General features: G+C 46.6%; 59 protein-coding genes, 1 tRNA gene and 2 pseudogenes (2 of these 62 cut by a window edge). 44 read left to right on the top strand and 18 right to left on the bottom strand.

Annotated features, from left to right (window positions below; translation table 11 throughout):
• The 12 genes from V7728_RS02060 to V7728_RS02005 all read left to right on the top strand — a co-directional run.
• On the top strand, positions 1-1,702 hold the 3' portion of the coding sequence (locus V7728_RS02060; RefSeq protein WP_015240668.1) for an ABC transporter ATP-binding protein. Its footprint begins 68 nt before the window's first position; 1,702 of the gene's 1,770 nt are visible here — the last part of the coding sequence; the start codon falls outside the window, past its left edge; it ends in the stop codon at positions 1,700-1,702.
• A 201-nt stretch (positions 1,703-1,903) separates the two neighbouring features.
• Positions 1,904-2,581: a response regulator transcription factor gene (locus V7728_RS02055; RefSeq protein WP_012118540.1), complete on the top strand. Its 678-nt coding sequence runs from the start codon at positions 1,904-1,906 to the stop codon at positions 2,579-2,581.
• Positions 2,578-3,639, top strand: coding sequence for a sensor histidine kinase (locus V7728_RS02050; RefSeq protein WP_007614006.1), 1,062 nt, complete (start codon positions 2,578-2,580; stop codon positions 3,637-3,639). Before V7728_RS02055 ends, V7728_RS02050 begins: the two co-directional genes overlap by 4 nt.
• Before the next feature lie 115 nt (positions 3,640-3,754).
• The gene (locus V7728_RS02045) at positions 3,755-5,209 is read left to right on the top strand and encodes a tetratricopeptide repeat protein (protein ID WP_099567116.1); all 1,455 of its coding nucleotides are present in this window, start codon (positions 3,755-3,757) and stop codon (positions 5,207-5,209) included.
• A gap of 396 nt (positions 5,210-5,605) precedes the next feature.
• The gene (locus tag V7728_RS02040) at positions 5,606-7,018 is read left to right on the top strand and encodes a C40 family peptidase (protein WP_012118537.1); all 1,413 of its coding nucleotides are present in this window, start codon (positions 5,606-5,608) and stop codon (positions 7,016-7,018) included.
• Between the two features lie 206 nt (positions 7,019-7,224).
• A complete protein-coding gene (gene trxB, locus V7728_RS02035) occupies positions 7,225-8,175 on the top strand; it encodes a thioredoxin-disulfide reductase (RefSeq protein ID WP_007407423.1) in 951 nt (316 codons plus the stop codon).
• Positions 8,176-8,448: 273 nt separating this feature from the next.
• The gene (locus V7728_RS02030; protein ID WP_003151491.1) at positions 8,449-8,916 is read left to right on the top strand and encodes an 8-oxo-dGTP diphosphatase; all 468 of its coding nucleotides are present in this window, start codon (positions 8,449-8,451) and stop codon (positions 8,914-8,916) included.
• Positions 8,917-8,941: 25 nt separating this feature from the next.
• Positions 8,942-9,829: an RNase adapter RapZ gene (gene rapZ / locus V7728_RS02025; protein ID WP_012118535.1), complete on the top strand. Its 888-nt coding sequence runs from the start codon at positions 8,942-8,944 to the stop codon at positions 9,827-9,829.
• Positions 9,826-10,779, top strand: coding sequence for a gluconeogenesis factor YvcK family protein (locus tag V7728_RS02020; RefSeq protein ID WP_007407422.1), 954 nt, complete (start codon positions 9,826-9,828; stop codon positions 10,777-10,779). Before rapZ ends, V7728_RS02020 begins: the two co-directional genes overlap by 4 nt.
• A 26-nt stretch (positions 10,780-10,805) precedes the next feature.
• A complete protein-coding gene (whiA, locus tag V7728_RS02015) occupies positions 10,806-11,756 on the top strand; it encodes a DNA-binding protein WhiA (RefSeq protein ID WP_007407421.1) in 951 nt (316 codons plus the stop codon).
• 23 nt (positions 11,757-11,779) lie between these two features.
• The gene (locus V7728_RS02010) at positions 11,780-12,037 is read left to right on the top strand and encodes an HPr family phosphocarrier protein (protein WP_012118534.1); all 258 of its coding nucleotides are present in this window, start codon (positions 11,780-11,782) and stop codon (positions 12,035-12,037) included.
• Between the two features lie 24 nt (positions 12,038-12,061).
• On the top strand, positions 12,062-12,808 hold the full coding sequence (locus tag V7728_RS02005) for an arylamine N-acetyltransferase family protein (RefSeq protein ID WP_007407420.1): 747 nt from the start codon (positions 12,062-12,064) through the stop codon (positions 12,806-12,808).
• A 60-nt stretch (positions 12,809-12,868) separates the two neighbouring features.
• Here the strand turns inward: V7728_RS02005 and V7728_RS02000 are convergent, their stop codons facing one another.
• Both V7728_RS02000 and V7728_RS01995 read right to left on the bottom strand, forming a co-directional pair.
• On the bottom strand, positions 12,869-13,258 hold the full coding sequence (locus V7728_RS02000) for a ribonuclease (protein WP_223204413.1): 390 nt from the start codon (positions 13,256-13,258) through the stop codon (positions 12,869-12,871).
• 204 nt (positions 13,259-13,462) lie between these two features.
• The gene (locus V7728_RS01995) at positions 13,463-14,428 is read right to left on the bottom strand and encodes a 2-hydroxyacid dehydrogenase (protein ID WP_007407418.1); all 966 of its coding nucleotides are present in this window, start codon (positions 14,426-14,428) and stop codon (positions 13,463-13,465) included.
• A gap of 400 nt (positions 14,429-14,828) precedes the next feature.
• Between V7728_RS01995 and V7728_RS01990 the strand changes: the two genes are divergently transcribed.
• Both V7728_RS01990 and V7728_RS01985 read left to right on the top strand, forming a co-directional pair.
• Complete coding sequence (locus V7728_RS01990) at positions 14,829-15,410, top strand: beta-class carbonic anhydrase (RefSeq protein WP_003151503.1); 582 nt, start codon at positions 14,829-14,831, stop codon at positions 15,408-15,410.
• Between the two features lie 2 nt (positions 15,411-15,412).
• On the top strand, positions 15,413-17,002 hold the full coding sequence (locus V7728_RS01985; protein WP_025285335.1) for a SulP family inorganic anion transporter: 1,590 nt from the start codon (positions 15,413-15,415) through the stop codon (positions 17,000-17,002).
• 44 nt (positions 17,003-17,046) lie between these two features.
• On the opposite strand, the gene V7728_RS01980 is transcribed toward V7728_RS01985, so the two are convergent.
• Positions 17,047-17,367, bottom strand: coding sequence for a MazG nucleotide pyrophosphohydrolase domain-containing protein (locus V7728_RS01980; RefSeq protein ID WP_003151506.1), 321 nt, complete (start codon positions 17,365-17,367; stop codon positions 17,047-17,049).
• A 115-nt stretch (positions 17,368-17,482) separates the two neighbouring features.
• On the opposite strand from V7728_RS01980, the gene V7728_RS01975 reads away from it, so the two are divergent.
• On the top strand, positions 17,483-18,058 hold the full coding sequence (locus tag V7728_RS01975) for a TIGR00730 family Rossman fold protein (RefSeq protein WP_015240657.1): 576 nt from the start codon (positions 17,483-17,485) through the stop codon (positions 18,056-18,058).
• A 243-nt stretch (positions 18,059-18,301) separates the two neighbouring features.
• Here V7728_RS01975 and V7728_RS01970 read toward each other — a convergent pair whose 3' ends face one another.
• Both V7728_RS01970 and V7728_RS01965 read right to left on the bottom strand, forming a co-directional pair.
• Positions 18,302-19,678 (bottom strand): MFS transporter, encoded by a 1,377-nt coding sequence (locus tag V7728_RS01970; RefSeq protein ID WP_015240656.1) that lies wholly within the window; start codon positions 19,676-19,678, stop codon positions 18,302-18,304.
• Positions 19,679-19,721: 43 nt separating this feature from the next.
• A complete protein-coding gene (locus V7728_RS01965; RefSeq protein WP_099567115.1) occupies positions 19,722-20,852 on the bottom strand; it encodes a 2-methylaconitate cis-trans isomerase PrpF family protein in 1,131 nt (376 codons plus the stop codon).
• Between the two features lie 173 nt (positions 20,853-21,025).
• On the opposite strand from V7728_RS01965, the gene V7728_RS01960 reads away from it, so the two are divergent.
• A complete protein-coding gene (locus V7728_RS01960; RefSeq protein WP_043020617.1) occupies positions 21,026-21,886 on the top strand; it encodes a LysR family transcriptional regulator in 861 nt (286 codons plus the stop codon).
• A 43-nt stretch (positions 21,887-21,929) separates the two neighbouring features.
• Here V7728_RS01960 and clpP read toward each other — a convergent pair whose 3' ends face one another.
• Complete coding sequence (clpP, locus tag V7728_RS01955; RefSeq protein ID WP_003151513.1) at positions 21,930-22,526, bottom strand: ATP-dependent Clp endopeptidase proteolytic subunit ClpP; 597 nt, start codon at positions 22,524-22,526, stop codon at positions 21,930-21,932.
• A gap of 251 nt (positions 22,527-22,777) precedes the next feature.
• A complete protein-coding gene (locus V7728_RS01950) occupies positions 22,778-23,752 on the bottom strand; it encodes a LacI family DNA-binding transcriptional regulator (RefSeq protein WP_007407411.1) in 975 nt (324 codons plus the stop codon).
• 390 nt (positions 23,753-24,142) lie between these two features.
• Here V7728_RS01950 and V7728_RS01945 point away from each other — a divergent pair, with 390 nt between their 5' ends.
• The 4 genes from V7728_RS01945 to V7728_RS01930 all read left to right on the top strand — a co-directional run bounded on the left by V7728_RS01945 (position 24,143) and on the right by V7728_RS01930 (position 28,223).
• Positions 24,143-25,375: an MFS transporter gene (locus tag V7728_RS01945; RefSeq protein WP_020956388.1), complete on the top strand. Its 1,233-nt coding sequence runs from the start codon at positions 24,143-24,145 to the stop codon at positions 25,373-25,375.
• A 14-nt stretch (positions 25,376-25,389) separates the two neighbouring features.
• A complete protein-coding gene (locus tag V7728_RS01940) occupies positions 25,390-26,859 on the top strand; it encodes a glycoside hydrolase family 32 protein (RefSeq protein WP_039063694.1) in 1,470 nt (489 codons plus the stop codon).
• A gap of 215 nt (positions 26,860-27,074) precedes the next feature.
• Positions 27,075-27,150 (top strand) — tRNA-Arg (locus V7728_RS01935).
• A 647-nt stretch (positions 27,151-27,797) separates the two neighbouring features.
• Positions 27,798-28,223, top strand: a complete 426-nt coding sequence (locus V7728_RS01930) for a site-specific integrase (RefSeq protein WP_309192756.1) — start codon at positions 27,798-27,800, stop codon at positions 28,221-28,223.
• 363 nt (positions 28,224-28,586) lie between these two features.
• On the opposite strand, the gene V7728_RS01925 is transcribed toward V7728_RS01930, so the two are convergent.
• The 3 genes from V7728_RS01925 to V7728_RS01915 all read right to left on the bottom strand — a co-directional run bounded on the left by V7728_RS01925 (position 28,587) and on the right by V7728_RS01915 (position 31,447).
• Positions 28,587-29,438 carry a pentapeptide repeat-containing protein gene (locus tag V7728_RS01925; RefSeq protein WP_080130127.1) on the bottom strand — a complete coding sequence of 284 codons (852 nt, stop codon included), beginning with the start codon at positions 29,436-29,438 and terminating at the stop codon, positions 28,587-28,589.
• Between the two features lie 253 nt (positions 29,439-29,691).
• Positions 29,692-30,003 (bottom strand): hypothetical protein, encoded by a 312-nt coding sequence (locus V7728_RS01920; protein ID WP_099567114.1) that lies wholly within the window; start codon positions 30,001-30,003, stop codon positions 29,692-29,694.
• A gap of 16 nt (positions 30,004-30,019) precedes the next feature.
• A complete protein-coding gene (locus V7728_RS01915; RefSeq protein WP_099567113.1) occupies positions 30,020-31,447 on the bottom strand; it encodes a lipase in 1,428 nt (475 codons plus the stop codon).
• A 51-nt stretch (positions 31,448-31,498) separates the two neighbouring features.
• On the opposite strand from V7728_RS01915, the gene V7728_RS01910 reads away from it, so the two are divergent.
• Entirely contained in the window at positions 31,499-31,813 is a 315-nt protein-coding gene (locus tag V7728_RS01910) for a DUF1433 domain-containing protein (RefSeq protein ID WP_012118522.1), read from the top strand.
• Between the two features lie 161 nt (positions 31,814-31,974).
• Here the strand turns inward: V7728_RS01910 and V7728_RS01905 are convergent.
• Positions 31,975-32,112: pseudogene (locus tag V7728_RS01905) on the bottom strand (hypothetical protein); the annotation flags it as partial.
• A 66-nt stretch (positions 32,113-32,178) separates the two neighbouring features.
• Between V7728_RS01905 and V7728_RS01900 the strand changes: the two are divergent.
• Entirely contained in the window at positions 32,179-32,517 is a 339-nt protein-coding gene (locus V7728_RS01900; protein ID WP_099567112.1) for a DUF1433 domain-containing protein, read from the top strand.
• 77 nt (positions 32,518-32,594) lie between these two features.
• Here the strand turns inward: V7728_RS01900 and V7728_RS01895 are convergent.
• Positions 32,595-32,693: pseudogene (locus V7728_RS01895) on the bottom strand (XRE family transcriptional regulator); the annotation flags it as partial.
• Between the two features lie 241 nt (positions 32,694-32,934).
• Here V7728_RS01895 and V7728_RS01890 point away from each other — a divergent pair.
• The 4 genes from V7728_RS01890 (at position 32,935) to V7728_RS01875 (ending at position 34,660) form a co-directional block, all read left to right on the top strand.
• Entirely contained in the window at positions 32,935-33,222 is a 288-nt protein-coding gene (locus V7728_RS01890) for a DUF1433 domain-containing protein (RefSeq protein WP_132105784.1), read from the top strand.
• A 178-nt stretch (positions 33,223-33,400) separates the two neighbouring features.
• Complete coding sequence (locus tag V7728_RS01885; RefSeq protein ID WP_236655730.1) at positions 33,401-33,739, top strand: DUF1433 domain-containing protein; 339 nt, start codon at positions 33,401-33,403, stop codon at positions 33,737-33,739.
• 213 nt (positions 33,740-33,952) lie between these two features.
• Positions 33,953-34,150 carry a DUF3237 family protein gene (locus V7728_RS01880; RefSeq protein WP_052827885.1) on the top strand — a complete coding sequence of 66 codons (198 nt, stop codon included), beginning with the start codon at positions 33,953-33,955 and terminating at the stop codon, positions 34,148-34,150.
• A gap of 21 nt (positions 34,151-34,171) precedes the next feature.
• Complete coding sequence (locus V7728_RS01875; protein WP_007407400.1) at positions 34,172-34,660, top strand: phenolic acid decarboxylase; 489 nt, start codon at positions 34,172-34,174, stop codon at positions 34,658-34,660.
• 41 nt (positions 34,661-34,701) lie between these two features.
• Here the strand turns inward: V7728_RS01875 and V7728_RS01870 are convergent, their stop codons facing one another.
• The gene (locus tag V7728_RS01870) at positions 34,702-35,220 is read right to left on the bottom strand and encodes a GNAT family N-acetyltransferase (protein ID WP_132105786.1); all 519 of its coding nucleotides are present in this window, start codon (positions 35,218-35,220) and stop codon (positions 34,702-34,704) included.
• 134 nt (positions 35,221-35,354) lie between these two features.
• Here V7728_RS01870 and V7728_RS01865 point away from each other — a divergent pair, with 134 nt between their 5' ends.
• Together V7728_RS01865 and V7728_RS01860 are read left to right on the top strand one after the other, a co-directional pair.
• The gene (locus tag V7728_RS01865; RefSeq protein ID WP_094032512.1) at positions 35,355-35,984 is read left to right on the top strand and encodes a YczE/YyaS/YitT family protein; all 630 of its coding nucleotides are present in this window, start codon (positions 35,355-35,357) and stop codon (positions 35,982-35,984) included.
• A 79-nt stretch (positions 35,985-36,063) separates the two neighbouring features.
• Entirely contained in the window at positions 36,064-36,594 is a 531-nt protein-coding gene (locus V7728_RS01860) for a dihydrofolate reductase family protein (RefSeq protein WP_020956379.1), read from the top strand.
• 31 nt (positions 36,595-36,625) lie between these two features.
• Here V7728_RS01860 and V7728_RS01855 read toward each other — a convergent pair whose 3' ends face one another.
• The 3 genes from V7728_RS01855 to slrR all read right to left on the bottom strand — a co-directional run bounded on the left by V7728_RS01855 (position 36,626) and on the right by slrR (position 38,951).
• Entirely contained in the window at positions 36,626-36,826 is a 201-nt protein-coding gene (locus tag V7728_RS01855; protein WP_014418938.1) for a hypothetical protein, read from the bottom strand.
• A gap of 140 nt (positions 36,827-36,966) precedes the next feature.
• Positions 36,967-38,415: a carboxylesterase/lipase family protein gene (locus tag V7728_RS01850; RefSeq protein WP_309192771.1), complete on the bottom strand. Its 1,449-nt coding sequence runs from the start codon at positions 38,413-38,415 to the stop codon at positions 36,967-36,969.
• An 80-nt stretch (positions 38,416-38,495) separates the two neighbouring features.
• Positions 38,496-38,951 carry an HTH-type transcriptional regulator SlrR gene (gene slrR / locus V7728_RS01845; RefSeq protein ID WP_003151541.1) on the bottom strand — a complete coding sequence of 152 codons (456 nt, stop codon included), beginning with the start codon at positions 38,949-38,951 and terminating at the stop codon, positions 38,496-38,498.
• A gap of 244 nt (positions 38,952-39,195) precedes the next feature.
• On the opposite strand from slrR, the gene V7728_RS01840 reads away from it, so the two are divergent.
• The 15 genes from V7728_RS01840 (at position 39,196) to V7728_RS01770 (ending at position 54,910) form a co-directional block, all read left to right on the top strand.
• The gene (locus V7728_RS01840; protein ID WP_031378299.1) at positions 39,196-39,903 is read left to right on the top strand and encodes a YveK family protein; all 708 of its coding nucleotides are present in this window, start codon (positions 39,196-39,198) and stop codon (positions 39,901-39,903) included.
• Between the two features lie 5 nt (positions 39,904-39,908).
• Positions 39,909-40,589: a CpsD/CapB family tyrosine-protein kinase gene (locus tag V7728_RS01835; RefSeq protein ID WP_335371328.1), complete on the top strand. Its 681-nt coding sequence runs from the start codon at positions 39,909-39,911 to the stop codon at positions 40,587-40,589.
• A 221-nt stretch (positions 40,590-40,810) separates the two neighbouring features.
• Positions 40,811-42,628: a polysaccharide biosynthesis protein gene (locus V7728_RS01830; protein WP_309192774.1), complete on the top strand. Its 1,818-nt coding sequence runs from the start codon at positions 40,811-40,813 to the stop codon at positions 42,626-42,628.
• 15 nt (positions 42,629-42,643) lie between these two features.
• Positions 42,644-43,783, top strand: coding sequence for a glycosyltransferase family 4 protein (locus V7728_RS01825; RefSeq protein ID WP_076424568.1), 1,140 nt, complete (start codon positions 42,644-42,646; stop codon positions 43,781-43,783).
• Complete coding sequence (locus V7728_RS01820; protein WP_099567111.1) at positions 43,780-44,622, top strand: glycosyltransferase family 2 protein; 843 nt, start codon at positions 43,780-43,782, stop codon at positions 44,620-44,622. The genes V7728_RS01825 and V7728_RS01820 overlap by 4 nt, the downstream gene beginning before the upstream one ends.
• Complete coding sequence (locus V7728_RS01815) at positions 44,615-45,751, top strand: glycosyltransferase family 1 protein (protein ID WP_007407389.1); 1,137 nt, start codon at positions 44,615-44,617, stop codon at positions 45,749-45,751. The genes V7728_RS01820 and V7728_RS01815 overlap by 8 nt, the downstream gene beginning before the upstream one ends.
• Before the next feature lie 3 nt (positions 45,752-45,754).
• Positions 45,755-46,858 (top strand): EpsG family protein, encoded by a 1,104-nt coding sequence (locus V7728_RS01810; RefSeq protein ID WP_032867035.1) that lies wholly within the window; start codon positions 45,755-45,757, stop codon positions 46,856-46,858.
• Between the two features lie 18 nt (positions 46,859-46,876).
• A complete protein-coding gene (locus tag V7728_RS01805; protein ID WP_007407387.1) occupies positions 46,877-47,914 on the top strand; it encodes a glycosyltransferase family 2 protein in 1,038 nt (345 codons plus the stop codon).
• A gap of 4 nt (positions 47,915-47,918) precedes the next feature.
• Positions 47,919-48,995 (top strand): polysaccharide pyruvyl transferase family protein, encoded by a 1,077-nt coding sequence (locus V7728_RS01800; protein WP_071392312.1) that lies wholly within the window; start codon positions 47,919-47,921, stop codon positions 48,993-48,995.
• Positions 48,992-50,026, top strand: coding sequence for a glycosyltransferase (locus V7728_RS01795; protein WP_099567110.1), 1,035 nt, complete (start codon positions 48,992-48,994; stop codon positions 50,024-50,026). Before V7728_RS01800 ends, V7728_RS01795 begins: the two co-directional genes overlap by 4 nt.
• Positions 50,023-51,540 carry an MATE family efflux transporter gene (locus tag V7728_RS01790; RefSeq protein WP_059367759.1) on the top strand — a complete coding sequence of 506 codons (1,518 nt, stop codon included), beginning with the start codon at positions 50,023-50,025 and terminating at the stop codon, positions 51,538-51,540. The genes V7728_RS01795 and V7728_RS01790 overlap by 4 nt, the downstream gene beginning before the upstream one ends.
• Positions 51,537-52,145, top strand: coding sequence for a sugar transferase (locus V7728_RS01785; RefSeq protein ID WP_012118505.1), 609 nt, complete (start codon positions 51,537-51,539; stop codon positions 52,143-52,145). The genes V7728_RS01790 and V7728_RS01785 overlap by 4 nt, the downstream gene beginning before the upstream one ends.
• Positions 52,142-52,789, top strand: a complete 648-nt coding sequence (locus V7728_RS01780) for an acetyltransferase (protein ID WP_099567109.1) — start codon at positions 52,142-52,144, stop codon at positions 52,787-52,789. Before V7728_RS01785 ends, V7728_RS01780 begins: the two co-directional genes overlap by 4 nt.
• Positions 52,790-52,793: 4 nt before the next feature.
• The gene (locus V7728_RS01775; protein WP_007407381.1) at positions 52,794-53,966 is read left to right on the top strand and encodes a DegT/DnrJ/EryC1/StrS family aminotransferase; all 1,173 of its coding nucleotides are present in this window, start codon (positions 52,794-52,796) and stop codon (positions 53,964-53,966) included.
• Positions 53,945-54,910: a polysaccharide pyruvyl transferase family protein gene (locus V7728_RS01770; protein ID WP_099567108.1), complete on the top strand. Its 966-nt coding sequence runs from the start codon at positions 53,945-53,947 to the stop codon at positions 54,908-54,910. The genes V7728_RS01775 and V7728_RS01770 overlap by 22 nt, the downstream gene beginning before the upstream one ends.
• Before the next feature lie 13 nt (positions 54,911-54,923).
• Here the strand turns inward: V7728_RS01770 and yvfG are convergent, their stop codons facing one another.
• Positions 54,924-55,142 carry a protein YvfG gene (yvfG, locus tag V7728_RS01765; protein ID WP_012118502.1) on the bottom strand — a complete coding sequence of 73 codons (219 nt, stop codon included), beginning with the start codon at positions 55,140-55,142 and terminating at the stop codon, positions 54,924-54,926.
• A 77-nt stretch (positions 55,143-55,219) separates the two neighbouring features.
• Here yvfG and rpoN point away from each other — a divergent pair, with 77 nt between their 5' ends.
• Complete coding sequence (gene rpoN, locus V7728_RS01760) at positions 55,220-56,530, top strand: RNA polymerase factor sigma-54 (protein WP_015240629.1); 1,311 nt, start codon at positions 55,220-55,222, stop codon at positions 56,528-56,530.
• A gap of 37 nt (positions 56,531-56,567) precedes the next feature.
• Here rpoN and lutP read toward each other — a convergent pair whose 3' ends face one another.
• Positions 56,568-57,020: the 3' end of an L-lactate permease LutP gene (lutP, locus tag V7728_RS01755; protein WP_099567107.1), read on the bottom strand. Its footprint extends 1,224 nt past the window's final position; 453 of the gene's 1,677 nt are visible here — the last part of the coding sequence; its start codon lies beyond the right edge, outside the window; it ends in the stop codon at positions 56,568-56,570.

Genomic DNA, 57,020 nt, shown 5'->3' with positions numbered 1-57,020 from the left:
ACCATCATACGGTATGCTGGCCTTCGCGCTGTCTCTCAGTATTGTGACAACGCTCGTCAGCCTGCTGATTCCGCTGTTGACAAAGCAGCTCGTTGACGGCTTTTCCATGTCGTCGCTGTCAGGCGTGCAAATCGGAATCATCGCAGCCGTGTTTATCGTACAGGCCGCATTAAGCGCCTACGCCACCTACGCCCTGAACTACAGCGGCCAGAAAATCATCTCGGGACTGCGTGATTTGTTGTGGCAGAAATTAATTAAACTGCCCGTCTCTTATTTTGACAAAAACGCCACGGGAGAAACGATCAGCCGTGTCACCAATGACACAATGGTGGTAAAAGAGCTGATCACAAACAATATCAGCGGATTTATTACCGGAATCATTTCCGTTATCGGGTCACTGACGATCTTATTTTTCATGAACTGGAAGCTCACATTGCTCGTGCTGATCGTCGTGCCGCTGGCTGCGGTGATTTTAGTGCCGATCGGCCGGAAAATGTTTAAAATTTCTCGGGAAACACAGGATGAAACGGCGAGATTCACCGGATTATTAAACCACATCCTCCCGGAAATCAGGCTTGTAAAAGCGTCAAACGCTGAAGAAGCGGAATACGGACGCGGAAAAGCAGGCATCATGGCGCTCTTTAAACTCGGGCTGCGTGAAGCGAAGGTGCAGTCGCTCGTAGGCCCGCTTATTACACTTGTATTAATGGCGGCGCTGGTCGCTGTCATCGGGTACGGCGGGATGCAGGTGTCATCCGGTGAACTGACAGCCGGCGCACTCGTTGCCTTTATCCTGTATTTGTTTCAGATCATTATGCCGATGGGCCAGATCACTTCATTTTTCACACAGCTTCAAAAATCCGTCGGCGCAACGGAACGGATGATTCATATTCTTGCAGAAAAAGAAGAAGATATCCAAACCGGAAAAGCCATTGAAAACGCGGATCAGCCGATTAGGCTTGAACAAGTCTCATTCGGCTACAAAACAGATCAAACCATCTTAAAAGACATTACGGCTACGATTGAGGCCGGCAAAGTCACCGCGATCGTCGGACCGAGCGGCGGCGGAAAAACAACGTTATTTAAGCTGCTTGAACGATTCTACAATCCGACTGCGGGCAGCATCCTGCTCGGAAATGAACCGATTGATGCGTATTCCCTTGAGTCATGGCGGGAGCATATCGGCTACGTGTCGCAAGAAAGCCCGTTAATGTCAGGCACCATCCGCGAGAATATCTGCTACGGATTAAAACGCGAGGTGACTGATGAGGAACTGAGGCAAGCGGCTGACATGGCCTACGCCCTGCAATTTATTGAAGACTTACCGAAGAAATTTGAAACAGAGGTCGGTGAGCGGGGAATTATGCTGTCAGGCGGACAGCGCCAGCGCATCGCCATTGCCAGAGCGCTCCTTCGCAACCCGAGCATTCTGATGCTTGATGAAGCGACATCAAGTCTGGACAGCCAATCTGAAAAATGGGTGCAGCAGGCGCTCGAAGTCTTAATGAAAGGCCGCACCACGATTGTGATCGCCCACCGTTTATCCACGGTTGTGGATGCAGATCAGCTTCTCTTTGTCGAACAGGGTGAAATCACCGGACGGGGCACACACCATGAATTAATGGCATCCCATTCGCTGTACCGCGATTTTGCGGAGCAGCAGCTGAAGCTGAATGCCGACTTAGAAAACAAAGCTGTGTAAAGCAAGACTTTATGAATAAAAAGCAGCTGAAAAAGCTGCTTTTTATTTTGCAGCCGGAGTCCTGTTCTTACGGGTGTACGGTCGGTAACGATGAAGAGCCAAGCCATAAGCGTGTATGCCGGTACAGGAGACAATGAAAAAATTCGGTTTATAGACATCATGTCGATTCATGAAAAGAAAAAAGCAGAAGGAGGGATTTTCATGGCTGTCATATTGGTTGCGGATGATGACCGCCATATCCGTGAGCTTGTCCGCCTTATGATGGAGCAGAGCGGTTTTGACGTCGCAGAAGCGGAAGACGGGGAAGCGGCGGTGCGGCTGATCGAATCAGCACCTATAGATCTCATCATACTGGATGTGATGATGCCGAAAATGGACGGGTTTGAAGTCAGTGAAGCCGTCCGCAGCTTTACGGACATTCCGATTTTGATGCTGACGGCAAAAGGCGAAACGCTGGACAAAGTGCAAGGTTTTACTTCCGGAGCGGATGATTATCTCGTCAAACCGTTTGAGCCGCTTGAGCTGGAAGCAAGGGTCAAAGCATTGCTGAAACGGTACCGGATCACCGCTGAAAAACTGCTGACCATCGGAACGGTCACATTAGATAAGCAATCCCGCACCGTAACGCGCGGCGGCGGAGCGGGATTGACATTGCCCCGGCGTGAATTTGAGCTTTTATTTAAGCTCGCCGGTTATCCGAATAAGACGTTTTCAAGAGAACAACTAATAGAAGATATTTGGGGCTTTGATTATGAAGGTGACGAGCGTACCGTCGATGTGCATATTAAAAGGCTGAGAGAACGGTTTCCGGAAAAAGACTATCCGTTTGCCATCCATACGGTGCGGGGGCTCGGGTATCGGTTTGTGGTGACAGGATGAAACGGATCTTCAGAACGGCTGGGAAAATCATCATCCTTCTCACTGTCACCGCATTCTTATGGCTGGCGGCTCACCTGATTGTTCAGGGATTCGGTCTCATATGGCCGATTTTGCTTGTGCCGTACGCCGAGCAGATTCTGACGCTTTGGCTTGTTTTCGGCCTGCTGTTCGTAACGATGTTTATTTTTTCAAAGTCAGCACGTGAAAGGCATCATGCGATCTGGGATTCGCTGACCGCCACGATCAAGCAAATGTCGAGCGGCAACTTCACAGCGGCCGCTTCCCGGAAAATGGAGAAGATTGAGCGGAACCATCCCGTGACGAAATTGGCTGATGAACTGTCGACACTCGCCGCGGAACTGAGTGAAATGGAAAAACTGAAACAAGAATTTATTTCGAACGTTTCCCATGAAATCCAAACCCCGCTCACTTCATTAAAGGGCTACGCGCACCTTCTGAAAAAACCGGATTTATCATATGAGGAGCGGGGGCGCTACTTACACATCATCGAAACAGAAACAGAACGATTATCAAAAATCAGTGAAAATCTGCTGAAGCTCACTGCGCTCGAACGCCAAACCGAACCGATACAAAAAAAACCGTTCCGCATTGACAAACAGCTGCGGCGCACCATATTGACCTGTGAGCCTGAATGGTCCGCCAAACAGATTGAGTTTCTCATTGATTTACAGGAGTCGTATGTGTACGGAGATGAAGCGCTGCTCAGCCAAGTATGGATGAATCTGATTCACAATGCCGTAAAATTTACCGGTGAAGGCGGCCGCATTTCCGTTAAAATTGCAGATCTGCCGGGAGCGGCGGCTGTCGAAATCGCCGACGACGGAATCGGAATGGAGCCTGAACAGGCGGAGCGTGTATTTGAACGGTTTTATAAAGCGGACAAGGCGAGAAACGAAGGAGGAAGCGGGCTCGGCCTGTCCATCGCCCAAAAAATCGCAGAGCTGCACGGCGGTTCGATAGAGGTTGAGAGCAAGCGCGGCGAAGGAACCCTTTTCCGTGTCATTCTTCCAGCCGAGCCTCGTGAAAAAAACAGCTAAAATCTGGTCGAACCAGCCAGTAAAAAACGAAGCCGATCCTGTCTTTTGAACTATTGAGGTGAAACCGTTTTATGGTATACTACTGACGGTAATACGTATAAAACGGAGGATATTTGTGGGAAAACACACTTCTGAACAGAAAAAGCACGCGCAAATTGTCCAGCTGCTTCAGGATGGACAATATTTTTTTCATAAAGGCTTAAAAGCATATAAAGAGCGGAATTTAAAGCGGGCCAGCAAACTGATTCAGCGGGCCGTCCACCTCGAGCCGAATGATTCCGAAATGCTGTCCCGGCTGGCCGTCATTTATTCTGAAATGGGCCACTACCAGCAGTCAAATGAGCTGTTCGACTTTATTTTGGTGAACCTGAAAGAAGAAATGCCCGAGTGTCATTATTTTAAAGCGAATAATTTCGCGCATTTGGGGCTCTTTCAGGAAGCATACAAAGAAGCGGCGGCTTATTCAGATGCCGATCCGGACGGGGAATTCAGCGAAGAGATTGAAAATCTGATGGAGCTTTTGGATTTCGGCGAAGCGGGTGAAAACGAATCGCTCTATGACCAGGATGAGCTGCTGATCAGGCAGGATCGGGCAAAAGCGCTTCTTGAGAGCGGCCAGCTTCATGAAGCGGTTGTTATGCTTGAAGAGATTACGGCCGATTACCCCGAGCTTTGGTCTGCATACAACAACCTGGCGCTCGCTTACTTTTACTCAGGCAATGTCACAAAAGCGAAACAAACAGTATTCGAAGTGCTTGAGAAAAATGAAGGCAATCTCCATGCCCTGTGCAACCTCCTTGTATTCTGCTATTACGAGAGGGAAGATGAAAAAGTCGGAGAATTGAGCGGAAGACTCGCCAATGTGTATCCGATTTTATTCGAACAGCGCTATAAGCTGGGGGCGACGCTTGCGCTTGTCGGCAGACATGATCTCGGTTATAAATGGCTCCGTTCTCTTTACAAAAGCGGATTCGAAGGCGACGAAACGTTTTATTACTGGCTGGCCGCCTCAGCCTACGGGACAGGCCGCACAGAATTTGCGGAAACCATTTGGAAAAAGGCCGAAGCCGAATTTCCCGAATCAGACCGGCCCGCGCCTTGGGCGGAGCGGCAGGAACCGCTGCCTGCTTCACTTGAACAGCGGCTTGCCGCCTATTATATCAGCAGCGCTGAAGGAGAGCGGAACCAGCTTGAAAAAGTTCTGACGGCAAAACGCGCCGTTTCACCGTTTGAACAAGATTTCGTCAAACTGCTGCTTTCCGGTGAAAAAGGCGCTTCAGGCGTCTCCGGTGATGCGCTGTTCACGTATCGGACGGTCAAGCTGCTGGAGAAAGCGGAAGCCGACAGTTTAAAAACTGACGTCATGAGCTGCTGGGTTTTTCACGTCATTCAGCATATCCGGGCCGCCGCTGCCGTACAGAATGAGCGGGCATGGGCCGCAGCCATCGCATATGTATGGAAAGAAGCAAACGGCGAAAAAACGACGAAAAAAGAAACGGCCGCCGTTTACGGTATAACCCCGGCAACACTTTCGAAATACATCAGACAAATAGATGATATTTTAGAATAAAACCGATTCTTTCTATATAAAGAGTCGGTTCTTTTTTTATCAGAAAGGGGCAAAACAGAACTTTACCGCCGAAAAAAGAGGTATTCATACGTATTTTTTTGCTTTTCGAATCGAAATCAGGCCGTAATCACCGTTTATTTTGCAAAATATGAGATTTGCAATCACATTGAAATATAACTGTAATAAAAATTGTCGAAACATGATGGTATAATGAGTCTCGTACATAAGAGATTAGTTTATTTTACATGTGCTGTATAATCTATACCAATTTAAAAGATTTAAAGATTTATACATAAAAATCATCAGCCTCACGGGTATGTGAGGGAGCGTAACTTTGATGTTCATAATAGAATTCCAAATGAGAACAGGTTTAAAGTAAAAGGGAGGAAAGAAAAAGTGAAAAAGAGTTTATTAACACTTGGTTTGGCTTCCGTCATCGGGACAAGCAGTTTTTTGATCCCGTTTACAAAAACTGCATCGGCGGAAACATTAGACAGCAAAAAAGCAAAAATTGAAAGCAAGCAATCTGAGGTGGCTTCAAGCCTTGAAGCAAAAGAAAGAGAATTGTCTAAGCTTCAGGACAAGCAGGCTAAGATTGAAAAAGAACTGAAAGACATTAACGCTAAAGCGTTGGATACAAGCAATAAAATCGAAGATAAAAAAGCTGAAAACGAAAAAACGAAAAAGCAGATCGCTGATTTGAAAAAAGAAATCAAAGAAACAGAAGCGCGTATTGAAAAACGCAATGAAATCCTGAAAAAACGCGTTCGTTCTTTACAGGAAAACGGCGGTTCTCAAGGATACATAGATGTTCTTTTAGGGGCGACAAGCTTCGGAGACTTCATTTCCCGTGCGACTGCGGTATCTTCTATCGTTGACGCGGATAAAGACCTGATCAAACAGCAGGAGCAGGATAAAGCGAAACTCGAAGACGCAGAAGCTGAACTTAACGTGAAGCTGAAAAAAGTTCAAGATGATCTTGCGAAACTCGAGTCTATGCAAAAAGACCTGAACAAACAGCTTGATCAGAAAGACAAGCTTTTCGACGAAGCGAAAAACGGCCAGAAAAAAGCGGCTTCCGCTATCTCTGATCTGAAAAAAGAAGCATCAAAGCTTGCAAACGAAAAAGCTGACACTGAAAAAGAACAGAAGCGCATTAAAGCTGAGCAGGCTGCAGCGGCTGCCCTGATCAAAAAACAGGAAGAAGCGCAAAAAGCTTCTGAAGACCAAAACCAAAAAGATGACAGCCAGCCGGCACCGGCGGTTAAAACTGTGAAAAAAGCGGCTGTTTCAACATCATCTGATTCATCTGACAGCTCAAGCAAACCGAAGAGCACTTCAGGCGGATCATCTCATAACAGCGGCGGTTCAGATGATTCTGACGGCGGATCTGTTATTTCAAATTCAGGCGGTATTGAAGGCGCCATCAGCGTAGGATCAAGCCTTGTGGGTCAATCCCCGTACAAGTTCGGCGGCGGACGCACTCAATCCGATATTGACAACCGTATTTTTGACTGCTCTTCATTCGTACGCTGGGCTTATGCTAACGCAGGCGTTAATCTCGGACCTGCAAGCGGCACAAACACAGATACATTAATCGGAAGAGGTAAAGCAGTAAGCGCGTCTGACATGAAACGCGGAGACTTAGTATTCTTCAACACGTATAAAACAAACGGCCACGTCGGCATCTACTTAGGTAACGGAACGTTCCTGAACGATAATACATCACACGGTGTATCCATTGATTCTATGAGCAACCCTTACTGGAAGAAAGCATTCAACGGCAATGTAAGACGTGTCGTGCAATAATGAATAAGACAAGGGCCTTCTATCCCGGAAGGCTCTTTCTTTATTTGTATACCCGCTCAGGAGCTGCCTAATCACGGTTTTTTAGAAAAATGAGCAAAAAAATAGCGAATTGCCTTCAGATTTAATAGGATATGGGTAAGGAATACGATTGATGGGGATTCTTAGTCATATAGGGTGCGCCCCATTTCGAAAAGGAGTGAATCATGGTGTCAGAAGAAAAAATTTATGATGTGATCATTATCGGCGCGGGTCCGGCGGGGATGACCGCTGCTGTTTACACATCACGAGCGAACTTATCCACATTAATGATCGAAAGAGGAATTCCGGGCGGCCAGATGGCCAACACGGAGGATGTTGAAAACTATCCGGGTTTTGAAAGCATTCTCGGCCCTGAACTTTCTAATAAAATGTTTGAACATGCGAAAAAATTCGGTGCGGAATATGCGTACGGCGATATTAAAGAAATCGTTGACGGTAAAGAATATAAAACGGTCAAAGCCGGTTCAAAAGAATATAAAGCGCGTGCCATCGTCATTTCTGCCGGAGCGGAATACAAAAAGATCGGTGTTCCCGGCGAAAAAGAACTGGGCGGCCGCGGCGTATCGTACTGCGCGGTTTGTGACGGCGCGTTCTTTAAAAATAAAGAGCTTGTCGTTGTCGGCGGCGGAGACTCCGCCGTTGAAGAAGGCGTCTATCTGACACGCTTCGCTTCAAAAGTCACCATCGTTCACAGACGTGACAAATTGCGTGCGCAAAGCATTCTTCAGGCGCGTGCCTTTGACAATGAGAAAATTGACTTCAAATGGAACAAAACCGTAAAAGAAATCCATGAGGAAAACGGAAAAGTCGGCAGACTTACTCTTGTGGATACCGTGACGGGAGAAGAAGAAGAATTCAAAGCTGACGGCGTCTTTATTTATATCGGTATGCTTCCGCTTTCTAAACCGTTCGAGAACTTGGGCATCACAAATGAAGAAGGCTACATTGAAACAAACGCTCAAATGGAAACAAAAGTTCCAGGCATTTTCGCCGCGGGAGACATCCGTGAAAAAACGCTCCGCCAGATCGTAACGGCGACAGGCGACGGAAGTATTGCGGCTCAAAGTGTTCAGCATTATGTGGAAGAGCTTGAGGAAACGCTCAAAACCGTTAAATAATCACTGTAATGTTCAGTTTTTGAATCGTTACTGTGTTTTAATTACGCTGTAACACGGGTGAAATACTGATGTTTTAAGATGAATGTAGTAATTGACCCCCTTTTTAATGAATACACTTTGGCACGGATTCCAGTATCCGTGCCCTTTTTTTGCGATTTTCTGTTTTCTGTCAAATAAAAGAAAAGGATGTCGGTGTCTCTGCATTGTGAGAGACATGCCGAAACGGTATAATGAAGAGACGATGATTTGTTGAGAAGGTTAGGTGACGTACTTGTGCAAAGAGTGACAAATTGTGTGCTGCAGACAGATGATCAGGTTCTCCTTCTCCAAAAGCCGAGACGGGGCTGGTGGGTCGCGCCCGGCGGGAAGATGGAAAGCGGCGAATCCGTCAGAGATTCCGTCATCAGAGAGTACAGAGAAGAGACGGGCATTTATATACTAAATCCGCAGTTAAAAGGCGTGTTTACCTTTATTATTAAGGAACAGGAACAAATCGTGTCAGAGTGGATGATGTTTACTTTCGTCGCCGACTCGTACACGGGGCGAAATGTCGCTGAATCAGAGGAAGGCGTTCTGAAGTGGCATGACGTAAAAGATATCCACAGCCTTCCGATGGCCCCCGGAGACGGGCATATCCTTGATTTTATGATCAAGGGCCAAGGGCTTTTGCACGGCACCTTTACGTATACGCCGGACTTCGAGCTGCTCAGCTATCGTTTAGATCCGCAGCTTATCAAATAAAAGAAAGACCGCAGGGGGGAGAAAGATGAGTATGAATGAAAACCATGATATTCAGCTCGTCATCATTACGGGAATGTCTGGAGCGGGGAAAACCGTCGCCATTCAAAGCTTTGAGGATCTCGGCTATTTTTGCGTCGACAATCTGCCGCCTTCCTTGCTGCCGAAATTTTTGGAGCTGATGAAAGAATCAAGTTCAAAAATGAGCAAGGTCGCGCTTGTCATGGATCTGCGGGGACGTGAATTTTTTGACAGGCTGATTGAGGCGCTGGATGAAATGGCGGAAAATCCGTGGATTACACCGCGCATTCTCTTTTTAGACGCTAAGGATTCCATCCTTGTGACGAGATACAAAGAAACGAGGCGTTCTCACCCGCTGGCCGCTACCGGGCTTCCTCTTGAAGGAATCGCGCTGGAACGCCAGCTGCTTGAAGAATTGAAAGGGCGCTCTCAGCTGATCTATGACACATCGGATATGAAACCGCGTGATCTGCGTGAAAAAATCGTGGCGCATTTCGCCACGAACCAAGGTGAAACATTTACAGTGAACGTGATGTCATTCGGTTTCAAATACGGGCTTCCGATAGATGCCGACCTCGTGTTTGATGTAAGGTTTCTGCCGAATCCGTTCTACATTGAAAGCATGAGGCCGCTTACGGGGAAAGATGAGGAAGTGTCATCCTATGTGATGAAGTGGAACGAAACACAAAAGTTTATTGAAAAGCTTGTTGATCTGCTCGGCTTTATGCTTCCGTCTTATAAGCGGGAAGGTAAAAGCCAGCTTGTCATCGCGATCGGCTGTACGGGCGGCCAGCACCGCTCCGTCACGCTCGCTGAATATTTGGCTGACTATTTTAAAAAAGATTTCTATACTCATGTCACTCACCGGGACATTGAAAAGAGAAGCCGGAAATGAATAAGAAGCCGAAAATCGCAATCTTCGGCGGCGGAACTGGTCTGTCCGTGCTGCTTCGGGGGTTAAAGCATAAGCCCGTTGATATTACGGCGATTGTGACAGTTGCTGATGACGGCGGAAGTTCAGGCCGTCTGCGGGATGAACTTCAAATTCCGCCGCCGGGTGACATCCGTAACGTACTGGCTGCTTTGTCAGATGTTGAGCCGCTCGTTGAAAATCTGTTTCAGCACCGTTTCAACAAAGGAAGCGACTTAACCGGACATTCGCTCGGCAATTTGATTTTGGCAGCGATGACAAATATAACCGGTGATTTCTTTCACGCTGTCACCGAAATGAGCAAGGTGCTGAATGTCCGCGGCAGAGTGCTGCCGGCTGCCAACACCAGTGTCGTTCTTCACGCTGAAATGGAGGACGGGCAGGTCGTCTCCGGAGAATCGACAATCCCTTCTTACGGCCAGCGGATTAAACGGGTGTTTCTTACGCCTGAAAAAATTGATCCGCTCCCGGAAACGATTGACGTCATCCGTCAGGCCGATTTAATCATTATCGGTCCGGGAAGCCTGTACACAAGCATTCTTCCGAATCTGCTCGTACCGAAAATCGGAGAGGAAGTCGTCAAGGCTGCGGCCAAAAAAGTATATATATGCAACGTCATGACACAGCCCGGAGAGACGCTGCAATACAGTGCGGCCGACCATGTCAAGGCGCTGAACGATCATATGGAGCAGCCGTTTATCGACACGATCTTAATCAACAATGAGGAGATCCCTGACGAAATCAAAAGCAAATATGCGAAAGAGCTGGCCCGGCCCGTCGACTTCAATGTTGAAAAGCTGAAATCCATGGGGCTTGAGGTCATCAGGGATCAGATTATCACGTATAAAAATGGCGTAATCCGTCACGATACACATAAAGTGGCTTCTCTTCTTGTCGATTTATTAAGGGACTAGAGGCCTTTTGAAATGAGGTGGCTAATATGTCATTTGCATCGGAAACAAAAAAAGAACTGACGAATCTGGAAGTGAAGGACTGCTGCGCCAAGGCGGAGCTGTCCGCGCTGATTCGGATGAACGGTTCACTGTCATTTTCAAACCGCCATCTCGTGCTTGACGTTCAAACCGAAAATGCGGCGATTGCCCGCCGTATTTATACATTGCTGAAGAAACAATATGATGTATCGGTCGAACTGTTAGTCAGAAAAAAAATGCGGCTGAAAAAAAACAATGTTTATATTGTGCGCTTTTCTGAAAATGCAAAGCTGATTTTAGAGGAATTGAAAATCCTCGGAGAGAACTTTGTATTTGAACGGAATATTTCTGAGGAACTGGTGGCGAAACGCTGCTGCAAACGTTCTTATATGAGAGGGGCGTTTTTGGCGGGGGGATCTGTGAATAATCCCGAAACATCGTCGTACCACTTGGAAATCTTCTCGCTTTATAAGGAACATAACGATTCATTATGCGCGCTGCTGAATGAATTTCATCTGAACAGCAAAACGCTTGAACGGAAAAAAGGCTATATTACGTATTTAAAAGAGGCGGAAAAAATCACTGAATTTCTGAATGTCATCGGCGCTCACAATTCACTGCTGCGTTTTGAAGATGTGCGGATTGTCAGAGACATGAGAAACTCAGTGAACCGCCTCGTCAATTGTGAAACAGCAAACTTAAACAAAACCATCGGTGCTTCTCTCAGACAGGTGGAAAATATTAAATACATTGATGAACGGATCGGTCTTGAAGCGCTCCCGGAAAAGCTTCGCGAAATTGCGCAGCTGCGGATTGATTATCAGGAGGTCACGCTGAAAGAACTGGGGGAAATGGTTGCAAGCGGGAAAATCAGCAAATCCGGCATCAATCACAGGCTGAGAAAGCTCGATGAAATCGCAGAACAGCTGCGTACAGGACAAAGCATCACTTTGAAATAACCGTACAGAAAAGGGGAGATCTTATGGTTCAGGAGAAAGTGGAAGTGCGTTTAAAGACGGGTTTGCAGGCGCGTCCCGCTGCATTGTTTGTACAGGAGGCAAATCGTTTTGCATCAGATGTGTTTCTTGAGAAAAACGGCAAGAAAGTGAATGCCAAAAGCATTATGGGATTAATGAGTCTGGCGGTCAGCACGGGGACGGAAGTCACTCTGATCGCTGAAGGCGACGATGAAAAGGAAGCGCTGGAAAAGTTGTCCGCTTATGTGCAGGAAGAAGTGTAAACACTTTGTAAGGGGGACGGAACGATGAATGAGTTTCTGAAAGATTGTTATCAAACGATAGGCTGGGAAAAGGATTCCCTCGATTTTAGCAACCTGCCGGAGTTTTTAAAGGCGCTCGCATATCGGTTTCCGTTTGAAAATCGCGCGGTTTTGTCCAAAAAAGAATATGACGTCACGAAAGAAGGACTGTGGCGGCACATGGTGAAGGAACCTCATGGCGGCCTTTGTTATGACTTGAACGGACTGCTTTATTTCATCCTGAAAGATGCCGGATTTGATGTCAAATTGATCCGCGGAACGGTCTGGAAAAACGGCTGGGCGCTGCCCGGCACACATGCGGCCGTACTTCTTTCCGCCGGGGGGAATGAGTACATCGCTGATGCAGGCTTCGGCCTCAATCTCGCCATGCAGCCTGTGCCGATGTCGGGAGACGAGACGGTATCAGCGGCCGGAGCGTTCCGCGTGAGGATAGAAGAGACGGAATTCGGGACATACCTGCTTGAAATGAACAAAGGGGACGGCTGGCAGACAGGTTACGCATTTTCGCTTGAAGAAATCGATGAAAAGGACCTCAAGTCTATGAAACAAACAATCTTTGAACATGAACGCTCTCCTTTCAACAAACGCCTGCTTGCTTCTAAGCGGACACCGGAAGGGCACATGGTTCTGTCTGAACGCAATATAACAATAAAAAAACACGATGGCACGGCGGAGAACAGCAGAATAGACCGATCAGAGTTTGAAGAAAAATTTACTGCTCATTTTATATGAAGCTCGCAGGTTCTCTGCAAAAAAAACGGCCTCCGCAGGGAAGCCGTTTTTTGTATGTGTTTATCTCATTTTTGTAAAGGTTTTATAATGATCTGTCGTCTTATAAATCAGCCAGTCGCTTGAGTAAAGAATCCGGTCTGAATTTCTGAAGCCTGATGTATAGTTAATATCCGCTTCACGCCACGTCCGTCCGCTTTTGGCAGGGAGTTTGCCTTCCCTGTTTGAGAAGATGTCTCCGCCGATGCTTTTCCCCGGAGCGACGTCTGCAAGATTCCCCTTTGATGCAACCCAGCCGAGGGCCTGCGCTTCTGACTTTGTAATGTAATTATCAGGAAGCTTATGATAGGTCTGAAGATAATCCGCAACCCCGTCAAACGTGTTGATAACCTGTGCTTCAGTGTGCGCCTTGTGAGAAGATGTATCCGTCTTGGCAGCCGTGGAAAACAGCATCCCCGCCGCGGAGAACAGCACCAGCAAACAAACGGAAATCCACGATAATCGTTTTTTCAAAGCAATACCTCCCATTTTTATCATGTGAAGCTGATTCCTTTTCATTGTATCAGCATCGAGAGAAAGGAATAGAAAGAATTTAAAAATAGTTCTTTTGATCTAGCAAAAAATAAACCCCGGCTGAAACGGCCGGGATTTTTCATCTCATTGAAATTCCTTCGTGAGGTTTTTCGGCGTTTTTCCGTATACGGCGTCAATCATGTTTTGTGCGGCTTGCTTGAACATATTCAAACGGATTTTTGCCGTTGCTGACCCGATATGCGGAAGCAATGTGACGTTTTCCAGCTGCAGGAGCGGATTGTCTTCGGCGATCGGCTCTTTTTCAAACACATCTAAACCGGCGCCTTTTATCCAGCCCTCCTGCAATGCGCGGATGAGCGCTTTCTCATCAACCGTCTTTCCCCGGGAAATATTGACGAAACATGCCGTATCTTTCATCAATTTAAATTCCCGCTCTCCCATCATATGATACGTTTCGTCAGTAAGCGGCGTAATTAACAGCACAAAGTCTGATGTTTTCAGCAGTGTATCTAAGTCGGCATATGTAACCCCGAGTTCCTTCTCAGCGTCCGGTTTTCTGCTGCGATTATAATACAGCACGTCCATATCGAAGCCGAATTTTGCCCGTTTGGCAGCTTGTTCACCGATTCTGCCCATGCCGATAATTCCTAATGTCTGATGGTGGACATCCATACCGAAAAGAGATTCTTCCTCAACGGTTCCCCATTTGCCGGCGCGGACGAATCGATCCAATTCGGCAACCCGTCTGGCGGAAGACAGGATTAATGAAAAAGCCAGATCAGCGACAGTGTCATCTAAGGTGTACGGCGTATGCGTGCCGACAACCCCCCGTCTTTTCATTTCTTCAATATTAAAATTATCATAGCCGACAGAATTATTGCTGACGACCTTCAGCTTCGGCGCGTGATCCAGTAAATCACTGTCAATCGCCGTTCCGGATGTCAGCAGCCCTTCAGCATCTTTCATTTTTTCGTACAGTTCCTCTTTTGGAATGGTATCTTCTTTCCAGATGTCATAGCGGCAATGCTCGCCTATCATTTGCTCGACTTCCGGCGGTACCGGTTTCGCGATGAATACATAGGGTTTCAACGGGCTTCTCCTCCTTTGTCTTTCTTCTCTATTTTATTATATAAGAGAAGCGGTAACGTGAGAAATATTCAAACGCATCACGATAAATTTCTGGTTCTTTTGAACTTAAAATGAAAGAAAAAGAAATGTACATGCTTGATTTCTCCAAACAATAACAGAATCCGCCTATATTTCTGAAGGCAAAATGAGCGGAACCGCTGTTTTCAAAAGCTTTATAGGTTGGTGTAAAGATAAATTTTATTATTTTTGAAAGATATAAATGAACATAATCTGAATTTACAGTCAAATTATCGTGTCTTTTTTTGAAAGCGCTTTTGAGGCCTTTTTCTGTGCTATAATTCCTTACTGTAAGCTGGGTAAGAAGGCTTGCAATACAATCGGATGGGAGATGAATAGAAAAATGGTTTCTTTATCAAGCATTTTGGAGCACAACCAGCAGTTTGTCCAAGAAAGGAAATATGAACCTTACCAAACGACAAAATTCCCGAAAAAAAAGCTTGTCATCGTATCCTGCATGGATACAAGGCTGACGGAGCTTCTGCCGCAGGCGATGGGACTCAGAAACGGCGATGCCAAAATCATAAAAAACGCGGGAGCCATTGTTTCTCACCCATTTGGAAGTGTCATGCGGAGCATTTTGGTTGCCGTTTATGAACTGCAGGCAGAGGAAGTCTGCATCATAGGTCACCGCGAGTGCGGAATGTCGGGATTAAATGCGGCTTCCATATTAAATAAAGCGAAAGAGCGCGGCGTGGAAGACAAATGTCTCAGCCTTCTGCAGCATGCGGGAGTCGATTTGGAAACATGGCTGACCGGCTTTCACAGCGTCGAAGAAAGCGTGGCCCACAGCGTGAATATGGTCAGGCATCATCCGCTCTTGCCTGAAGAAGTGCCGGTGCACGGGCTGGTGATTGATCCGGGGACGGGGACGTTGGATGTTGTCGTTGACGGTTATGAAACAGTCAAAGGAGGATGCAGCTGACGATGCAATTTACCGGCAGATATCAGGGATACAATTTGCAGAAATTTCAGAAAGACCTAGTCGCGGGAATTGTGGTCGGAATTGTAGCGATTCCACTGGGAATGGCCTTTGCCATCGCCTCGGGGGTCGGTCCGGAATACGGGCTTTACACCGTTATTGTGGCCGGAATTCTAATTTCGCTGTTGGGCGGCTCTAAATATCAGATCGGCGGGCCTACGGGGGCGTTTGTTCCCATTTTATTTGCCATTGTGATGCAGTATGGTTTTGAGAATTTACTCGTAGCCGGTTTTATGGCAGGCGTCATGCTCGTCCTGTTTGGCGTATTTAAGCTCGGAAAGATTATGAAATTCGTGCCGAAGCCGGTGATCGTCGGATTTACGGCCGGAATCGCGGTGCTGATTTTCTCGGAGCAGATTGCCCATTTTCTCGGTCTGCGCGATATCCAAAAGCATGAAAGCTTTATCCTCAACATTGCGGAAATCGGCAAGAAGCTCGGAACCTTTAATTTGTACAGCATCCTCATCGCGGGAATTGCTTTGGCCATTTTGCTGTTATCAGCCAGGCTGATGCCGAAGATTCCGGGCGCGCTTGTGGCGCTGCTTGTCTCTACAGCCGCGGCGGTCGTGTTTTTTCCTGACAAAATGGCGACAATCGGTTCTGCTTACGGGGAAATCCCGCGGCAGCTTCCGGCTTTCCAGCTTCCTGATTTCTCAATCGATAACATGATCATGATGTTTCCGTCGGCTCTGATCATTGCGCTTCTCGGCGGACTTGAGTCCATATTATCGGCGATGGTCGCGGACAATATGAAAGGATCAAGGCATGACAGCAATAGGGAGCTTGTCGGGCAGGGCATCGCCAATATGGCAGCGCCGCTTTTCGGCGGTATACCGGCAACGGGAGCGATTGCGCGGACCGCAACAAATATTAAAAACGGCGCAGTTTCTCCGATTTCCGGTGTTGTCCACGGAGTCACCGTCCTCCTCGTCCTGCTCGTCTTCGCCCCGCTTGCCGTTCACGTACCGCTGGCAAGCATGGCGCCGGTATTGATGGTTGTGGCTTGGAACATGAGTGAGCGGAGGGAAGTCGCCAATATGATGCGGCTGAAAAACACTGATTCATTCGTACTGGCGGCAACCTTTTTGCTGACGGTTCTGTTTGATTTAATCATCGGCGTTTCTGCCGGTCTCGTGCTCGCTTTTGTTTTCTTTATCAGAAAAATGAGCGAATCAACACGTATCAAAACACCGCATGCCGCTGTCAAATCGGTTAAAAATGATTCGTCCGTCAGCACATATTCCATTGAAGGGCCGCTGTTTTTCGGTTCAATTGATTCACTGGAAACATCGCTGCTGGAGAGGCTTCAGGAAAAGCCGAAGACGCTTATTCTGCTGATGAATAATGTACATTACATGGATACCTCCGCAGAAGCGGTGCTGGGGAATGTGATGAACCGGATCAAACGGCATAACGGGAGATTGATGATCGTCGGATTGCAATCACAGCCGAGAGAGCTCATCCGGAAGACGGGGCTGTTTCATAAAATCGGGAAACAGCATTTCTTTGAGCATCAGGACGAGATAACGGGATAAATTCAGATACGGCCTGTCCATGAAAAAGCGGACAGGCCGTGTTTTTATTCGGTTTCAAAGCGCTTGATCAGTTTTTCCTGATGGGCTTTCATCGCATCTTCTAACGTGATGCCGTACTTATCAGCAAGGATGGCCAGATTTCCGAGGACGTCACCCATTTCTTCAATCAGCTCCTGCCTGCGTTCAGCCTGGGTCGCGTCTTTTTCATCCGGCCGGTCTCTGCCGATTTCATATGCTCTTACCGCCCGGGCGAGCTCACCCGCCTCTTCCATTAAAAAACCGATTCTGATAAATGGCCCGTACGCCGTCCATCCTCGTTTTTCATAAAAATCTTTCGTCCATTGTTCTGCTTCAGCCATCTGCATGTGAAACACTCCTTATGTCCTGTATGATTCTTATTGATATTATCATATAGAGATGGGACAATATATAGTGTATTTTGATTTATTGATGTACATATATAGATATGGAGATGAAAAAATGAAAACCATTTGTGTATTTGCGGGGTCAAACCCGGGGGTAAATGAAGAGTACAAACGCAAAGCGGCCGAACTGGGTGAATATATGGCGGAGCAGGGAATCGGCCTTGTTTACGGCGGTTCACGGGTCGGTCTGATGGGAACCGTCGCCGACGCGTTAATGGCAGGCGGCGGAAAAGCTGTCGGCGTCATGCCGAGCGGGCTGTTCAGCGGAGAGGTTGTTCATCAGAATCTGACGGAGCTGATTGAAGTCAGCGGCATGCATGAGCGGAAAGCGAAAATGAGTGAACTTGCCGATGGGTACATTGCCATGCCCGGCGGCTTCGGAACATATGAAGAGTTATTTGAAGTGCTATGCTGGGCGCAAATCGGCATTCATCAAAAACCGATCGGACTGTACAATGTGAACGGGTATTTTGAGCCGATGATGAAGATGGTCAAGTACAGCATTCAGGAAGGATTTTCGAATGAGTCTCATTTGAAGCTGATACACAGTTCCTCCCGGCCGGATGAGCTGATTGAGCAGATGAATCGGTATACATACCCGATTTTAGATAAGAAATGGCGGGAATTGTAAGTCAGAGGTCTGAAATATGTTTCGGCGGTTGCATCTAATCTATTCTGATGGAAAATTCTCCGCCTATAGAATACCTTTTCTTTCTGGAAATCGTTTTCTCTTTCTCATACGTATCACACCTTTCTTCAGGATAAGACATATGTATGAGAATAAGATGAGAAAGAGAATGCTGTTGGGGTTGAAAGAAGAACATCCATTTCCTCAGAGGAGATGGATGTTTTGCGGTTTGCAGACTGTATGCGTTTACAACTTTTGTTGCACGAATGTTTCCTCCGATATGAAATCATCCTGCTGCATCTTTTGTTTTTTTGAACTGATTCCAAATATACCGACTGTCAGTGCACAAAGAAACCAGCAGCCTGTAAAAAACAAGAAAACACTTAAAAATCCGTAGCCTGAATACAGGAAACTGACGACAAAGGGACCGGCTACATTCGCAAGACGTCCTACGCCGTAAGTGAGGCCATTTCCAGACGCCCTGGCTTCAACCGGATATAATTCCGGCGTATAGGCATATGCGATCGAACTGAAAGTACGCTCAAACATATGCATGAGAAATCCGCATATGACAATGACCATCGGCAAAGGATTGATGCCATAAAAGAATCCAAGCGCCATAATAATTAACGATAAAACAGAAATGGCCCACTTTCGATCCACACGGTCAGAGATTTGCGACGCAATGAGAGCGCCCAGCGGGGCACCGATCGTTCCCAGAGTGACGTATACGATAGACTCATCCATTGATACGCCTTCTTTTACCAAAAGGGTGGGAACCCATGTGCCAAAGCCTTGAATTGCAATCGTGGAAGCAGCCCACATCGTCATTAAAACAAAAGTTCTTCCTGCCAAAGGCTTTTGAAATAACGTCCGATATGGTACGGATTTTACAGCGGTTTGTCTGCTTCGCAGAGCCGGAGCTGGTTCAGGCAGTTCACCCTTTTCTTTTTCTGCTTTTGCCTCCAGTTCAAGCAGAATGCGGTGTGCTTGTTCGCTTTTTCCTTTCGTGTCCAGCCATTTCGGTGATTCTTCCAGTTTTCTGGCGATCAGCGGAAAAAAAATACCGACCGCGCCGAATAGAAAGATAAACCGCCAGCCGTAAGAGGCGGACGGCACGACCAATTTAGCCACCCAGCCGGCTGCAGGAATTCCGCATATGCCGATTGTAATACAGATTGCCTGGTACTTACCCTTAGTTGCGGATGGGAAAAATTCGCTGATATACGTACTTGCCACAATCGTTGTGGCGCCGATACCTAAACTCGTAAGAAATCTAAAAACACCGAGTATTTCTGGGTTCCAAGCCAGAGAAGAGAGGAGGGAGAAGAAAGAGAAAAAAGTGACAACCAGAATTAAACCTTTTTTCCTTCCGAAACGGTCTGAAAACCATCCTCCGGCAGAGGCGCCGATAAACATTCCGAAATAGGAGACAGACGTAATAAAAGCGATGGTATGAGTCGAAATGTTCCATTCCTTTAAAAGTGAAGGCGCCGCATATGAAAACGTATTTAAATCGATAAAATCAAAAAAGTAAGCGAATGAAAGGATAACGAGCACTGCTTGATGGGCCCTTGAAAAAGGCAGTCTGTTTAATCGATTAGACGCATTTACATTGATCATCTCGTATTCCTCCGTTTATCTTTGACTTGTCTGAAGACTGGTATTAACCAATGTGATTCAGCGTATTCAGGTTGTAACTTTGCTTTGTAAACACATAGCCTTCAGAGATTTTTCTTGCTGTGCGTACTACTTTAATCGTTGTTCCATCCGGATCAACATCTGCCTCGGTTTCTAAAATGCCGCTTGGATGTCCCAATCGAATCGTTCTGCCATAGAATGAAAATTCAGATAATATTGTATCCTGCAATAGCATGCCGGCAGTCGTACAAACCGCCCCTGTAATGGCTAAAGCTTGATGCGGTTTTTGCATGGACATCATACGAATGACAAGATCCATCTCTTCTGCGTGTCTCTTTATCCCTTTTGTATCGATATAATCCGCTGGAGATGAGATTAATGTTAGTTTTGGTACGGCCGGTGATTTTGCAGCAGCCTCATGTCTCGGAGCGAATCTGCATTTCTCGGCTGCAATCGATCGGATCATTTCGAGCTTTTCCAATATATCCGGAGTATATTCATCCGGAAGTTCTAAGCCGGTAAGCCCCGTGGCCTCTGCTTTTACAAAGACAAGCGGATTAGCGTAATCAATAATCGAGACCGAGATATTTCCATACGGTGTATCGAGAACATCAATAGGCTGACCAGTGGGAAACAGCTTACCGGTCACCGCTCCTTCAGCCTGGTGAAATGAAAGATAAATAGGAGAAGCTGTACCTGGAACCCCGGGGATAGAGCAGTCCCCCTGGTAATGAAATGTTCCATTTCTGACTTCAACTTCTGCTACGATCACTTTTTGAGTGTTTGTATTTAACATTCTGACTTTTGTAACCGGCTCTTCAGCTTGAACGAGCCCTTTATCAATAGCATAAGGGCCTACGGCAGAAGAGATATTTCCGCAATTGCCTTTGAAGTCGGTAAAATGGTCAGTCAAACTGACCTGAGCAAACGTATACTCAACATCTGCATCCTTTCTGGCGGATTTCTTAATAATGGCTGCCTTGCTTGTGAGAGAATGGCCGCCGCCGAGACCGTCAATTTGTCTCTCGTCAGGGCTCCCCATAATGTCTAAAAGAAAATCGCTCCATAGGTTTGTATCGTCTGGCATGTCTTTTTGATGAATAAAAACGCCTTTGCTGGTGCCGCCTCTCATGACGGTTACAGGAACTTTTTCCATGCTGTCTCATCCTTACATCATTTTGTGTGGATAAAAAGGTACCGGTCCCTTTGGAAAATATCGTATGATAAATAAGGATTATAAGTAAAACATATAATTTTTATAAAGTTGAATAAAAAACTTTTATAATAGGAGGAAATTTTATAGCAGAAAAATATTTTGGGGGATTTCATATGGATGAAAAGGATTGGATTGTGCTCATTACATTATTCGAAGAAAAAAATATGACGAAGGCGGCAGAGCGATTATATATGACACAGCCGGCGTTAAGTTATCGGCTCAAAAACCTGGAAGCACAATTCGGAGTGCGCCTTTTTTATAAAAGAAAAAAAGGGATGGAGTTCACTTCAGAAGGTGAACATCTGGTTGATTATTCGAAAGAGATGCTGCAGGAATTCAGAAGAGTGAAGGATGATATGCTCAATATGAGCCATGAAGTCAGCGGGGTTCTCAGATTAGGAGTCTCAAGCAATTTTGCTCAGTATAAGCTCCCGGCGATTCTAAAACGGTTTTCTGATCAGTATCCGTCTGTTCAATTCCACGTCAATACGGGATGGAGTGCGAAGGTGATGGATCTGCTTCATCATTCGGGGGTACACCTTGGGATTATGAGGGGAAATTATGATTGGCAAGGGGAAAAACAACTGCTAAATGAAGAGCGGCTGTACCTTATTTCAAAAACTGAAATCAACAGTGAGGACCTTCCCAAATTGCCGATGATTTATTATCAAACTGATGCTTCTTTGAAAAGTTTGATTCAAAAATGGTGGAATAACCAATTTACTGAACCGCCTTTCATTGCGATGGAGGTAGACAGGCAGGAAACCTGTAAAGAGATGGTGAAAAACGGTCTCGGTTATTCTGTTGTGCCGGAAATCTGTCTTCAGCCTTCTGATGAATTATACACATTGGCGCTATCCTATAAAAATAACGAGCCTGTGATACGCGATACTTGGCTTATGTATAATTCTTCAGCGTTAGAATTATCTGTCGTCAAAGCATTCATTACTTTTTTGAATGGGAATAAAGCATAAAAAAACCTGCAAGAGACATCAGCTCTTGCAGGTTTTTTTGGCATTACTTCTGGTCTTCTGTATTGCGTGTCAGCACTTTATCGATTAAGCCGTATTCTAAGGCTTCATCAGCTGATTTGAAGTTGTCGCGGTCTGTATCGCGCTCAATGACTTCAAGCGGCTGGCCGGTACGTTCAGCAAGCACTTTGTTTAATTTGTCGCGAAGCAAGAGAATGCGTTTTGCCGCGATTTCAATTTCTGTCGCCTGTCCTTGCGCTCCGCCAAGCGGCTGGTGAATCATAACTTCACTGTTAGGAAGCGCGTAACGTTTGCCTTTTTCTCCGGCTGCAAGTAAAAATGCTCCCATAGAAGCGGCCATACCGATGCAGATCGTGGATACTTTCGGTTTAATGAACTGCATTGTATCATAGATTGCCATACCGGCAGTGATTGATCCGCCAGGGCTGTTAATGTAAATGGAAATATCTTTTTCAGGGTCTTCCGCTTCAAGGAATAAAAGCTGTGACACGATGGAGTTCGCAACGTTGTCATCAATCGCAGATCCAAGCATGATAATACGGTCCTTCAAAAGACGGGAGTAAATGTCATAAGCTCTTTCTCCGCGGTTCGTTTGTTCAATGACTGTAGGTATTAAATTCATAATGCTCCTCCTTCACCTTTTAGGTAAGTATGTATTTACATGATACATTTTTGGTCAATAAAGGTCAAACAAAACGCTGACCAAAATGCCAACCTTTTCTTCTAACACCATTTTTCCCATAAAACAAAAAGTTCAAACAGCAAAGTGGAAATGAGGATGATCAATGCCGGAGCCTTGAGAAAATGATATGGCCGGAGCGCTCAAAATAGACCGCAATCGCGTCGCTACGTACGGCTTTTGGAAGGGTCTGACTACGTTGTCCGCCCTTCCAAAAGCCGTACCGGCAAATACGTTTCCAGCGGCAAATCATCAAATTCGCCTTCAATTTCTTTTGCTAAAATCTCGATGGCTGTTTTGGAAATCAATTCAATCGGCTGCTGGATGGTTGCCAAGTCCGGCAGAACCGATTGAACGGTTTCAGTGCCGTCATAACCGATCACTTTTAATTGATTCGGGATGTCTATTCCCCGTTTTTTGGCCTCGGTCATCACTGCAGCCGCCATGATATCATCGCTGGCAAAAATTCCGTCGGTGTCGGGCTGTTCATCGAATAATGTTGAAATAATGTCATGGTAATGCTGATAAAAGGGTACTTCATATGTAATAGGCTTCCGTCTGTGTTCATGCATGACGTCTTCGTATGCTTTTCTTCTGAGGTTTGCCGGTGTTTCGAGTTCAATCGGGCCGTTGATATGGACAATGTGCCGGCACCCTTTTTCAATCAGCAGTTCTGCCGCCTTTTTTCCGCCGTCATAGTTGTCTGAGCCGACGACGGGAATCGTGTCCGATAAGTAATGATCAATGGCGACAATCGGCAGATTTTGCTTGTGATAATTGAGAATTCCCCGGTTGTAAGTCACGGCGATCACGCCGTCCACTTGGTTTCTTATCAGCATCTCCAAATATTTTTCTTCCTTATCCTTTCGATGTAAACTGTTGCAAAGCAGCAGTTTGTAGCCCATGGACGTACAAATGCTTTCAATATGAAAGGCGAGTTCGCCGAAAAACGGGTTGCCGGAGTTTGGGATGATAAGCCCTATTAAATTGGTTCGTTTTCGGAATAAAGAGCGGGCCAGATCGTTTGGAAAGTAATTGATTTCTTCCATCGCCTTGTACACTTTTTCTTTTGTTTTTTCGCTGATATAGCCGCGGTTATTTAATACCCGCGAAACGGTTGTAGATGAAACTCCCGCTATTTTCGCAACATCATGAATGTTAGGCTTCATTCCCGTGCCCTCCTGCTTACTGAAATGGCTTACAATTTCCGTCACGCACTTATTTTAGAGAATCAGGCTGACATGTGCAAGGACATTCCGTGTTTCTGTTTTCATATAAAGAGGGTGCGTTTTGTTTGATTAAAATAATCAGAAAATTGTATGTCAACCGATTGACATATGGAACCGGTTGACATACAATTCTTTTTGAAAGCGCTTTATTTACGGAGTGAAGGGAAGTGACGGGTATGGAGAGATGGCTGGCGGCAATAAAGTGAAAGAATTAAGCAGCGATAGAAAGTAAGCGCTTACTCAGAGATCGCATGTATGTGATGAAAATGAAGAAGGAAGTATGCGGCTCTAAAACGGCTATTAAAAGGTCCTATTAAAGGAGCGGTGCAAATGAAAAGCTCAAAAAGTCTGTATTGGAAACTGAGTGCTTATTTCTTCTTTTTCTTTTTTACTTGGTCTTCCAGCTATTCTTTATTTGCGATTTGGTTAGGGCAGGAAATCAATTTAAACGGATCAGCGACAGGCATTATCTTTTCTGTAAACGCCGTATTTGCTCTCTGCATGCAGCCTCTTTACGGTTTTATCTCTGACAAATTGGGGCTGAAGAAAAAGATATTGTTTATGATCAGCTGTCTTCTCATATTCACGGGTCCGTTTTATATCTTCGTCTATGGGCCGCTTTTACAATACAACGTCTTTCTTGGCGCCGTTGTCGGAGGCTTATATTTGGGAGCCGCTTTTTTGGCAGGGATAGGCGCGATTGAAACGTACATTGAAAAGGTCAGCCGTAAGTATGATTTCGAGTATGGTAGATCAAGAATGTGGGGCTCGCTGGGCTGGGCGGCGGCTGCATTTTTTGCAGGGCAGCTTTTCAATATCAATCCCAATATCAACTTCTGGATCGCGTCTGTTTCAGCCGTCATATTAACGGCCATTATCATGTCTGTGAAAATAGAAATGACCGATCATGAGAAAAACAGAGCGGATTCGGTCCGGTTAAAAGACGTGGGGCGGCTCTTTTTACTAAGAGATTTCTGGTTTTTTATGCTGTACATTATCGGGGTGACTTGCATTTACGGCGTATATGATCAGCAGTTTCCGATCTACTATGCGTCTTTGTTTCCTTCAGTGTCGACGGGTAACCAAGTATTCGGCTATCTTAATTCATTCCAGGTGTTTTTGGAGGCCGGCATGATGTTTCTTGCGCCTTTTATCGTCAATAAGTTCGGGGCGAAAAACAGTTTGATTTTAGCGGGGTTTTTAATGGCTTTCCGCATCGTCGGGTCCGGAATTGCAGTTGAGCCTGTAGGCATTTCATCAATGAAACTCATCCACGCACTGGAATTGCCGATTATGCTGATCGCCGTTTTTAAATATTTGGCTGCCAATTTTGATACGCGTCTGTCGTCCGTCCTTTATCTCGTCGGTTTTCAATTCGCATCTCAGGCAGGCGCGTCGATTCTGTCGCCGCTTGCGGGAGGATTATATGACAGTGCGGGGTTCCGTCAAACCTATCTCATCATGGGAATCGTCGTCTTCGGTTTTACCGTCATCTCCATATTTACTTTATTGGGCCCGAAACAAAACAGCAGGCGTGTCCAGCGTCTGCAAAAAATCGGATAGAGAGGATGTTACAAATGGATAGAATTCAGCAGGCGGAAGAAGCTCTGAAGGAAGCCGAGGGTAAAGTGAAACAAAGATATCGATTGGGGTACCATATTATGCCCCGGGCGAATTGGATCAATGATCCGAACGGGCTTATTCAGTTTAAAGGAGAATACCACGTCTTTTTTCAGCATCATCCGTATGATGAGCATTGGGGGCCGATGCATTGGGGACATGTAAAAAGTAAAGATCTCATTCATTGGGAGCACCTGCCGGTTGCCTTAGCTCCGGGCGATGCATTCGACCAAAGCGGCTGTTTTTCGGGAAGCGCGGTCGATGATCATGGAAGATTAGCCCTCATCTATACAGGACATAATATAATTGATCAAGAGAAAGACCTATTCTATCAAACTCAAAATATCGCTGTCAGCCAAGATGGAATCGTGTTTGAAAAGCTTCAGGAAAACCCTGTTATTGCGGAACCGCCGGAAGACAGCGCCCGTCATTTCCGCGATCCGAAAGTATGGAAGCATCGCGATGTTTGGTATATGGTCATCGGCAACTCTTCAAAAGAAAACGTCGGACGGGTCGTTTTATACCGTTCACCTGATTTGCGTGATTGGGAATACGCGGGTGTTCTCGCCCAAAGTGACGGTAATCTCGGCTATATGTGGGAATGTCCTGATTTCTTTGAATTAGGCGGCAAGCATGTCCTGCTGATTTCGCCCCAGGGGATCGAGGCGGACGGTGATTCCTATCAAAATTTACATCAAACCGGCTATTTAATCGGTGACTATCATGATGAAACAAACAAATTTACACACGGCGCTTTTAAAGAACTGGATCACGGCCATGACTTTTACGCCGTGCAAACATTATTAGATGATAAAGGACGCAGAATTGCTATCGGCTGGATGGATATGTGGGAATCTGAGATGCCGACAAAAGCGGACGGATGGTGCGGTGCACTGACTTTGCCGCGAGAACTGACTTTGCGTGATGATCATAAACTTTTGATGAATCCCGTGGAAGAAACCAAGCAGCTGCGGAAAATGGAATATCGGGAATGTGCCGGACGATCGGTTTCAGGGAGTTACTTGGCAAAGACGTCGGAAGATCTGCTTGAAGTCCGAGCCGTGTTTGATGTAAACGATTCTGATGCCGAAACGGCAGGTTTTAAGATTCGCGGCCTAGACGAAGAAGAACTTGTGCTGACATACAATCTAACGGATAAAAAGCTGACACTTGATTGCACCAAGATGGGGAAAGCGAAAGACGGTGTGAGAAGGGTGCAGACGGATACAAACGGCAAGCTGGCGCTGCGTATCTTTATTGACAGATCCTCGATTGAAGTATTCGCCAATCATGGAGAAACAACGATGACAAGCCGTATCTATCCGAATGAAGGCAGATTGGGGATTGAGCTGTTTTCTGAGAAAGGCGCCGTAAAGGTTGAGGAATTCACCTATTGGACGTTAAAGGACATTTGGAAAAGAAGCTGAAACGGGTGATTACCGCTTTTTCTGCAGTGGGTGGAAATGTACCGAGCCGGGGGCAGTCCGCCTGAAATAAGTTTTTTGTGAAAATCAATGACGTTAAACGATGCAGGATTATGCTGCATGAGGACGCTGCATAATCCTGTTGTGCATTATCAAAAAAGAGTTGCTTTCTGCGCGTTTCTTTATTATAATATAAAGGTATCTGATTGAAAAAACGTGCGCTCGTAGCTCAGTTGGATAGAGCGGTGGTTTCCGGTACCACGTCTGTCGGGGGTTCGAATCCCTCCGAGCGCGTCCAATACGTTATAACCCCGTCATATCAACGTTTTCCGACGGTCCGTTAAGCGTTAAGTGTACGAAAAGTGTCCGGAAGGGCGCGAACCGGTAAAGAACGGGCCCGGCTTTAATCGGTCAGCTCGCTTCTCCTAAAACGAAACAGTCCGATTCAGCAAACGTAACCTCACGGATAAATAAATCCGGGAGGTTTTTTGTTATGGCGATTTTAAAACGTAGGCAAGGCGTCAGGAATCGGCGCGAGACTGACGGAATAGTAAAGAGCTTCAAAGCGACGAAATCCGTTCACGAAGCGTTAGGGATCGTATACGAGCTATTTGAAACGGAGAACTATCGCGATAGAACGATCAATGATTATCGGAAGTATTGGGCCAAATTCACGGAGGTAGTCGGTATCATGCCGTCTGATAACGTGACGGACCTCACGGAAAGATCATCTGCGGTCTTATATTACAACGATGCTCAACGTACGCGATCTTTCGCCAGTAACGATAAATATCCGTTTAGGCGGCATAAAGTCGATCCTTAGCCGAATGACTAAGCGCGGACTTCTAAACGAGAATCCAGCGAAAAGAGTAACGAAGCTGCAAGTCGATGAAAAGACAATAAAAATGCTCACGGATAGTCAAGTGCGGCGTTTCTTTAAAATGATCGATAAAGATACGTTTCCGGGCTTTCGCGATTATGTAGCGTTCCTTATTGCGCTGAAGTGCGGGCTTCGCTCGCTTGAAGGACTCAAGCCGGAAGATATCGACTTTGACAACCTCGTTATTATGCTGCCGGGCGCCGTCAACAAGAACCGTAAGAACAGAATGGTACCGATGACTGAACAGGTCGCGGAAGAGTTGCGGCAATTACTAACGGAAATGACGGAGTATTTCGGTAAATTTACGCATGTCTTCGTTAATCAGTACGGGGAGAAGATTGCGAAAGATCACTTGCGGAAGAGAGCTGCGAAGTACGGGGAAATGGCGGATTTAAAAAAGGAATGCCGACCGAGCCTTCATAGCTTACGACATTCCTTTGCGATTAACTATCTGAGAAACGCTACAAAAAATAATGGGGCACGCTGACCTCGCTTCTACAGAAATATATCTCGATTATGTAGACGATATCGTAATCGAGCAATACAGAAAAGCAAGTCGAAACGACACGTTAAAGATTTAAAAACAAAAAAAAGAACGCCATCCAGCGGAAATAAATCCGAAAGAAAGAACGTCCTAGCCTACGTCTATTATATCGGAAAGCTAAATTCCCCGAACTCCACACGCTACAGATACCGGATGGCACAGTATTATCAAGACCTAAATTATAAAAATCCTCAAAAATAAAGGAAAGCATAAAGCATATATTATTCATGACTAATATGTGCTTTCCTAAGACTGATAGTAAGACCATCTTCAAAAAGTTTCCTTTAATACTCAAACTGAACAAAATTAGTTAATCCAATGGGAAGGTCGTTGTATATGAGAGGGGAATGTTGTCTTTACATCACCTTTAGCCGAATTAATTTGCATTTGAGTTAAAAACATACTCGTAGATAAGTCTGCTCCCCTTAAATCAGTATCACGCAAATCAGCGCCAATAAAATCAACACCTCTTAAATCTGCATTCCTCATATCTGCAGCAATTAAATATGCTCCCCTTAAATCTAACGCCCTTAAATCTTTACCTCTTAATTTTTTGCCAATCCAATCGGCTCTTTCGTAATTATAATTCTTGGCATTTTTAGTGTCAGGTAACTTTGAAATTAAGCTTTCCCGAATATACTCGCTGGTTTCCGAAAGCAATTTGTTTAATGGAAATCTGTACACCACTAGATCAAGAGATAATAATTCTTCAGCATCGAGTTTTGTTAAGTTCTGCAATTCTTTTAACTGCACACTCAATTTATCAGACAAAGCATGGGGAATGTCATACGACAAGGCTTCTGCCGTGTACGCAATCATTTCATGTATTTGTTCCATGATCGGAAACACTCGGAACATTTTTTCTCTAATTTCAGGATTATCTCGCCAACTTTGACCTTTAAAAGTAATTTGAGAAACAACTTGTCCAGAACCTAAACAGTCAAACACTGTACAGCCCTTAAAACCTTTCTCTCGTAAGTTGCTGTGAATTTGACAACCATAATCAGATTGTAAATTAACACAAGGTGCACCTGCTGGCTTGTTAATTGGAAAATCGCTTGATGCTACAATATTAAGCGCTGTGCAGCAAAGTCCAAAGCACTTCGTACAATCAGCCGTTAAACTTTCTCTAATATTTTTGGCTGTTTCATTATCCATTTTTATACCCTCTTATCTTTAGTTAAATAACTTTTGAGTTTAATATACAAGATTCCTAAACAATCTTGATTGTTAAATAATAAATACCTTGTCAACTAGAAATTTTTGTAGACTTCTGCTACGCTACTTTTAATTGGTTTCAAAAATCTTTGTTCATGCTCTAGTCGATTAACTTTCCGCTTTAATGACTCGATAATCACATCTTTATTATTTTCGTTCATTTCATACTTAACTTGCTTTGCAGAGGGGCTTTTTATCTCGTTTTAAAGCTATTAACGAAAGTTTCTCCGTCGTTCTCCACATTAACAATAAGCTTGGCACTTTCACTGATCCGCTGCGCGAGAGCTTTTTGCGCCTTACCTTCAAAGCTGTTCAATAGTGCTGAATACACTTCATATAATTCATCTTTCAACGTATCCAGTTCGAATGTCGGTTTCAGCGTTCGGCGCACTGTCTCCAGTTTTGTCCCCGCTGCCTGCGTCATCCCTGTTTTCAGCATCTGCCGCTGCAGCCTTTTCTTCATCGGGTCGTCCTTGTGTTCTAAAAGTTCGTCTAATGTCGGCATTATGTATCCACCTCTATCATCTTAACCAGTTTGCGAGCATCTGGTCTTTTTTCTGAAATTCGTCTGCTATTTTATGTAAGAATCCGCCGATCTCTTCTAGGTCCGTGATTGCCGCCTGCAAAGAATCAATAAACGCCTGCTCAGCCTGAGTGTCGTAAAAAATCGGGCCTTTCTCGTAAGATAGCGCAATATCTTCAATGGTATTGGTCACGTCCTGTGCTTGAAGCTGGTCAAACAAGCCGTGTCCGACTTGACCGTAGAATTCTGTTTTCAGCTCGGCGATTTTTTCATCGTGCTCCTGATAGGCGTTCTGCGCTTCTTTTTTCATCGTCCGCAAATCCTCAGTCATAGCCTGCACCTTTTCAGCCAGCTTCTTTGCGTTTGTCGGCGTTACTTTTATCGCGTCTCCGCTTCCGATCGCACCGGCCGGCAGAAGAGCGCCGAGGTTTTTGTCAAAGACTAATTCATCTCCGTTCGGATTTGCGATAGTTCCGTTTCTATCGAACACGAAATTTGCTTCGTTTAAGCCGTGTGTATCCGGATTTCTCAGAATGACAGTAGTGAAGAAATAAGCGAGATTTTTTCCGATCTGCTCGCTCAATTTCCCATCAAGCCGCTGCTTCCGGCTGAACTGTGAGAGCGAGGGGTTTTTCGTGTAAATTGTGGTCCCGTTGTGGCGGTCGTATTCGTTCCAATAACCCGCCCCGACCATGTCGTCCGGATTGATAATTGACCGGATGTAAGGATCGTAAATGCCGCTGTTGATGTCTTTCTGTGTTTCCTCATCGTGCAGTTTCACGACGGAAGGACTGTTAAACGCGACGGCATACACATCATTATTCACCGCGCTGTATTCGGCCTCAGCGCCGCCGAGTGAATGGCCGGTTGTTGAAATAATCGTTGACGTTCCGGCATACTTTTTCTTTACGCTGCGTACCAGCTGATCGGCTTGATCGATTTGCGATGTTTTCGTTATCAGCTTATACTTTCCGGTTGTGAGCATGGCGTCTTGAGAGGGCGTTCCGTGATAGGCTCCGAGTGTTTTTGATGTATCCTTTGCGTCTTTTTTTACAATATAATGTACTTCTTTTTTCGGATCATTTCCGAAAACAATATTGCCGCCGTCCGCTTTTACGCCGTCATTGATCGGGTCTTTTCCGATATCGGTTCCTGCAAATGCGACGACCACGTTTTCGGGGTTTTTTGATTTTGTCCATTTTCCGTTTTTGGACTTGATGCCTTTTGAGAATACAAAGGCATCAAGACCCGTATCAGAATCCTGCTTCACTTTCTCAACGTACCAATATGACGTCTTACTTATTTTATAAGGAGTTTTATATTTCATATGCAGGGCTAACATTTTATAATTGTAAGCTGCTTGACTCAAACGGTAATATTCTTTATCTGTGACATTAGAGACGGTTATTTCTTTTCCTTTTGGCATATATACATCACCTTTCTTATATTGTAAAATAGTTCCGAAAGGATGATACGCATGAGAAAATACATTATTATCCTAATTGTTATAATTATAGCAGTGGGAGGTTTTTTCGTGAAGCGTCAATATGATAAACATAAAAACGAAGAAAAACTTGTGATTGAGGCGCAAGAGCACATGAAGAATTACTTAAAAAAAGACTATAAAAATGTACAGGAAGTTCATTTTTCAAAAGACTACAATATCGATCCGACAGGCGGAGTTGAAGTTTCAGGCTACATAAATAATAATAAAGAAAAAGAATTTTCCGGTATATATGATCCGACGAACAAGGAGATAGGTATTTCAGTGGTCAATGCCGAAGAAAGGTAAAATACCCACCTCAGGGATGAGTGGGTATTTATTTTGTTTAATTATCTTACAAAATTCGTGATATGTTTCTCATACAGTTCAAACCTATTCCTGAGATCAATCGCCTCTACCGTCTCATTTGTCGAGGTATCCCCGATATTAACAGTAAACGCGTACAAATATCATGACAACTCAGCGATAGGAAAAACGTCAGATAGCATTTTACTCGCTTTAAGTTCCAATCTTAACTTGTCAGCAACAATCGCGATGAATTCTGAATTGGTTAGCTTTGCTTTTGACATGCTGAAAGTATATTCATATCAAGTTTTCGCTCATTTCGTTTACTTAAGAACGACAGTTATTTATAGGAAAGGGTTGATTTCCAAATGAAAAAGTACATAATTATCTTTATTTTAATAATTGTAGCAGTTGGGGGACTTTTTATGAAGCATCAGTATGATCAAAAGGAAAAAGAGATTGCATTATTCGAAGAAGCCCAGAATCATATGAAAAAGTTTTTAACAACGAACTATAAAAATGTGAAAGATATCGATTTTTCTGAGGATTACTATATTAACCCAATGGGCGGTATTAGTGTTAAGGGTTATACTAACGGAAAAAAAGAGTTTGAAGGTCTATATGACCCAGGCAATAAAGAAATATTGTCATATACGGTTGATGCCGAACCAAAAGAAGAATGTAAAGATAAGCTTTGTACAAGATAAATTAGCCTGCTCAATCGAGCTGGACTAATTTTGTTGTATTGCTCTTCCTCTAATTTAATAATGAATAGTGTTGTGATATCATATCTTGTATTTGTTTTAAACCTGCTTATCGTAACCTCAGTTGAACCAACTAAATCAGCCAATTCCTTCTGGCTTTGAATTCCCTTCTCCTTCATAACTTCATTAAATCTAGATCTAACTATAAGCTTTTGTAGAAATTCGCACACTTTTAGGATAGTCTAACTAACGCTTATATAAAAGTAATCTCGATCACTGATATTTGATACATTGATGTTTTTTTAGACATGTACAACACTCTGAGGTTGATGTAAATTTAATCTAAGAAAGGATGAGTCTGTGAAGAAATACATGGTTGTCCTGATATTTGTAATAACTATAGCGTCAGGAAGTATCTACATGAAGTACCACCATGATAAAAAAGAAGCAGAGCAAGAACTTTTTAACCAAGCGAAAAATAAAATGGAAAGCTATATAAAAGCTAATTACAAAAATATAAAGCAAATTACATACATTAACGATTATAAAATAAATCCTATGGGTGGTATTTCCGTGAAGGGGTACTTGAATGGTAATAAGGAAAAAGAATTTTTCGGACTTTATGACAAAACGAATGCTGAAATAGGAGTTTCGTCAGTCGATGCAGAAGAGAAACCCGAATGTCAGGAAAAAGAATGTGAATACTAAAAGACGCAAAATAAAGAAGTTCTCTTGTTTGCCGGTTTATATGATCCGCTGTGAACATTGAAGAAAAACTTTAAGTCGCCTAAATAGCGTCTGTTTTTGTATGAATTAATGCACCGGATGTCACCACCATTTTTCTAGTCCGCGAGTTTCATCATAACTCATGGAAAGGATGAGTTCTATGAAAAAATATATTATTATCTTCATTATCTTAATAGCAGCCGGAGGTTTTATAATGAAGAGTATGAATGATAAAAATGTTCAGGCTGAAGAGATAAAGATTGCTCAAGAACGAATGGAGAAATTTATCAAAGCGAACTACGACGGAATACATAACGTTACATTTAAAGATAAATACGAAACAGATCCAATGGGCGGGATAGAGGTATTTGGCTATTACAACGATGATACATCGAATAAATTCGATGGTATTTATGATAAGGCCAATGACAAGATCATGGGGCACTCAATAGACGCTGTAAGTAAGAAAGAATGCAGAGATAAAGATTGTGATTACTAAGAAGACGCTCGTCTGGCGTTTTTTGATAGGAGCATACACTAAACGAAAAAGACAAGGGGTCGGCATTTGCCGCCCTTGTCTTTTTTCATTGAACATTGGAAAACATAATCAGAAACAGCTCATTATTTGACAGTCCATTTTAACAGCGTTACAATTAAACGTGTAAATAGTTACATGTTTAAATAAACATAATACCTCGGGAGGTGATACGTCTTGAATGAACCTTCTTTAAAAAAAGTCATTTATGAGTCAGTGAACCGCATCATTGATCCCGAGCACGTGTATTTCCGTACTGTGCCTGTGTTTGAAACAAGCAGCGAGGCATATCAGCATCTGCAGGACCGGCTGTTTATCGGGGCTGCGGTCCGATTGCCGGATGACATTCGGTTAGATATTTATGAAGTTCAATAATAAGATGGAGAGTGAGTCAACATGGAAAACTTTATCGGAAGCCATATGATTTACACGTATGAAAACGGCTGGGAGTATGAAATCTATATTAAAAATGATCATACGATCGACTATCGGATTCATAGCGGAATGGTAGGCGGCCGCTGGGTGCGCGACCAGGAAGTGAATATCGTCAAGCTGACAGAAGGCGTATACAAAGTGTCATGGACTGAACCGACAGGCACAGACGTTTCCTTAAACTTTATGCCGAATGAAAAACGGATGCACGGAATTATTTTCTTCCCGAAATGGGTGCATGAGCATCCGGAAATCACGGTGTGCTACCAAAATGATTACATTGACGTGATGAAAGAGTCACGTGAGAAATATGAAACGTACCCGAAATATGTTGTTCCCGAGTTTGCGGATATTACCTATCTCAACAATGCGGGAATCAATAACGAAGCACTGATTTCAGAAGCGCCGTACGAAGGAATGACCGATGATATCCGTGCGGGAAAATTAAAATAAGAGAAAAAACCCGGCAGCTTGGCCGGGTTTTTTGTATCCTTTTACGACAGGGTTTTGGTCATGATAAAGTCGACTTGCTTATCATCCCCCATATAAAAAGAGTGTTCTCCGGTTTGGACAAACCCCATTTTTTGATAAAAGGCGATTGCATTTTCGTTTTTTTCCCATACGCCCAGCCAGATTTTCTTTTTATTGTGTGCTGTTGCGATTTTCACAGCTTCATTCAGCAGATATTTGCCGAGTCCGTGTTTCTGGTGGTTTTTTCTTATATAAATTCGCTCAATCTCAAGAGAATCTTCACCCATTTTTTCTGATTGTGCTTCGTTCATGTTGACTTTTACATACCCCGCAAGGTCATCGTGATAATAAACAAAATAGAATTGAGAAGACAGATTGGATAATTCCTTTTTCAGCTGTTCAGAGCGGAATGCATTTTCCAAATAAGCTTTCATATTTTCTGGTGAATTTTGATCCTTAAATGTATCATTGAATGTTTCAATGCTTATCTCCCGGAGCTCTGTTATATCGTTAAGGCTGCACTTTTTTAATTTAATACTCATGGTCAATACAGCTCCTTTCTTCATTTATCATATCAGCTGATTTTTTGTTGTATTTGCAATGAAAATACCGTATAGTAAACATACCGTATTTTTGTTGTATTTGCAACATAAAATAAGAAAATGAGGACGATAAAGTGAAATATGTTTTTTATGTTTTAGGAATCATGATCTTGACCTTTGGTATTTCTGTCACGATTCAATCAGATCTTGGAACGTCTCCTTTTGATGCGCTTATTGTGGGATTATCCGTCCATGCAGGGCTTACCGTGGGAAGCTGGGAAATCATCATCGCTTTCCTGTTAATTTGCTGTAATTCAATGTTAAAAAGACAAAGACCGGAATTTACAGGGATGATTACGGCGTTTATAACGGGAATCGGGATTGATATGTGGCTTTTTTTTCTGCACCGAATCATAACGCCTGAACCATGGTACGGAAAAGCGGGCTGTTTTGCAATCGGTTTAGTTGTGATAGGGATAGGAACCGCAACCTATCTGCACACAAATTTCGCACCGATCCCGGTTGATCGGTTAACGTTAATTGTCCGCGAATTAACCGGGAGAAGCATCTTTTTTTCAAGAACGGTCATTTACTTCATATTTTTCATACTGGCCGTGATGCTAAAAGGTCCGGTAGGCATCGGAACGTTATTAACCGTTTGTTTAGGAGGGGTCATTCTCCATTTCTTTATGCCGATTACCGGAAGATGGATAGACGGCATATTAACAGCATCTCCAAAGCAGGAAGAAACGAAAACCCGGTAACGGGGGTTTTTACCCGATGCTATCATTTTTCATTTCATCCGCATGTTCAAGGTATAATAAAAAAGGGGGAGGGATTTTTATGAGCGGTCAAAGAAAGCTCGTTTTTTACGGAGCTGTCAGCGCAGATGGCTATCTTGCGCGGGAAAATCACTCTTTAGATTGGTTAATCGGAACTGAAGGTGAAGACGGCACCGATTATGAAGCTTTCTATGAATCTGTCGATACGATCATCATGGGCAGAAAAACATACGAGGACATATTGGTTTTATTGCCTGAGGAATTTCCGTACAAAGGTAAAGAATGCTATGTGTTTTCGCGGACATTGACCGGGGGCACTGAACATGTGCGGTTTATTCATGAAGAGCCTGCCGATTTTATAAAAGCATTGAAACGCCAAGAAGGCAAGCGGATTTGGATTGTCGGCGGGAGTGAGCTGCTGCACCCGGTTTTGGAGGAAAAACTTGTCGATGAGTTTATCATTCAGATCGCCCCCGTTCTGCTCGGCCGCGGAATTTCTTTGTTCAAACCCGGAGACCGGGAGACAGGGCTGAAGCTGACTGATGTCAGGCGCTATAAGCAATTTGCGGAGTTGCATTATGAAGTGAGATAAAATGAAGTGTATGAAAGAAACCCAGTAAAGGTTACCGGGTTTCTTTTTCATGTTTGTTTTTATGTTTTGAAATGGTGTGGGCCGGCCCGCATGAAAACCCTGCAACCATGATAACAACCCCTATCCACCTCACGGCATAGAAATCAGTGTCGCGCAGGAAGATAAATGAAACTAAGGTCATAAGCGCCCCGATTATAACGGCAGCTGTGCCGATAATACTTGATTTCTCCATATAAAAACTCCTTTATGAATGTTTGGTTAACGTATTGGGTTAGAATATAACATATCAGGGTAATGCGGAAATGGATTTTCTGCGATGTCTGAAGTAAGATGAAAACGAAACGCCAAGGGAGCCGGCTCCCCTGGCGTTTTTTATGCTTGAAACAAGATGCGGCGTTTTGCTGAATCGGGATCACTTTCGACAGCGGTATCCGTGTTGAAAAGCAAAGTTTCGCGTGAATCGGTATCATATTCAGGCCAATTGAAGTGAGAGGTGTTCGGGTTTCCGGTTTTTGCAAAAGCGAGCCATGCGGATTGGATTTGTTTGGAAAGCTGTTCTGCGTCATCACCGAGCGGTTCTTGCAGCGTCTTTCTCAAAGAATCAAAGTTTCCGAACACAAACGGCAATTCCAGAGCGTGAACGGCTTTATGAAACGGCGGTGTTTCGCCATGCCAATCAAAGCGGTACATCCAGACCGGTGCGTGCTGCGACTGTCCTTGTGCGAAAGCGACAGCCGGCCGCCAGAAAATCAGATCCGTCATCATATCGATTTGTCCCTTTAATGAATGCGGATATAAATCTGCTGCTTGCTCGGTGCAGTTCTCTCCGAGGTGATAATGCAAATAATCTTGCTGCTTTTTCTCGGAATGAATGTCTGTATCAGGGGTGAAAAACAAATATGCTTCATCACGATTGGTTCCGATGATCATAGGTATGCCTTCTGCGGCCCCGTCTGCTATGGCTTTCACCGGTTCCGCAGGCAATGTGGCCGGATCGATGGCGGGCTGAAACAAAAGCTGAAAAATGTTTTGATCTAGTGAGCGCCGCACTTTATCCGCAGTCTTAAGCAGGTCATTAACGGAAAGCTCCTGCAATTGATCAGTGCCGGCTTCATGAATAAATGCCGCCGCGATGTCTTTTGCCATGTCCGCCGGGATCGTATGAGAGGCGCCGCTTTCTAAAATGGCTTTATGAAACAGGCCTTTTGCGTCAGACATTGCCATAAGCGCAGCGATGCTCATGCCGCCTGCCGATTCACCAAATATCGTGACGTTATCCGGGTCTCCTCCGAATTCGGAGATATTGTCCTTCACCCAGCGCAGCGCGGCGATCTGATCGAGCATCCCGATATTGGCGGAATACGCGTCATGAATAGAAGACAAATGTAAAAAGCCTAACGGTCCGAGCCTGTAATTGAGTGTGACTACAATGACATCTCCGTCAGCGGCAAGGGCAGATCCGTCGTAAAGCGGTTCGCTTCCGGCACCTAAATAAAATGCCCCGCCGTGTATCCATACCATGACAGGCTTTTTTTCGCCCTCTGAATCGGGGGCGAAAACATTGAGGTAAAGGCAATCTTCAGATTGAGCCGGTATATCTCCGGAAAACGATATAGACAGCATATCATCCGGCTGCGGACAAACCGGTCCGAACGAATCGGCATGTTTTACGCCGTCCCAAGGTGCGGGCGGCTCCGGCGCTTTAAATCTGAGCTCTCCGACGGGCGGCTTCGCGTACGGTATGCCCTTCCATATGCGGGCACCGCGGCCGGCAGTTCCTTTCAGTGCGCCGGAGCGGGTTTGAACGGTAAGTTTTGTCATGATTTCATCCCCTTTTTTCTTTTCATTATAAACAGAGATGAAGACATGAAGCGAATAAAAGCCTTTTCATCAGCATATCATCAGTAACGCTTCCGTTCTAAAAATGATCTGACTTCCTGAACGGACAAGCCGAGTTCTTTGGCTTCCTGCATCAGCGCTTTCCATTCCTCAATGTTGGATTCAGTCAGTTTTCTGTTGCGGTAGGGTGCGGGCTCCGGGCGTTTTTCAGTCAGTTTGTTCGTAAAGGTGAACAGTTCTTCTTTCGGCATGCCCGACTGCACGGCCTGCACAAGGTGGATGCGCCACTCATCTTCCGTGCCTCCCATGTGATGCAGCATCGTTTCGGCATCAAAAAGCTCCGTCAGATCGACCTGCAGGGTGGCGGATACTTTTTTCAGAAATTGGATGGACGGATTTGAGTGAACCCCCCGTTCTATCTTGCTTAAATAAGATTTAGAGACACCTGCTTCAACTGCTAGCTGATTAATAGAGTAGCCTTTTCTTCTGCGGTATAAACGAATTATTCTTCCAATCATTGTGCTGAATTCTCCCCTGTATACTGGCATTTTTTTGTTCATTATAAGAAATTTTTCGTTCTTTATAAAATTTAAAATTATAAGGTAAGTGCAGTAAATAAGAGGAAAATCATGATAATGTTCTTTAAAAAGAACTAAATGGCTTAATTTGAAATTTTCAAATTTCGACCTTTTCTTTTATAATCCAATCATTAACAGAAGGGGGCGTTTAAGCCTGATGCAATAAGGATGAGGCTGTAATTACATGAATGAGAATATGAGTTTTAAAGAATTATTTGACATTATTAAACACAGATTTTTACTGATTTTTATCATGACAGCAGTTGTAACGCTGGTGACGGGATACATCCAATTCCGGGTGATTTCGCCCGTTTATCAGTCATCGACCCAAGTGCTCATTCATGAAACAAGCGGTGAAAAAAATTCTAATCTCAGCGACGTTCAGCTGAATCTTCATTACAACAATACGTTTCAAACGATAATGAAAAGCCCGGTTGTGCTTGAGAAAGTGAAGCAGACGCTGCATCTTTCTGAGACGGCATCCGCTTTAAAAGCAAAGATCACGACAAGCAGCGAAACCGATTCAGAGATCATTACCGTAGCGGTGCAGGACGAGAATCCGAAACAGGCCGCCGCTATAGCGAACACGCTGATGAAGACATTTAAAAAAGAAGTCCGTGACAGGATGAATATAAAAGGCGTCATTGTTTTGTCTGAGGCAAAAGCATCGGAAAGCCCGATGGTCAAGCCTTCGCGCATCAGGAATATCATGATGGCGTTCGGTGCGGCTCTCATGGCGGGTGTGACGCTTGCGTTTTTTCTCCATTTTCTTGATGAAACCGTTAAAAGCGAGCGGCAGCTCAGCGAAAAAACAGACTTGCCTGTTTTAGGGGTTGTGTATGACATCAAAAATCAGCAGACACGGTCTGATGAAAAACATTTCGGGGAGTGAGGCGTTTGGGATTCAGAAAAAAGAAATCAAGAAGGGGACTGGCTCAAATATCCGTTTTACGTCACAAATCATTGGTGGCTGAACAATACCGCACCATTCGGACAAATATTGAGTTCTCCTCTGTTCAGACCCATTTGCGCTCTATTCTCGTCACTTCTTCCGTTCCGGGAGAAGGAAAATCATTCAGCGCCGCCAACCTTGCCGCGGTATTTGCGCAGCAGGAAAAAAAGGTGCTGCTCGTCGATGCGGATTTACGAAAACCGACGATACACGAGACCTATCAGCTTGAAAATGTACAAGGCCTTACGAATGTGTTAGTCGGAAACGCTTCCCTCGGCGAAACGGTGCAAAAAACGCTGATTGATAACCTTTACGTCTTAACGAGCGGGCCGACGCCGCCGAATCCGGCTGAGCTTTTATCTTCAAAGGCGATGGGAGAGCTGATTCAGGAGATGTACAGCCGGTACAGTCTGGTTATTTTCGATTCACCTCCGCTTTTGGCTGTGGCGGACGGACAGATTTTAGCGAACCAGACAGATGGAAGCGTTCTCGTCGTCTTGAGCGGAAAAACGAAAATGGATACCGTCCAAAAGGCGAGAGACGCTCTCCAGCAGTCAAAGGCAAAGCTTTTGGGGGCGCTGCTGAATAAAAAGAAAATCAAAAAAACGGAGCACTACTCTTATTGAGCGGTGCAGGTGATGTCTCCTTACCTTTATCAACGGAGGCACTCGGCTCTGCTGTGGGCGGCGTTTTTCGCCGCCTTAGATGCTGGTCGTCGGTGGCGGGGTGTGAGGACGGGTTAAATGCCCAATTTTATCTTAAGATGATGCATTGTTATCGGCTTAGCTGTTATGTCTGTTTTTACGAAAACCGTATCAGCTAAACCGATAAATGAGGAGGGGAAAGATTGACTTACCGGAGAAGACTTTCAATGATTTTTGCATTGGATACGTATCTCGTTTTACTTTCCGTTGTTATAGGATATCAATTTTTTGAGGATTCTTATCACTTTTATGACTCCGGAGCGTTGCTGCTGACTGCCGTGAGCATGCTGATCAGCCATCATGTATGCGCTTTTATGTTTCACCAGTATAAGCAGGTATGGACGTACACGGGAATAGGCGAGCTGCTTGCCTTAATGAAGGGGATCACGCTGTCAGCAGCTGTGACAGCCGCCGTCCAATACGGGGTGTTCCACACGATTTTGTTCCGGCTGTTGGCCGTCAGCTGGATGGTTCAGTTATTGTTCATCGGAGGAAGCCGGATGATTTCACGGGTGCTGAAAGAAACGATCGGCAGGAAGCAAAATGACTCTTCCAGGGCGCTGATCATCGGCGCAGGTGCGGGGGGGACGCTGCTCGTCCGTCAGCTTACCCAGAAAAACGATCTCGGAATCATGCCTGTGGCTTTTATTGATGATGATCAGACGAAGCATAAGCTCGAAATCATGGGCCTGCCCGTCATCGGCGGAAAAGAAAGCATTATGCCGGCGGTGCAGAGGCTGAGAATCCACCATATTATCATTGCCATTCCGTCTCTTTGCACCCATGAGCTTCAGACGTTATACAAAGAATGTGTGCAGACGGGCGCCCATATTAAAATCATGCCGCAATTTGATGAGATCCTGCTCGGAACGCAGGCTGCCGGACACATCAGAGATGTAAAAGCCGAAGATCTGCTCGGCAGAAAGCCGGTCACCCTTGATACGAGCAAAATTTCTGACAGCATCAAGGGAAAAACGATTCTGGTCACAGGCGCCGGCGGCTCAATCGGTTCTGAGATCTGCCGCCAGATCAGCGCGTTTCTTCCGCGGGAAATCGTCCTTCTCGGCCACGGGGAGAACAGCATTCATTCCGTACATACCGAGCTGTCCGCACGCTTCGGCAAAGAGGTGCTCTTTCACGCGGAGATCGCCGATATTCAGGACAGAGATAAAATCTTTACTTTGATGAAAAAATACGAGCCGCACGTCGTCTATCATGCGGCTGCCCATAAACATGTGCCGTTAATGGAACATAATCCGGAAGAAGCCGTTAAAAACAACATTATCGGCACGAAAAATGTCGCCGAAGCCGCCGACATGTGCGGAACGGAAACATTCGTGCTGATTTCTTCTGACAAAGCGGTCAATCCGGCCAATGTCATGGGCGCGACGAAACGGTTTGCGGAAATGGTCATCATGAACCTCGGAAAGGTCAGCAGCACCAAATTCGCCGCCGTCCGTTTCGGAAATGTGCTCGGAAGCCGCGGCAGCGTCATTCCGATTTTCAAAAAGCAGATTGAAAAAGGCGGACCCGTCACCGTCACGCACCCGGCGATGACAAGATATTTTATGACGATTCCCGAAGCGTCAAGACTCGTCATTCAGGCCGGGGCGCTTGCAAAAGGGCGGCAGATTTTCGTTCTGGATATGGGAGAACCCGTCAAAATTGTCGATCTGGCAAAAAACCTGATTCATTTATCAGGCTATACGACAGAACAGATTCCCATCGAATTCTCCGGCATCCGCCCGGGAGAAAAGATGTATGAAGAATTGCTGAATCATAATGAAGTACATACGGAGCAGATTTTTCCGAAAATCCATATCGGGAAAGCGGTGGACGGGAATTGGGCCGTGCTCATCCGTTTTATGGAGGAATTCAGCCGTCTGCCTGAAGAAGAGCTGAGAAAAAGGCTGTTTGAGGCGATCGAATCAGTACATGAAGAAGCGGCCGCAGGCGTGTGATGGGAGGACAGAAAGATGACGAAAAAAGTATTATTCTGCGCCACTGTCGATTATCATTTTAAAGCCTTTCATCTTCCGTATTTTCAATGGTTTCAGGATATGGGCTGGGAGGTGCACGTCGCGGCAGGCGGCAATATGAATCTTCCGTTCGTTGATGAAAAGTTTTCCATTCCGATCCGGCGCTCGCCGTTTCATCCCGAAAATCTTTCTGTTTACAGGCGGCTGAAACGGCTCATTCAGGACAACGGCTACGACATGATTCACTGCCATACGCCGGTCGGCGGCGTGCTCGCACGCCTTGCTGCGAGACAAGCGCGCCAAAAAGGGACAAAGGTGCTGTACACCGCGCACGGCTTTCACTTCTGCGACGGAGCGCCTCTGAAAAACTGGCTTCTTTATTACCCGATCGAAAAATTTCTTTCTTCTTATACGGATTGTCTGATTACGATTAATGAAGAGGATTACGAACGGGCCAAGCAAATGAAAAAAACAGATTACGGCGCGAAGAAAATACACGGCATCGGCGTGAATACAGACAGGTTTCGCCCTGTGAGCCGGGAAGAGAGTGAACGTCTGAGAGAAAAACACGGCTTCGGCGCCGGGGAATTTATTCTCGTATATCCCGCTGAATTAAACGGCAATAAAAACCAGGGACTTCTCATTGAGACTGCGGCACTGCTGAAGAACCGCATCCCGGAGCTGAAACTCGTATTTGCCGGAGAAGGCGCGATGGAAGAGCCGTACAGAAAAAAGGCTGAATCACTCGGTGTATCTGACATTGTGCGGTTTTACGGTTTTTGCCGCGATATTCATGAACTGATTCAGCTTGCTGATCTGTCTGTCGCCTCAAGCATCCGCGAAGGGCTCGGCATGAATCTGCTTGAAGGAATGGCTGCCGAAAAGCCGGCCGTTGCCGCGGACAACAGGGGGCACCGTGAGATCATCGAAGACGGTGTGAACGGTTTTCTCGTGCCGGCCGGGGACAGCGCGGCATTTGCCGATCGGATTGAAAAGCTGTACCGCTCCCCGTGTCTGCGAAAAGCAATGGGACAAGAAGGGCGCAGGACGGCGGAATGTTTTTCGGAAACACGTACGGTAAAGGAAATGGCGCACATTTACGCCGGTTATATGGATAAAAAGGAGAAAAGCGTATGAATGCAGGAGCACAACCGAAAATTTCCGTCATCATGGGAATTTATAATTGCGAAGAGACTTTAGCGGAGAGTATTGAATCCATCCTGAGCCAATCTTATAAGAATTGGGAACTGATTATGTGTGATGACGCGTCAACTGACGGAACGTATCAGATTGCGCGCCGTTACGCGGATCATTACGGCGACCGGATTACGCTGATTCAAAATCAGACAAATCAACGGCTTGCCGCTTCGCTGAACCGCTGTCTGACATACGCAACGGGGGATTATATCGCCAGGCAGGACGGTGATGACATCTCCAACCCGAGGAGACTGGAAAAACAGGCCGCTTTCTTAAACAAGCACGCCCACTATCAAGTCGTAGGCACGGGGATGCTCGTATTTGACGAATTCGGCGTAAGGGGCGCCCGGCTTTTGCCGCCCGTGCCGAAACCGGGAATTATGGCGAAAGGCACACCATTCTGCCACGGCACCATTATGATGCGGGCCGAAGCGTACAAAGCGCTTGGCGGCTACCGGTCAGTCAGGCGGACGCGGCGGATGGAGGATATCGATTTGTGGCTGCGCTTTTTTGAAGCGGGTTTCCGGGGGTACAATCTCCAAGAAACGCTGTATAAAGTCAGAGAGGACAGTGATGCGTTTAAAAGAAGATCGTTTACGTATTCCATTGATAACGCGGTCCTCGTTTTTCAGGCATGCAGACGGCTGAAGCTGCCGCTTTCCCATTACGCGTATATCGCAAAACCGCTCATCCGCGCCATTACGCCGCCCGCGGTCATGAACCGTTATCATAAAAACAGGGACATCCGCCAAAAAGAAGGGCTTGCCGAACATGACTGACAAACCGATGCGGGTGCTGCACATCTTCAGCGGGATGAACAGGGGCGGCGCAGAAACGATGATGATGAATTTGTACCGGAAGATGGACAGAACGAAGGTGCAGTTTGATTTTTTAACCCATAGGAACGATCCGTGCGCTTATGATGAGGAAATTCTCGCTCTCGGCGGACGGCTTTTTTATGTGCCGAGCATCGGCAGCACAAACCCGATTACATTTGTGAAACAGGTCAAGCGGGTGATTCAGGAAAAAGGCCCGTTTGCCGCCGTGCACGCCCATACCGATTTTCAGTCGGGATTCATCGCGCTTGCCGCTCGTTTAGCCGGCGTCCCGGTGCGGATCTGCCATTCGCACAGTACGTCGTGGCGGGGGCGGGCGTCGCGGCTTGCCGGGATGCAGCTGTTTGTTTTCAGACGGCTGATCACGGCAAACGCCACGGCACTGTGCGCCTGCGGAGAAGACGCGGGCCGTTTCTTATTCGGGAAAGAAAAAGACGTGCATCTTTTGCCGAACGGCATTGATCTCGACTTATTTGCCGGCGGGTGCGCGGACACAGAAGCTGAAAAAAGGAAGCGGGGCATTGCAGGCGGCCGTTTGGTGATCGGCCATATCGGCCGCTTTACAGAAGAAAAAAACCACGAATTTCTGCTCCGGCTGGCCGCTGATATGAAAGAGCGGGGCATCGGCTTACAGCTGATTCTCGCCGGAGACGGTCCGCTTCGCACCGATATGGAAAATCTGGCGGCGAAGCTGGGGCTTGATGATGATGTGCGTTTTATCGGCATAGAAGACCGCGTTCATGCCCTGCTGAAAACGCTGGATGTATTTGTCATGCCGTCTCTTTATGAAGGGCTGCCCGTCACGCTCGTTGAAGCGCAGGCCTCCGGGGTGCCGTGCGTAATATCAGACGGCATAACGGAAGAAGCCGATGCCGGGCTCGGGCTGGTCAAAAGGCTCAGCCTCAAAGAACCGCCCGGACAATGGGCATCCGCGGTGTTACGGGCAGCAGAGGCGGCAAAGCCTGACGGGGAGCGCATTAAAGAAACCCTCAGACGGCAGGGATATGACGCGGGAGAAAATGCGGGGGCTGTTATGAAGCTTTACAATATGAATTGGAAAAAGGAACAGTAACGAATGATTGTATATGTAGTCAATATGGGAATTGTTTATATTTGGTCATGGTTCGCGAAAATGTGCGGCGGGCGTGATCAATCGCTTTCGACCGGATACCGGCCGAATCAGCTCGTCATGATCGTTCCGCTGCTTTCGCTCGTATTGGTCTCCGGTTTGCGCTACAGAGTCGGGACGGATTTTCAGACGTACGCGCTGATGTACAAGCTGGCGGGAAATTACGGAAGCATTTGGGAGATCTTCGGGTTCGGAGCGAAAAAAGCAGCCGTTGATCCGGGGTTTACGGCTCTCATCTGGCTCATGAATTTTATCACGAAAGATCCGCAAATCATGTATTTCACCGTGGCGGTCGTGACGTGCAGCTTTATTTTAAAGGGGCTCGTTGAGTTCGGCCGTCCGTTTGAGCTGAGTGTGTTTTTGTTTTTGGGCACGTATCACTATTACGCTTCCTTTAACGGGATCAGGCAGTATATGGTGGCGGCCGTTTTGTTTTGGGCAGTCCGCTACGTGATCAGCGGAAGCTGGAAGCGTTATATGTCAATCGTGCTGCTGTGTTCGCTTTTTCATTCCTCAGCGCTGATTATGATTCCGGTTTATTTTCTCGTCAGAAAAAAAGCCTGGTCGCCCGCGATTTTCGGACTGTCGGCATTGTTTCTTCTTATGACGTTTCTGTATCAGAAGTTCATTTCGCTGTTTGTCGTCGTGCTGGAAAACAGCTCATACGGCCATTATGAGAAATGGCTGATGACCAATACGAACGGGATGAACGTCGTAAAAATCGCGGTGCTGCTTCTGCCGCTGTTTTTGGCTTTCTGCTATCGGGAGCGGCTGCGGAAGCTCTGGCCTGACATTGATGTCATCGTGAATTTCTGTCTGCTCGGCCTGCTCTTCGGTCTTTTGGCGACAAAGGATGTTATTTTCGCCCGGTTTAATATATATTTCGGCCTGTACCAAATGATCTTGATCCCTTATTTTGTGAGAATTTTTGATGAAAAATCAAATGCGCTGATTTATATCGCCATTATTGTCTGTTATTTTCTTTACAGTTACTTGCTTATGCCGGTCGATTCGTCTGTGCTTCCGTACAGAACGATTTTTTCCCGGTAATGGACACTGGAGGTTTATATGGAAACACCCGCGGTCAGTTTATTAATTGCTGTGTATAATACGGAAACTTATTTAGAAAGATGCTTAGATTCATTGCTCAATCAGTCGCTCGCCAATATCGAAATCGTGGCCGTTAATGACGGGTCAACGGATCAAAGCCCGGCGATTCTTGAAACCTATCAGAAGCGGGATGAGAGAATCCGGGTCATTCATCAGCAAAACCGGGGGCTCGGCGCGGTCCGCAACAAGGGCATTGAGGCGGCGCGCGGCGAATTTATCGCTTTTATTGATGCGGACGACTGGGTTGAACCTGATTATTGCCTGCGCATGTATGAAAAAGCGAAGGCTGATCAGGCTGATCTCGTGATTTGCGAATATGCGGCCGAATTTGCGGATACGGGGAAAACCGCCGTTTCAACGATCGCTTCAGCGTACGCGGGGCGCCCGAAACAACTGTACCTGAAAGATTTATTTGAAGGAAGGGTCAGCGGTTTTTCATGGAACAAGCTGTACAAAAGAACGATGATCGAGCATCATCAGCTGCGCTTTCCGCTTCGTGATGAGCTGGAGCACGTGGAGGATCAGTACTTCAGCCTCCGGGCGCATGTTTTCGCAGGTGCGGTCTCGTACGTGGATCAGCCGCTCTATCATTATCGGATTCACTTGACTTCCATTGTGCAAAGCTATCAGAAAAAGCTGTTTGACTCAGGTCTCGTTCTCTATCGGCTGAACGAGGCTTTTTTGCGTGAAAACGGCTGCTTACAGGAATACCGGCAGGAGCTGGATTTTTTCATCGTTCAGCACGGAACAGTCTGCCTGCTGAATGAATGGAAGCGGAATAACGGCGGCCGGTTTTCTGAGAAGTGGAAGAATATCAGCCGGATATGCGCTGATCCCGTGTTTCGCCTGAGCCTTTCCAAAACCGGAACGGCGCCGTTTGACGCCAAACGCTCATGCCTTCTGCTTTTGGCGAAGCTGAAGCTGATTCCGTTCGTGTCGCTGGCATCAGCCGCGTATCAGCGGGCAATCGAGTACAAAATGAAAATCAGAGGGTGAAGACATGTCGATACAATCTTTAAAAATCAATCTCGCGGAATGGCTGTTGCTTAAGGTCAAATACCCGTCCCAATTTCATTTCGGAACGGCAGCGGATGGGGCGGGGCTTACAGCGGCAAGAAAAAAGATCATTCTGACGCTGCTCCCGTCCCACGATAATCTCGGCGATCACGCCATCGCCTACGCAAGCAAAACGTTTCTTGAACGGGAGTATCCCGATTTTGACATTGTCGAGGTGGATATGAAGGATATATACAGATCCGCAAAAGCGCTGATCAAAAAGCGCCACCCCGATGATATGGTATTCATCATCGGCGGCGGGAACATGGGGGATTTGTACCGGTATGAGGAATGGACGCGCCGCTTTATCATAAAAACATTCCGGCAATATCGGATCGTTCAGCTTCCGGCGACGGCTCACTTTTCTGAATCAAAAAAGGGACGGAAGGAACTGAAGCGCGCCCGAAAAGTGTACAATGCGCATCCCGACCTTTTGTTAATGGCGAGAGATGAGACGACGTATCAATGGATGAAGCGTCATTTTCCCGGAAAAACAGTGCTCAAACAGCCTGACATGGTCTTATATTTGGATAAAAGCGAGCGGCGCATCCCGCGGGAAGGGATCTACCTCTGTTTACGGGAGGATAAGGAGAGTGCGCTGACGGCTGAGGACAGAACGATGGTAAAAGAAGCTTTGGCAAAAGAGTACGGAGAGCTGTATTCCTTTACGACGACGGTCGGCCGGAGGGTCAGCCGCCATACGCGTGAAAAGGAGCTGGAGGCGCTTTGGAATACGCTGAAAGGCGCGGAAGCCGTCGTCACTGACAGGCTTCACGGGATGATTTTTTGTGCGCTGACGAAAACGCCTTGTGTCGTCATTCGTTCGTTTGATCATAAGGTGATGGAAGGCTATCAATGGTTGAAAAACATACCGAACATGACATTGCTTGAACGTCCAGACCCTGAAGCCGTAACGTCTGCCGTAAACCGGCTGCTCAGCGGCAAGCATGAGGAAGGCGGTTCTTTGCGCAGTGTTTATTTTGCCGGGCTGCGCTCGAAAATCAGCGGTGATGCTCAATGACCGCGCCGCTTGTGAGCGTGATCGTGCCGATGTATAAGACAGAGCCTTTTATGAAAGAATGCGCGGTTTCTTTAACAAAACAGACGCTGAGAGACATCGAAATCATTTTCGTCAATGACGGTTCACCGGATCGGTCAGGCCGGATTGCTGAACAATTCGCCGCAGAAGATGCGAGAATCCGGGTGATTCATAAAGAAAACGGCGGCCTCAGCTCGGCCCGCAATGCCGGAATAAAAGCCGCCCGCGGCCGTTATATCGGTTTTGCGGACGGCGATGACTATGTGACGGAAACGATGTTCGAGCGGCTTTATGAAGAAGCGGAGAAGAACCGGCTGGATATCGCCGGATGCGGCTATTATAAGGAAACGCCGTCTAAGAAACGAACGTATATGCCGCCGTCCATTCCGCCGGGCCGCGTCTTCACAGCGGATGAAATGACTGCATTGCTGACCCGTGCGCACGAACATCGGTTTATTTGGTATGTGTGGCGCTATATATACCGGAGAGAAGCATTGCAAGGGCTGTTGTTCCATGAAGATATCCGGTTTGCCGAAGACTCTCCGTTTAATTTGGCAGCGTTCCGCCAAGCCGCGCGTATCAAAGTGATAGACGAAGGGCTGTATATCTACCGGGAAAATCCGCAAAGTCTTACAGAAACACCGTTTAAGCCCCACTTAGATCACGAACTGCAAAAGCAATATAAAGCGAAAATGGCTTTTTATGAGGAAAACGGGCTGACGGACGCCTGCCGGAGCGATATCGATACATATTTGTGCAAGCATCAGATTCCGATGCTGATCGCCAACGCATGCGCCGCCCCGCAGCCGTCACATCAGATTACGGCGCACATCGGCAGAATCTTAACGTATGACATGGTAAAAACGGCGGTGCGCAGGACGCCGTGCCGCCATAAACAGCTGCTGGCGGGGGAGCGCGTGGTGCTCGGCCTGTGCAAAATGCGCCTTCCTCTTCTTCTGCATGCGTTTTTCGAACGGAAATCGAAAGAGAAAGGCAGTGCGGAAGGAGCATGAAATTTGCCATTAATTTCGGCGCCAATGTGACGGCGTTTTTACTATCGGTGTTTTTATCAGTGTGGATGACGCCCTTTATTGTGAAAACATTAGGTGTGGAGGCTTTTGGGTTTGTCCATCTGACACAGAATATCATTAACTATTTCTCTATTATTACCGTTGCGCTGAGCTCTGTCGTTGTGAGGTTTTTCTCCGTCGCCGCCCACAGGGGGAACAGGGACGAGGCCAATGCGTATGTAAGCAATTATTTAGCCGCGTCAGTCGTGATATCTCTATTACTCGCTGTGCCGCTCGCCGGGACGGCTTTTTTTATTGACAAGATTATGAATGTGCCGGCCGGCCTCTTAACGGATGTGAGGCTCTCTATCGTGATCGGCAGCGTGCTGTTTATGCTGACGTTTTTTATGGCGGGTTTCGCGACGGGGCCGTTTTTTGCCAACAAGCTTTATATCACAAGCTCCATTCAGGCCGTGCAAATGCTGGTCAGGGTGCTGTGTGTGCTCGCTCTGTTTACGTGCCTGCCGCCGAAAATCTGGCAGATCCAGCTTTCGGCATTAGCGGGGGCCGTCTGTGCGGCCGTGCTGACTTTTTTCTTCTTTAAGAAATTGATTCCGTGGTTTTCTTTCAGCCGTAAAACCTTGTCATTACAGACGAGCAAAGTGCTGTTTTCGGCCGGTGCCTGGAGCTCTGTCAACCAGATCGGCGTGCTGCTGTTTCTGCAGATTGACCTCATGACGGCCAACCTCGTGCTGGGGCCGTCTGAGGCGGGTGTCTATGCGGCGATTATTCAATTCCCGCTCCTGCTCAGAAGTCTTGCCGGGACGCTTGCTTCCCTGTTTGCGCCGGTTTTGACTTCCTATTACTCAAAAGGGGATATGGAAGGTCTCCTGTCTTACGCCAATAAGGCTGTGCGGATGAACGGGCTTCTGCTCGCGCTTCCCGCCGCATTATTAGGAGGGCTTGCCGAACCGTTTCTGGCGATTTGGCTGGGCCCGTCGTTTGTGCAGACGGCGCCGCTTTTATATATTCACGCCGCGTATTTGGCGGTCAGTCTCTCTGTCATGCCGCTTTTTTATGTATGGACGGCTTTTAATAAACAAAAAACGCCCGCCGTCGTTACTTTATGCTTAGGCGGACTGAATGTCGTATTGGCCGTGGTTCTCAGCGGTCCGGCTCATCTCGGGCTGTACGGCATCACCATCGCCGGTGCAGTCTCTCTCATTTTGAAAAATGCCGTCTTCACGCCGCTGTATGTTTCGCATATTACCGGTTTTCAGAAAACCGCGTTTTACAAAGGCATGTTCGGCCCGTTGGCGGCGGCCGTATTTGCCTGGGCTGTCTGCCGGGGTATCCGGCTGTTTTCACCGCTTGACAGCTGGGCCGGCCTGATCGCCGCGGGGCTTGCCGTATGCATGAGCTATGCCGCATTCGCTTTTTTCTTCATTTGTACGAAAGAAGAAAGGCGGCTTGCTTTACAGAAATGCCGAAAAGTGAAAGGAGCTGTTCAGATTTGAAGGCGAAACGTGTATTTGATATAGCGGCCGCGATGTTGTTATTGTGCGGCGCGAGCGTCATCCTTCTCTTCGCCATGGCAGCCGTCAGATGCGCCATCGGGTCTCCGGTATTGTTCAAACAGACGAGACCGGGGCATAACGGTCGTCCGTTTACATTGTATAAACTCAGAACGATGACGGATGCGCGTGATGAAAACGGTGTGCTGCTTCCGGATCATCTCCGTCTGACCAAAACGGGAAGGCTGATCAGAAAACTGAGCATCGATGAGCTTCCCCAGCTTTTTAATGTGCTCAAAGGAGATATCAGTCTTGTCGGCCCCCGCCCTTTGCTGATGGATTATCTGCCGCTTTACACGGCGGAGCAGGCGCGGCGCCACGAGGTGAAGCCGGGGATTACGGGCTGGGCGCAGATTAACGGGAGAAACGCGATTTCTTGGGAGGAAAAATTCAAGCTCGACGTGTGGTACGTCGACAACCGCACATTTCTTCTCGACTTAAAGATTCTGCTTTTAACAGTGAAAAAAGTTCTCGTGTCAGAAGGCATACATCAAGCCGGCCATGTGACGGCAAAGCGCTTCACAGGCAGCGGAGATATGTCATCGTGAAAAAGGTCGTGCTGATCGGAAACGGCGGACACGGAAAAGTCGTGAAGGAAATCGTGCAGGCCCGTTCCGATATGGAGCTTGCGGGCGTATTGGATGACGGATTCAGCGGTTTTGCCGTTCGGAACGGTTTATATACGGGCCGGACGAAAGACGTGCCCATGCTTCGGAAACTCGTCCCCGAGGCCGTATTCACGATATGCATCGGCCGCAACGGCGTCAGAAAGCAGTTCGCTGAAACGCTTGGGCTTGAAGATGACGATTATGCCGCACTCATTCACCCCGGGGCAATCGTCAGTGAAACGGCTTCCGTCGGACACGGAACGGTTGTGATGGCGGGCGCCGTCATTCAGGCGGGCGCTGACATCGGCGCCCATTGCATCATCAATACGGGGGCGGTTGCCGATCATGACAATGCAATCGGAGATTACGTCCATCTTTCACCGCGCGCGGCGCTTGCCGGCGGAGTGAAAGTCGGGGAAGGAACGCACCTCGGAATCGGCGCGTCCGTCATACCGCAGCTTGACATCGGCCCTTGGTCCGTTATCGGCGCGGGGGCTGCGGTCATCAGCCGGATTCCCGGCCATGTGACGGCGGTCGGCGTTCCGGCCCGCGTCATCTCCCCTATCCATAATGAAAAAGGATGATTTCATGCAAACAAACAAACGGATTTATTTGTCTCCGCCTCATATGAGCGGAAAAGAACAGGAATACATCGCAGAAGCCTTCCGTTCCAATTGGATTGCCCCGCTCGGTCCGCTCGTCAATTCGTTTGAAGCGCGGCTCGCGGAATATGCGGGAGTGAAAAGCGCGGCGGCCGTAAGCTCGGGAACGGCGGCCATCCATCTTGCCCTGCGGCTTGCGGGTGTGAAAAAAGGAGACGTTGTATTTTGTCCTTCCTTTACGTTTGTCGCCACGGCGAATCCGATTGTGTATGAGCAGGCTGAGCCCGTTTTTATTGATTCGGAATGGGAGACGTGGAATATGTCGCCCGATGCGCTGGAGCGGGCGCTGCGGGATGCAAAGCGGCGCGGCAGACTCCCGAAAGCGGTGATCGCCGTCAATCTTTACGGCCAAAGCGCGAAAATGGATGAATTAATGAGCCTTTGTGACGCATACGGCGTCTGTCTGATTGAAGACGCTGCCGAGTCCTTAGGATCAACATATAAAGGCAGGCAGAGCGGCACGTTCGGCCGTTTCGGCATTTATTCCTTTAACGGCAACAAAATCATTACAACATCGGGAGGCGGCATGCTCGTGTCTGACGATGAAGCCGCGATTGAAAAAGCGAGGTTTCTTGCGTCCCAGGCGAGAGATGCCGCCGTTCATTACCAGCACAGCGAGCTCGGGTATAACTACAGGCTCAGCAACATTCTCGCGGGCGTGGGGATATCGCAGCTGGAAGTGCTCGAAGATCGCGTTCGGGCGAGGAGAGAAATCTTTCACAGGTATCGGGAAGCGCTGGAAACGTATCCGGGCATCCGCATGATGCCGGAGCTTGAAGGAACGGTTTCAAACCGCTGGCTGACGGCTCTGACGCTTGATAACGGCGTGACGCCGGAAGAAGCCGTCGCCTGTCTTGCGGAACAGAACATTGAGGCCCGGCCGCTGTGGAAACCGCTGCATACGCAGCCGCTTTTCTCATCTTCCGTCTTTTATCCTCACAGCGAACATGAGCGTGTCTCTGAGAACCTTTTCAGCCGGGGCATCTGTCTGCCGTCCGGGTCTGACTTGTCTTCTGAGGAGCAGCAGCGTGTCATTGACGCACTTGCACAACTGTTTGAAACGAAAGGGGAGAAAACATGGACAGCCGCCATGTTATGAGCCGATTAAAAGAGACGCTGACGGGTCTGCTCAGCGTTATACCGCCGCAATCTGACATCATTTATGCCGACTATCCCCTCTACGGAAATGTAGGGGATTTATTGATTATGAAAGGGACGGAGGCGTTTTTTAAAGCGCACGGCATCCGCGTGAAACAGCGCTGGAATCCCGACAATTTTCCATTCGGGCGCCGGGCGGACAAAAAGACGATCATCGTCTGTCAGGGTGGCGGAAATTTCGGGGATCTCTATCCGTACTATCAGACGTTCAGGGAAAAAATCGTCAAATCCTTTCCGGAAAACAGGATCGTCATCCTGCCGCAATCCATCTATTATCAGGATGAGACACGGCTTGAGAAGACATCGGCGCTTTTTGCGGAGCACAAGGATCTCCACCTGTTTACGAGAGATCATGTGTCCTACGAAACTGCAAAACACTTCTTTTCGGCGAATCATATCGGGCTTATGCCTGACATGGCCCATCAGCTGTATCCGATGGCGGCGTCAGCGGCTCCGTCACGCGGCAGGCTTCATTTTATCCGCACGGATGGGGAAATCAATCCGAAGCTGCAAAACAATTCTTCCGTTAAAAGCTGCGACTGGCAGGATGTGCTGTCAGCAAGCGACCGCAGGGGAATCGCTTTTTTCCAAACGCTGAATGTTTTGAATAAAAAAGCGGGAAACCCGCTGCCGATTGCGCGGTTTTGGAAACGCTATTCCGATTTCTTAACGAAGAAATCGGTCCTGTTTTTCAGCAGGTACGAATCGGTGGAAACGTCAAGGCTTCACGGCCACATTCTGTCCTCGCTTCTCGGGAAACCGAATACCGTCATTGATAATTCATACGGGAAAAACGCCAACTATTATTACACCTGGATGCACGAAGCGCCGGATGTCCGTCTGATCGGGGAAACCGCCGGCACGAAGGAAAACCTTCCGCTTTGAATGAGCGGAAGGTTTATTTTGTTTCTCCGCGTTTTACTTTGTTGTACGCCTCATCCAAATGCTGAATTCTTTTGAGCACAACCGAGTTTTTCGTCAGCTGATCCTGAACAAGGGTTGAGACGACGGAGCGGTAATAGCTGTTCATCGCATGAATTTGGTCTTCATTCGGATTCATTTCAATGTGCTGTGTAAAGTTTTCAATAAAATAAGGAACAGAAAAAAGTTCTGACATCTATAAAGCAACTCCTTTTAATAAGTATATACGGTATGAAACCAATCATGTACAATGAAAAAAGGGGAGTGAGCATGATGGATATCAAACTTCAGCAAACACAAATGTTAAAGCCTCAATTAACGCAAGAGCTTAAACAGGCTATCACATTACTCGGATACAATTCCGCGGAACTGGCCGGATATATTGATGAGCTCTCACTGGAAAACCCTCTGATTGAACGAAAGGAAACAGACACGCCGCCACTATCTTACCATAAAACAAGTAAAAACAGGATGAAAGAACGGGACGGAAGCCAGCAGATCAGACTTACCCGCAAAACGCTGCAGGATTCGCTCAAACAGCAAGCCTTAGATATGAAGCTGTCCGATGATGAGAAAAAGATTTTCAATTATCTGATACATTCATTGGACTCAAACGGATATTTAAAAGAGGACATACCAGCTGCCGCCGACCATGTATCCGCTTCACAAGAGGAGACGGAAGCGGTTCTGAAAAAGCTTCAATCCCTTGAGCCCGCGGGAATCGGCGCCCGGTCTTTGCAGGAATGCATCCTTCTTCAGCTCCGCCGTCTTCCCGAGCGGAACGAACAGGCGGAATGGATTGCCGACGCCTATTTTGAGCTATTTGCAAGAAAGAACTGGAAAGCGCTTACACTGAAAACGGGCATTCCGCTTAAAGACATTCAGGACATCGCTGACATGATCAGCGCCCTTGATCCGAGGCCGGGGCTCCGTTATGCGCATGAGGAGCCGGGTTTTTACGTGGAACCGGATATTTTCATCACAGTGAAAAACGGCATCATTCAAGCGCGGCTCAACAGCCGTTCGTTTCCTGATATCCAGCTTCATACCCATTATCAGCCGCTGCTGTCAGCTGCCGGGTGCCGTGACACGAAAAATTATCTGTCGGCAAAATATCAGGAATGGCGCTGGCTGAACCGGGCTTTGTCGCAAAGAAAACAAACGATCACGAGAATTATCGGCGTCCTGACTGAACGGCAGGAATCCTTTTTTCTCACAGGAAAAAGCGGAATGCAGCCGCTGACCTTAAGAGAGGTGGCGGAAACGCTGGAGCTCCACGAATCAACGATCAGCCGGGCCATCAAAGGGAAGTACGTTCAGACGCCGTACGGACTGTATGAAATGAAAACATTTTTCTCGGCGAAAGCTGAATCGTCAGGGGACGGCGGCGCCTCCAATTATGCCGTAAAAGCGCATCTGGAGGCATTGGTCGGTAAAGAAGATAAAAAGAAACCTTTTTCAGACCAAAAGCTTGCCGATCTGCTGCATGAACAATATGACATCCGAATCTCAAGGCGCACCGTCGCCAAATACCGTGACCAATTAAATATTCCGCCGTCATCGGCGAGAAAACGGTACAGCTGAAACCTCCCCGAGCCAAACCCCGGGGAGGTTCTCCGTGTTACGGGATCATCCATGAAAACAGATGATGCTGTAAAAATGTAATGAGACAGACGAGCAGAAGCAAAAACAGACTGTGCTTAATCGTAAAACGGAAAAGGTCGGCTTCCTTGCCCGCCAGACCGACAGCGGCACAGGCAACCGCAATGGATTGCGGAGAAATCATTTTTCCGGTGACACCGCCTGATGAATTGGCGGCAACGGAGAGAACCGGGTCCATCCCGACAGAGAGCGCCGTCACCTTTTGCAATCCGCCGAACAATAGATTGGCCGACGTATCAGAGCCGGTAATAAACACGCCGAGCCAGCCGAGCACCGGCGAAAAAAAGGTGAACATCGCGCCCGTCATGGCAAGCGCAAGACCGAGTGTCGTGCTCATGCCGGAAGCATTCGTCACATAAGCAAAGCCGACAACAGAAACAATGGTCACGACCGGAAGCGTTAATTCCTTCAC

Origin of the sequence: Bacillus sp. JHAA (assembly GCF_036961585.1) — a bacterium.
Classification (GTDB): domain Bacteria; phylum Bacillota; class Bacilli; order Bacillales; family Bacillaceae; genus Bacillus; species Bacillus velezensis.
Note: the sequence above shows the minus strand (reverse complement) of the source record. Positions and strands in the feature narration are given on the sequence as shown.

Coding starts and splice junctions, on each gene's coding strand:
- V7728_RS02055 (WP_012118540.1), top strand. CDS start 1,904: ATGGCTGTCATATTGGTTGCGGATGATGACCGCCATATCCGTGAGCTT.
- V7728_RS02050 (WP_007614006.1), top strand. CDS start 2,578: ATGAAACGGATCTTCAGAACGGCTGGGAAAATCATCATCCTTCTCACT.
- rapZ (WP_012118535.1), top strand. CDS start 8,942: ATGAGTATGAATGAAAACCATGATATTCAGCTCGTCATCATTACGGGA.
- V7728_RS02020 (WP_007407422.1), top strand. CDS start 9,826: ATGAATAAGAAGCCGAAAATCGCAATCTTCGGCGGCGGAACTGGTCTG.
- whiA (WP_007407421.1), top strand. CDS start 10,806: ATGTCATTTGCATCGGAAACAAAAAAAGAACTGACGAATCTGGAAGTG.
- V7728_RS02010 (WP_012118534.1), top strand. CDS start 11,780: ATGGTTCAGGAGAAAGTGGAAGTGCGTTTAAAGACGGGTTTGCAGGCG.
- V7728_RS02005 (WP_007407420.1), top strand. CDS start 12,062: ATGAATGAGTTTCTGAAAGATTGTTATCAAACGATAGGCTGGGAAAAG.
- V7728_RS02000 (WP_223204413.1), bottom strand. CDS start 13,258: ATGCTGTTTTCCACGGCTGCCAAGACGGATACATCTTCTCACAAGGCG.
- V7728_RS01990 (WP_003151503.1), top strand. CDS start 14,829: ATGGTTTCTTTATCAAGCATTTTGGAGCACAACCAGCAGTTTGTCCAA.
- V7728_RS01985 (WP_025285335.1), top strand. CDS start 15,413: ATGCAATTTACCGGCAGATATCAGGGATACAATTTGCAGAAATTTCAG.
- V7728_RS01980 (WP_003151506.1), bottom strand. CDS start 17,367: ATGCAGATGGCTGAAGCAGAACAATGGACGAAAGATTTTTATGAAAAA.
- V7728_RS01975 (WP_015240657.1), top strand. CDS start 17,483: ATGAAAACCATTTGTGTATTTGCGGGGTCAAACCCGGGGGTAAATGAA.
- V7728_RS01970 (WP_015240656.1), bottom strand. CDS start 19,678: ATGATCAATGTAAATGCGTCTAATCGATTAAACAGACTGCCTTTTTCA.
- V7728_RS01965 (WP_099567115.1), bottom strand. CDS start 20,852: ATGGAAAAAGTTCCTGTAACCGTCATGAGAGGCGGCACCAGCAAAGGC.
- V7728_RS01960 (WP_043020617.1), top strand. CDS start 21,026: ATGGATGAAAAGGATTGGATTGTGCTCATTACATTATTCGAAGAAAAA.
- clpP (WP_003151513.1), bottom strand. CDS start 22,526: ATGAATTTAATACCTACAGTCATTGAACAAACGAACCGCGGAGAAAGA.
- V7728_RS01950 (WP_007407411.1), bottom strand. CDS start 23,752: ATGAAGCCTAACATTCATGATGTTGCGAAAATAGCGGGAGTTTCATCT.
- V7728_RS01945 (WP_020956388.1), top strand. CDS start 24,143: ATGAAAAGCTCAAAAAGTCTGTATTGGAAACTGAGTGCTTATTTCTTC.
- V7728_RS01940 (WP_039063694.1), top strand. CDS start 25,390: ATGGATAGAATTCAGCAGGCGGAAGAAGCTCTGAAGGAAGCCGAGGGT.
- V7728_RS01930 (WP_309192756.1), top strand. CDS start 27,798: ATGATCGATAAAGATACGTTTCCGGGCTTTCGCGATTATGTAGCGTTC.
- V7728_RS01925 (WP_080130127.1), bottom strand. CDS start 29,438: ATGGATAATGAAACAGCCAAAAATATTAGAGAAAGTTTAACGGCTGAT.
- V7728_RS01920 (WP_099567114.1), bottom strand. CDS start 30,003: ATGCCGACATTAGACGAACTTTTAGAACACAAGGACGACCCGATGAAG.
- V7728_RS01915 (WP_099567113.1), bottom strand. CDS start 31,447: ATGCCAAAAGGAAAAGAAATAACCGTCTCTAATGTCACAGATAAAGAA.
- V7728_RS01910 (WP_012118522.1), top strand. CDS start 31,499: ATGAGAAAATACATTATTATCCTAATTGTTATAATTATAGCAGTGGGA.
- V7728_RS01900 (WP_099567112.1), top strand. CDS start 32,179: ATGAAAAAGTACATAATTATCTTTATTTTAATAATTGTAGCAGTTGGG.
- V7728_RS01890 (WP_132105784.1), top strand. CDS start 32,935: ATGAAGTACCACCATGATAAAAAAGAAGCAGAGCAAGAACTTTTTAAC.
- V7728_RS01885 (WP_236655730.1), top strand. CDS start 33,401: ATGAAAAAATATATTATTATCTTCATTATCTTAATAGCAGCCGGAGGT.
- V7728_RS01875 (WP_007407400.1), top strand. CDS start 34,172: ATGGAAAACTTTATCGGAAGCCATATGATTTACACGTATGAAAACGGC.
- V7728_RS01870 (WP_132105786.1), bottom strand. CDS start 35,220: ATGAGTATTAAATTAAAAAAGTGCAGCCTTAACGATATAACAGAGCTC.
- V7728_RS01860 (WP_020956379.1), top strand. CDS start 36,064: ATGAGCGGTCAAAGAAAGCTCGTTTTTTACGGAGCTGTCAGCGCAGAT.
- V7728_RS01855 (WP_014418938.1), bottom strand. CDS start 36,826: ATGGAGAAATCAAGTATTATCGGCACAGCTGCCGTTATAATCGGGGCG.
- V7728_RS01850 (WP_309192771.1), bottom strand. CDS start 38,415: ATGACAAAACTTACCGTTCAAACCCGCTCCGGCGCACTGAAAGGAACT.
- slrR (WP_003151541.1), bottom strand. CDS start 38,951: ATGATTGGAAGAATAATTCGTTTATACCGCAGAAGAAAAGGCTACTCT.
- V7728_RS01840 (WP_031378299.1), top strand. CDS start 39,196: ATGAATGAGAATATGAGTTTTAAAGAATTATTTGACATTATTAAACAC.
- V7728_RS01825 (WP_076424568.1), top strand. CDS start 42,644: ATGACGAAAAAAGTATTATTCTGCGCCACTGTCGATTATCATTTTAAA.
- V7728_RS01820 (WP_099567111.1), top strand. CDS start 43,780: ATGAATGCAGGAGCACAACCGAAAATTTCCGTCATCATGGGAATTTAT.
- V7728_RS01815 (WP_007407389.1), top strand. CDS start 44,615: ATGACTGACAAACCGATGCGGGTGCTGCACATCTTCAGCGGGATGAAC.
- V7728_RS01810 (WP_032867035.1), top strand. CDS start 45,755: ATGATTGTATATGTAGTCAATATGGGAATTGTTTATATTTGGTCATGG.
- V7728_RS01805 (WP_007407387.1), top strand. CDS start 46,877: ATGGAAACACCCGCGGTCAGTTTATTAATTGCTGTGTATAATACGGAA.
- V7728_RS01800 (WP_071392312.1), top strand. CDS start 47,919: ATGTCGATACAATCTTTAAAAATCAATCTCGCGGAATGGCTGTTGCTT.
- V7728_RS01795 (WP_099567110.1), top strand. CDS start 48,992: ATGACCGCGCCGCTTGTGAGCGTGATCGTGCCGATGTATAAGACAGAG.
- V7728_RS01790 (WP_059367759.1), top strand. CDS start 50,023: ATGAAATTTGCCATTAATTTCGGCGCCAATGTGACGGCGTTTTTACTA.
- V7728_RS01775 (WP_007407381.1), top strand. CDS start 52,794: ATGCAAACAAACAAACGGATTTATTTGTCTCCGCCTCATATGAGCGGA.
- V7728_RS01770 (WP_099567108.1), top strand. CDS start 53,945: ATGGACAGCCGCCATGTTATGAGCCGATTAAAAGAGACGCTGACGGGT.
- yvfG (WP_012118502.1), bottom strand. CDS start 55,142: ATGTCAGAACTTTTTTCTGTTCCTTATTTTATTGAAAACTTTACACAG.
- rpoN (WP_015240629.1), top strand. CDS start 55,220: ATGGATATCAAACTTCAGCAAACACAAATGTTAAAGCCTCAATTAACG.